Origin of the sequence: Pseudoalteromonas sp. bablab_jr010 (genome assembly GCF_016464105.1) — a bacterium.
Taxonomy (GTDB): domain Bacteria; phylum Pseudomonadota; class Gammaproteobacteria; order Enterobacterales; family Alteromonadaceae; genus Pseudoalteromonas; species Pseudoalteromonas simplex.
The window spans coordinates 1-52,248 of sequence record NZ_JACDWV010000051.1 but is presented as its reverse complement, the minus strand read 5'-3'; the positions used below and the strand labels follow the sequence as shown (position 1 = coordinate 52,248).

51 protein-coding genes and 1 tRNA gene are annotated in these 52,248 nt (G+C 41.1%); 24 read left to right on the top strand and 28 right to left on the bottom strand.

The annotated features are described in order from the left end of the window. Positions 1-167 precede the first annotated feature (167 nt). The 7 genes from JIG37_RS02955 to aspS form a co-directional block, all read right to left on the bottom strand. Positions 168-1,616: a DEAD/DEAH box helicase gene (locus JIG37_RS02955; protein ID WP_199528670.1), complete on the bottom strand. Its 1,449-nt coding sequence runs from the start codon at positions 1,614-1,616 to the stop codon at positions 168-170. 203 nt (positions 1,617-1,819) lie between these two features. Then, complete coding sequence (locus JIG37_RS02950) at positions 1,820-2,662, bottom strand: 2OG-Fe(II) oxygenase family protein (protein WP_054551580.1); 843 nt, start codon at positions 2,660-2,662, stop codon at positions 1,820-1,822. Between the two features lie 168 nt (positions 2,663-2,830). After that, positions 2,831-3,565, bottom strand: a complete 735-nt coding sequence (locus JIG37_RS02945) for an alpha/beta hydrolase (RefSeq protein ID WP_054551581.1) — start codon at positions 3,563-3,565, stop codon at positions 2,831-2,833. Further along, positions 3,559-4,143: a GNAT family protein gene (locus JIG37_RS02940; protein ID WP_199528669.1), complete on the bottom strand. Its 585-nt coding sequence runs from the start codon at positions 4,141-4,143 to the stop codon at positions 3,559-3,561. The genes JIG37_RS02945 and JIG37_RS02940 overlap by 7 nt, the downstream gene beginning before the upstream one ends. A 31-nt stretch (positions 4,144-4,174) precedes the next feature. Continuing rightward, positions 4,175-4,765 carry a pentapeptide repeat-containing protein gene (locus JIG37_RS02935; protein ID WP_235373734.1) on the bottom strand — a complete coding sequence of 197 codons (591 nt, stop codon included), beginning with the start codon at positions 4,763-4,765 and terminating at the stop codon, positions 4,175-4,177. Then, positions 4,762-4,968 carry a hypothetical protein gene (locus JIG37_RS02930; RefSeq protein ID WP_054551583.1) on the bottom strand — a complete coding sequence of 69 codons (207 nt, stop codon included), beginning with the start codon at positions 4,966-4,968 and terminating at the stop codon, positions 4,762-4,764. Before JIG37_RS02930 ends, JIG37_RS02935 begins: the two co-directional genes overlap by 4 nt. 109 nt (positions 4,969-5,077) lie before the next feature. Continuing rightward, positions 5,078-6,847: an aspartate--tRNA ligase gene (aspS, locus tag JIG37_RS02925; protein ID WP_054551584.1), complete on the bottom strand. Its 1,770-nt coding sequence runs from the start codon at positions 6,845-6,847 to the stop codon at positions 5,078-5,080. 227 nt (positions 6,848-7,074) lie between these two features. On the opposite strand from aspS, the gene JIG37_RS02920 reads away from it, so the two are divergent. Next, positions 7,075-7,923 carry a DUF72 domain-containing protein gene (locus JIG37_RS02920; protein ID WP_054551585.1) on the top strand — a complete coding sequence of 283 codons (849 nt, stop codon included), beginning with the start codon at positions 7,075-7,077 and terminating at the stop codon, positions 7,921-7,923. A 22-nt stretch (positions 7,924-7,945) separates the two neighbouring features. Further along, entirely contained in the window at positions 7,946-8,440 is a 495-nt protein-coding gene (locus JIG37_RS02915; RefSeq protein ID WP_054551586.1) for a YgjP-like metallopeptidase domain-containing protein, read from the top strand. 37 nt (positions 8,441-8,477) lie between these two features. Here the strand turns inward: JIG37_RS02915 and JIG37_RS02910 are convergent, their stop codons facing one another. The 3 genes from JIG37_RS02910 to JIG37_RS02900 form a co-directional block, all read right to left on the bottom strand. After that, positions 8,478-9,494 carry a DUF5924 family protein gene (locus JIG37_RS02910; RefSeq protein WP_199528668.1) on the bottom strand — a complete coding sequence of 339 codons (1,017 nt, stop codon included), beginning with the start codon at positions 9,492-9,494 and terminating at the stop codon, positions 8,478-8,480. A 132-nt stretch (positions 9,495-9,626) separates the two neighbouring features. Then, a complete protein-coding gene (locus tag JIG37_RS02905) occupies positions 9,627-9,929 on the bottom strand; it encodes a hypothetical protein (RefSeq protein ID WP_138599711.1) in 303 nt (100 codons plus the stop codon). Between the two features lie 87 nt (positions 9,930-10,016). Then, positions 10,017-10,280, bottom strand: coding sequence for a hypothetical protein (locus JIG37_RS02900; RefSeq protein WP_199528667.1), 264 nt, complete (start codon positions 10,278-10,280; stop codon positions 10,017-10,019). A 343-nt stretch (positions 10,281-10,623) separates the two neighbouring features. On the opposite strand from JIG37_RS02900, the gene JIG37_RS02895 reads away from it, so the two are divergent. From JIG37_RS02895 to JIG37_RS02885, 4 genes are all read left to right on the top strand, one after another. Further along, complete coding sequence (locus JIG37_RS02895; protein ID WP_199528666.1) at positions 10,624-11,016, top strand: hypothetical protein; 393 nt, start codon at positions 10,624-10,626, stop codon at positions 11,014-11,016. A 258-nt stretch (positions 11,017-11,274) separates the two neighbouring features. Further along, on the top strand, positions 11,275-11,400 hold the full coding sequence (locus JIG37_RS22830; protein WP_267237894.1) for a hypothetical protein: 126 nt from the start codon (positions 11,275-11,277) through the stop codon (positions 11,398-11,400). Positions 11,401-11,412: 12 nt separating this feature from the next. Next, the gene (locus tag JIG37_RS02890) at positions 11,413-11,892 is read left to right on the top strand and encodes a hypothetical protein (RefSeq protein ID WP_199528665.1); all 480 of its coding nucleotides are present in this window, start codon (positions 11,413-11,415) and stop codon (positions 11,890-11,892) included. 12 nt (positions 11,893-11,904) lie between these two features. After that, positions 11,905-12,606 carry a hypothetical protein gene (locus tag JIG37_RS02885; RefSeq protein WP_199528664.1) on the top strand — a complete coding sequence of 234 codons (702 nt, stop codon included), beginning with the start codon at positions 11,905-11,907 and terminating at the stop codon, positions 12,604-12,606. 151 nt (positions 12,607-12,757) lie between these two features. Here the strand turns inward: JIG37_RS02885 and JIG37_RS02880 are convergent, their stop codons facing one another. Continuing rightward, positions 12,758-13,438 (bottom strand): DUF3334 family protein, encoded by a 681-nt coding sequence (locus JIG37_RS02880; protein WP_054551591.1) that lies wholly within the window; start codon positions 13,436-13,438, stop codon positions 12,758-12,760. Positions 13,439-13,556: 118 nt separating this feature from the next. Here JIG37_RS02880 and cmoA point away from each other — a divergent pair, with 118 nt between their 5' ends. The 5 genes from cmoA to JIG37_RS02855 all read left to right on the top strand — a co-directional run bounded on the left by cmoA (position 13,557) and on the right by JIG37_RS02855 (position 17,938). Continuing rightward, positions 13,557-14,282 (top strand): carboxy-S-adenosyl-L-methionine synthase CmoA, encoded by a 726-nt coding sequence (cmoA, locus tag JIG37_RS02875; RefSeq protein WP_199528663.1) that lies wholly within the window; start codon positions 13,557-13,559, stop codon positions 14,280-14,282. A gap of 27 nt (positions 14,283-14,309) precedes the next feature. Then, complete coding sequence (gene cmoB, locus JIG37_RS02870) at positions 14,310-15,278, top strand: tRNA 5-methoxyuridine(34)/uridine 5-oxyacetic acid(34) synthase CmoB (RefSeq protein WP_054551592.1); 969 nt, start codon at positions 14,310-14,312, stop codon at positions 15,276-15,278. A gap of 200 nt (positions 15,279-15,478) precedes the next feature. After that, a complete protein-coding gene (purM, locus tag JIG37_RS02865) occupies positions 15,479-16,531 on the top strand; it encodes a phosphoribosylformylglycinamidine cyclo-ligase (RefSeq protein ID WP_054551593.1) in 1,053 nt (350 codons plus the stop codon). Beyond that, positions 16,531-17,178: a phosphoribosylglycinamide formyltransferase gene (gene purN, locus JIG37_RS02860; RefSeq protein WP_199528662.1), complete on the top strand. Its 648-nt coding sequence runs from the start codon at positions 16,531-16,533 to the stop codon at positions 17,176-17,178. The genes purM and purN overlap by 1 nt, the downstream gene beginning before the upstream one ends. After that, the gene (locus JIG37_RS02855) at positions 17,123-17,938 is read left to right on the top strand and encodes a DUF3108 domain-containing protein (RefSeq protein WP_082389175.1); all 816 of its coding nucleotides are present in this window, start codon (positions 17,123-17,125) and stop codon (positions 17,936-17,938) included. The genes purN and JIG37_RS02855 overlap by 56 nt, the downstream gene beginning before the upstream one ends. A gap of 15 nt (positions 17,939-17,953) precedes the next feature. On the opposite strand, the gene JIG37_RS02850 is transcribed toward JIG37_RS02855, so the two are convergent. Continuing rightward, complete coding sequence (locus tag JIG37_RS02850; RefSeq protein WP_054551596.1) at positions 17,954-18,718, bottom strand: class II glutamine amidotransferase; 765 nt, start codon at positions 18,716-18,718, stop codon at positions 17,954-17,956. 336 nt (positions 18,719-19,054) lie between these two features. On the opposite strand from JIG37_RS02850, the gene fadE reads away from it, so the two are divergent. Further along, a complete protein-coding gene (gene fadE, locus JIG37_RS02845) occupies positions 19,055-21,511 on the top strand; it encodes an acyl-CoA dehydrogenase FadE (RefSeq protein WP_054551597.1) in 2,457 nt (818 codons plus the stop codon). Here fadE and JIG37_RS02840 read toward each other — a convergent pair. Beyond that, on the bottom strand, positions 21,508-22,602 hold the full coding sequence (locus tag JIG37_RS02840; RefSeq protein ID WP_199528661.1) for a DUF6136 family protein: 1,095 nt from the start codon (positions 22,600-22,602) through the stop codon (positions 21,508-21,510). The genes fadE and JIG37_RS02840 overlap by 4 nt on opposite strands. After that, a complete protein-coding gene (locus tag JIG37_RS02835) occupies positions 22,599-23,189 on the bottom strand; it encodes an ATP-binding cassette domain-containing protein (RefSeq protein ID WP_054551599.1) in 591 nt (196 codons plus the stop codon). The genes JIG37_RS02840 and JIG37_RS02835 overlap by 4 nt, the downstream gene beginning before the upstream one ends. A gap of 149 nt (positions 23,190-23,338) precedes the next feature. Between JIG37_RS02835 and JIG37_RS02830 the strand changes: the two genes are divergently transcribed. The 3 genes from JIG37_RS02830 (at position 23,339) to JIG37_RS02820 (ending at position 26,525) form a co-directional block, all read left to right on the top strand. Next, positions 23,339-25,264 (top strand): S9 family peptidase, encoded by a 1,926-nt coding sequence (locus tag JIG37_RS02830; protein WP_194441617.1) that lies wholly within the window; start codon positions 23,339-23,341, stop codon positions 25,262-25,264. Between the two features lie 303 nt (positions 25,265-25,567). Next, positions 25,568-26,005, top strand: a complete 438-nt coding sequence (locus JIG37_RS02825) for a SulA-like leucine-rich domain-containing protein (RefSeq protein WP_054551944.1) — start codon at positions 25,568-25,570, stop codon at positions 26,003-26,005. 40 nt (positions 26,006-26,045) lie between these two features. Continuing rightward, entirely contained in the window at positions 26,046-26,525 is a 480-nt protein-coding gene (locus JIG37_RS02820; protein ID WP_054551601.1) for a YchJ family protein, read from the top strand. Here the strand turns inward: JIG37_RS02820 and JIG37_RS02815 are convergent. Further along, positions 26,522-27,346 (bottom strand): alpha/beta hydrolase-fold protein, encoded by an 825-nt coding sequence (locus JIG37_RS02815; protein WP_194441618.1) that lies wholly within the window; start codon positions 27,344-27,346, stop codon positions 26,522-26,524. The genes JIG37_RS02820 and JIG37_RS02815 overlap by 4 nt on opposite strands. Before the next feature lie 2 nt (positions 27,347-27,348). Further along, complete coding sequence (locus JIG37_RS02810) at positions 27,349-27,993, bottom strand: alpha/beta hydrolase (protein ID WP_235373737.1); 645 nt, start codon at positions 27,991-27,993, stop codon at positions 27,349-27,351. A gap of 361 nt (positions 27,994-28,354) precedes the next feature. Here JIG37_RS02810 and JIG37_RS02805 point away from each other — a divergent pair, with 361 nt between their 5' ends. Beyond that, positions 28,355-29,242 carry a LysR substrate-binding domain-containing protein gene (locus JIG37_RS02805; protein ID WP_054551603.1) on the top strand — a complete coding sequence of 296 codons (888 nt, stop codon included), beginning with the start codon at positions 28,355-28,357 and terminating at the stop codon, positions 29,240-29,242. Positions 29,243-29,294: 52 nt separating this feature from the next. Beyond that, positions 29,295-30,059 carry a YdcF family protein gene (locus JIG37_RS02800; RefSeq protein WP_194441619.1) on the top strand — a complete coding sequence of 255 codons (765 nt, stop codon included), beginning with the start codon at positions 29,295-29,297 and terminating at the stop codon, positions 30,057-30,059. A 5-nt stretch (positions 30,060-30,064) separates the two neighbouring features. Here JIG37_RS02800 and JIG37_RS02795 read toward each other — a convergent pair whose 3' ends face one another. Then, complete coding sequence (locus JIG37_RS02795; protein WP_138619339.1) at positions 30,065-30,817, bottom strand: Nif3-like dinuclear metal center hexameric protein; 753 nt, start codon at positions 30,815-30,817, stop codon at positions 30,065-30,067. A 150-nt stretch (positions 30,818-30,967) separates the two neighbouring features. Between JIG37_RS02795 and JIG37_RS02790 the strand changes: the two genes are divergently transcribed. After that, entirely contained in the window at positions 30,968-31,345 is a 378-nt protein-coding gene (locus JIG37_RS02790) for a hypothetical protein (RefSeq protein ID WP_054561783.1), read from the top strand. Between the two features lie 30 nt (positions 31,346-31,375). On the opposite strand, the gene JIG37_RS02785 is transcribed toward JIG37_RS02790, so the two are convergent. After that, positions 31,376-31,852 carry an HPP family protein gene (locus JIG37_RS02785; RefSeq protein ID WP_166339447.1) on the bottom strand — a complete coding sequence of 159 codons (477 nt, stop codon included), beginning with the start codon at positions 31,850-31,852 and terminating at the stop codon, positions 31,376-31,378. Positions 31,853-31,952: 100 nt separating this feature from the next. Here JIG37_RS02785 and JIG37_RS02780 point away from each other — a divergent pair, with 100 nt between their 5' ends. Further along, positions 31,953-32,495, top strand: a complete 543-nt coding sequence (locus JIG37_RS02780) for a TetR/AcrR family transcriptional regulator (RefSeq protein WP_194441620.1) — start codon at positions 31,953-31,955, stop codon at positions 32,493-32,495. A 54-nt stretch (positions 32,496-32,549) separates the two neighbouring features. Here JIG37_RS02780 and JIG37_RS02775 read toward each other — a convergent pair whose 3' ends face one another. From JIG37_RS02775 to JIG37_RS02750, 6 genes are all read right to left on the bottom strand, one after another. Then, entirely contained in the window at positions 32,550-35,735 is a 3,186-nt protein-coding gene (locus tag JIG37_RS02775; RefSeq protein WP_054551609.1) for an amidohydrolase family protein, read from the bottom strand. A 106-nt stretch (positions 35,736-35,841) separates the two neighbouring features. Further along, positions 35,842-36,666: a M90 family metallopeptidase gene (locus JIG37_RS02770; protein WP_194441621.1), complete on the bottom strand. Its 825-nt coding sequence runs from the start codon at positions 36,664-36,666 to the stop codon at positions 35,842-35,844. Positions 36,667-36,757: 91 nt separating this feature from the next. Then, the gene (locus tag JIG37_RS02765) at positions 36,758-39,664 is read right to left on the bottom strand and encodes a ligand-binding sensor domain-containing diguanylate cyclase (protein ID WP_194441622.1); all 2,907 of its coding nucleotides are present in this window, start codon (positions 39,662-39,664) and stop codon (positions 36,758-36,760) included. Positions 39,665-39,794: 130 nt separating this feature from the next. Continuing rightward, the gene (locus JIG37_RS02760; RefSeq protein ID WP_171041567.1) at positions 39,795-40,430 is read right to left on the bottom strand and encodes a CatA-like O-acetyltransferase; all 636 of its coding nucleotides are present in this window, start codon (positions 40,428-40,430) and stop codon (positions 39,795-39,797) included. 154 nt (positions 40,431-40,584) lie between these two features. Continuing rightward, positions 40,585-41,625 (bottom strand): Glu/Leu/Phe/Val dehydrogenase, encoded by a 1,041-nt coding sequence (locus tag JIG37_RS02755; RefSeq protein WP_054551613.1) that lies wholly within the window; start codon positions 41,623-41,625, stop codon positions 40,585-40,587. A 401-nt stretch (positions 41,626-42,026) separates the two neighbouring features. Next, the gene (locus tag JIG37_RS02750) at positions 42,027-43,553 is read right to left on the bottom strand and encodes a fumarate hydratase (RefSeq protein WP_054551614.1); all 1,527 of its coding nucleotides are present in this window, start codon (positions 43,551-43,553) and stop codon (positions 42,027-42,029) included. A gap of 181 nt (positions 43,554-43,734) precedes the next feature. On the opposite strand from JIG37_RS02750, the gene pabB reads away from it, so the two are divergent. The 3 genes from pabB to JIG37_RS02735 all read left to right on the top strand — a co-directional run bounded on the left by pabB (position 43,735) and on the right by JIG37_RS02735 (position 47,152). Next, positions 43,735-45,078, top strand: coding sequence for an aminodeoxychorismate synthase component I (gene pabB / locus JIG37_RS02745; protein WP_199528660.1), 1,344 nt, complete (start codon positions 43,735-43,737; stop codon positions 45,076-45,078). A gap of 17 nt (positions 45,079-45,095) precedes the next feature. After that, entirely contained in the window at positions 45,096-45,674 is a 579-nt protein-coding gene (locus tag JIG37_RS02740; RefSeq protein WP_166339455.1) for a CoA pyrophosphatase, read from the top strand. A 101-nt stretch (positions 45,675-45,775) separates the two neighbouring features. Beyond that, on the top strand, positions 45,776-47,152 hold the full coding sequence (locus tag JIG37_RS02735) for an L-serine ammonia-lyase (protein WP_054551617.1): 1,377 nt from the start codon (positions 45,776-45,778) through the stop codon (positions 47,150-47,152). Between the two features lie 43 nt (positions 47,153-47,195). Here JIG37_RS02735 and cysB read toward each other — a convergent pair whose 3' ends face one another. Next, a complete protein-coding gene (gene cysB / locus JIG37_RS02730; protein WP_054551618.1) occupies positions 47,196-48,173 on the bottom strand; it encodes an HTH-type transcriptional regulator CysB in 978 nt (325 codons plus the stop codon). A gap of 297 nt (positions 48,174-48,470) precedes the next feature. On the opposite strand from cysB, the gene JIG37_RS02725 reads away from it, so the two are divergent. Beyond that, positions 48,471-49,229 (top strand): hypothetical protein, encoded by a 759-nt coding sequence (locus JIG37_RS02725; RefSeq protein WP_054551619.1) that lies wholly within the window; start codon positions 48,471-48,473, stop codon positions 49,227-49,229. Positions 49,230-49,255: 26 nt separating this feature from the next. Here the strand turns inward: JIG37_RS02725 and JIG37_RS02720 are convergent, their stop codons facing one another. Continuing rightward, positions 49,256-50,548 (bottom strand): NCS2 family permease, encoded by a 1,293-nt coding sequence (locus tag JIG37_RS02720; protein ID WP_054551620.1) that lies wholly within the window; start codon positions 50,546-50,548, stop codon positions 49,256-49,258. 121 nt (positions 50,549-50,669) lie between these two features. On the opposite strand from JIG37_RS02720, the gene JIG37_RS02715 reads away from it, so the two are divergent. Then, positions 50,670-51,134 (top strand): sel1 repeat family protein, encoded by a 465-nt coding sequence (locus JIG37_RS02715; protein ID WP_138602565.1) that lies wholly within the window; start codon positions 50,670-50,672, stop codon positions 51,132-51,134. A 23-nt stretch (positions 51,135-51,157) separates the two neighbouring features. Here the strand turns inward: JIG37_RS02715 and JIG37_RS02710 are convergent, their stop codons facing one another. Beyond that, on the bottom strand, positions 51,158-51,880 hold the full coding sequence (locus tag JIG37_RS02710; RefSeq protein ID WP_138602563.1) for a helix-turn-helix transcriptional regulator: 723 nt from the start codon (positions 51,878-51,880) through the stop codon (positions 51,158-51,160). A gap of 265 nt (positions 51,881-52,145) precedes the next feature. Beyond that, positions 52,146-52,222 (bottom strand) — tRNA-Asp (locus JIG37_RS02705). Positions 52,223-52,248 lie beyond the last annotated feature (26 nt).

Genomic DNA, 52,248 nt, shown 5'->3' with positions numbered 1-52,248 from the left:
TCTAAAAAGGAGGACATATCATCGAAGTGCTGAATTAGAGACATAAAAAATCCGATATTATTTCTAATATCGGATTTTGAAGCTATGAAAAGATCAGTCAAGTGATCATAAAAATATTCTTAACTGATCAGCATTACGCAATTGCGCGTTTTTTGTTTTTACTGCTATTAACTATCCGCAGCGGGCTTACGTCTTGGGCGAGATGGCCCCGATACACGCTGACGATTACCCGCAGGTTTATTACCTGTTGGTTTAGTGTTATTTGATTTATTCCCGTTGTTAGCGCCTTTTTGGTTTTGGCCTTGCTCTTTACCCTTACCCTGCCACTTACCTTGTGAAGGACGCTTTTGCGATTTAGGTTTTAGCTTTTGTGCAGGTTTTGCTGCACCTTGACCATCTTGAGCTGGTGCTTTTGGCTTTTTCGGTTTCTTTGGCTTTTTCGGCTTGATAGGGCGCGTATCTAGCGGCTTTTCAGCAACCGGTTTGCTTGGTTCAAAACCTGCTTCGGTTGCACGCGGAATAAGCTCACCAATAAAGCGCTCAATACCATATAAATCGTCGGCATCATCTACTGTTACAAACGAAATAGCATGACCCGATGCACCCGCTCGGCCTGTACGGCCAATACGATGTACGTAATCTTCATAAATATTTGGTAGATCGTAGTTAACAACGTGAGGTAGCTCAACAATATCAAGACCACGGGCAACGATATCGGTTGCAACTAGTACGCGCACTTCACCCGATTTAAAGCCTTCGAGTGCTTTAACACGAGCGCCTTGTGATTTATTCCCGTGAATGGCAGCGCCGACAATATCATCGCGTTCAAGCTGCTTAACTAAACGATTCGCACCATGCTTAGTACGACAAAATACCAATATTTGCTGCCAATCGTTAGTACGGATCAGGTGGCTAAGCAATGCTGTTTTACGTGGTTTATCTAGCGCATAAACAGATTGAGTAACCGTTTTAGCCGTGGTGTTTTTTGCCGCAACTGAAATCTCAACGGGGTCATTAATGAGCCCTTTTGCAAGTTCACGAATTTCATCAGAGAACGTCGCTGAGAACATCAGGTTTTGACGTTTAGCAGGCAATTTAGCAATGATACGTTTGATGTCATGAATAAAGCCCATATCAAGCATACGGTCTGCTTCATCAAGGATCAGCACTTCTAAATCATCAAACTTAACAGCATTTTGATTGTGCAGATCTAATAAACGACCAGGTGTGGCCACTAAAATATCAACACCTTTACGAAGGCGCATCATTTGCGGGTTAATTTTAACGCCGCCATAAACAACAAATGAGCTAACATTTGAATGCTTAGCATATTGCTCAACATTTTCGCTTACTTGTAAAGCTAGCTCACGAGTTGGTGCCAATACTAATGCACGTACTTTATTGCCACCGGCTTTAGGGCCTTTTGACAAACGCTCGATTAACGGCAGTGTAAAACCTGCTGTTTTACCTGTACCAGTTTGCGCTGCGGCCATAACATCACGGCCTTCAATGATCGCAGGGATAGCTTGTGATTGAATAGGCGTTGGTGCTTCATAGCCCTTTTCTAAAACTGCATTTACTAAAGCTGGTGATAAACCTAACCCATCAAAACTCATACTATCTCTCTTTAAAAATTTCAGCCGATTCGGCGAAGTGCGCGCATTATACCTAGGATAGTCAATAATGCATGGAATTATTTGCAAACTAGCACTTAATAGCGAACTGAGCAGCCTAATTTCAGGCATAAAAAAAGCGGCTCAAATGCCGCTTTGTCTTATATACCCAAATCACCTCAAGGTGGTTCGGGTATAACCAATCTTTACTTGACACCAAGTTCGCGTAAACGCTCTTGTAAGTAGCTGTCTGCTGTGTAACGCTCAGAAAGCACAACATCAGGACGCGGGTGTAAGAATAGCGGTAACGAAATACGTGATTTCGTTGACGCTTTACCCGTTGGGTTGATCACGCGGTGAATCGTTGATGGAAAGTAACCACCTGACGCTTCTTGTAACATGTCACCAATATTGATGATCAGGTTACCAAAATCACATGGTACGTCTAACCAACCACCATCTGTTTTTTGTACTTGTAAACCTGGCTCATTTGCCGCAGGTAATACAGTTAGTAGATTGATGTCGCCATGCGCTGCTGCACGGATTGCACCTGGCTCTTCATCACCTGTCATTGGTGGGTAATGAAGAATACGCAGAAGTGTTTGCTCAGAGTTAGCAATCATATCTTTAAGGTCGATAGAGAACTTAGCGCGCACCTCTTCTGGTGCTTCAGCTTGAACCCAGCTTAATAATGTTGCTGCAAACTCATTCGCTAAACGGTAGTACTCACGGATTTCTTCTTCTAGCTGTGCTGGAACGCGGCCTTTTGGATAAACGTGGTAGTACTCTTTAATATCTTTAACGGTAAAGCCTTTTGCAACTTCTGACACTGATGGTGGGAAGTAACCATCTTGTGTTTCTTTTGAAAATAAAAACTCGTGCTTTTGCTCAGAATTAAAGAATTCTTGCCAATTTTTGTAAATAGACTCAACTAATGACTGAGGGATTGGGTGATTTTTTAGTACACCGAAACCTGTGTTTCTTAGTGACTCAACAAATTGAGCGGCCGCATCGCTCGCTTTATAATCAACGGTAGGTAAATGTTGCATTTGTCTTTTCCAGTGAATAAGGTTCAAGAAGTCTGTGCTAAGCATAGCATTTCTTCATTATAGCGCTTCGCGAGGATAGAGAAACACAGGTAAAAACATAAGGACTTATGTCCGCTCAACCTTGCTTAGCTCCTTAACTTTGATACAGATCAAGCAACAAATCATTTGCTATTTATTAGCAAGTAAAAATGCGTTGAGCTCTTTACTCATTCGTTCTACAAGCGCTTTTGGGCCACCATCATACATATCGTTATGGCGCGAATCTTTAAGCTTAATTTGCGTCACTGGGTACATAGCAAGTTCTTGCGGCGTTAGCAATACGTTGTCATCTGCTGGGTAATCGCTACCGCGTAGTGTCAGTACAGCAATATTATTGTTTCTTGGGGTCAGCATACGGCGATGATCAAGGGTGATCAGCTTAGCCACCTTAGCAGGATAAATAGCGGCATATAACGCTGCAATATCACCGCCATTTGAGTGCCCAAATAAAGTGAGCTGATTAAAGTCATACGCAGGATATCGCTTTGCAAGTTCTACAGCTAAAAACTCAAGGGTTTGTACACCGCGGTGCCAGTTTTCCATGCGTGTGGTCATGTAGGGTGGCTCAGGGTTTAAACTCGGATCGCCTTTTAACTCATGAGCCACTTCAACCGTTAAGTAACCATGCTGATGAAAGGCCTGCTGGGCAAATTGATAGTCTGTATGTGCCATACCGTAGCCTGCCCCAATAAACGCCACGGGGCATTTCTTTTTTATCGTGCATTTGCTATCGGCTGCTGTAATGGTCACCGGAATATGGCGTGCCCGCTCAGTATCAAACAGTGTCTCTGTTTGATTTGCAAAGGCTGTTTGCCCGCAAAGCGTTAAAGCGAGCAATAGCGCCGGCTTTTTAATATTTAACATGCTAATTTGAATTCTAAACTACGTTTAACCATAGGCCACTCACCATCAATAATTGAAAACACCACGGTGTCGCGTACGCATCCATCAGCCATTACTTGGTGATTACGAAGCACCCCATCTTGTTTCGCCCCTAAGCGAGCAATGGCATTGCGCGAAGCCTGATTATGCCAATGGGTACGAAACTCAACAGCAATCACATTAAGTATTTCAAATGCATAACTCAGTAGCAGTTTTTTACAATCAGTATTAACCCCAGTACGCTGAAAACGCTTGGCATACCAGGTATAGCCAATTTCTAAACGGCGGTTTTTACTGTCGATATTACAAAAGCGAGTTGAGCCTATCACCTCATCGGTGTGTTTATCGATGACAGCAAATGGTATTGCGCGACCAAGTGACTGTTGTTCAAACGCCATATTTAAATAATCGTCAACACGTTCTTCATTGGGCACTGAGGTAAACCAAAGCTCCCAAAGCTTTCCATCTGAAGCGGCGTTTACTAAAGCATCACGGTGCTCAAGCGTTAACGGCACTAATTTAACAAATTGACCTTCTAAGGTGATGGGGCTTAAATCCATAACTTTCCTTAACCTTAATTAGTAATAATATTTAATCCACCAGCTCTATATCGAGCCCTGCTAATAAATCCAAAGCGGCATAACGTTCAAATTTGGCCTTACTGATATTGTTAGCTGTTATATCAATGGCGAAATGACTGGCACCAATAAAATTAGCTTTACTGAGGTTGGTTTGTTGAAACAAACTGTCACGAAAGTCCGTATCAGTAAAATCAGCAGATGTTAAATCTGCATGTCTAAAATCAACATCTTTGGCAAAACAGCTACGCATTTTTAAAGCTTTTAAACTAAGTTCAAAAAAGCTGCTGTGGCTAAGTTCACAGCCAACAAAACTCACTGGAGCACGGCTGGCGAGTAGCGGCCAATCAACATCAGTAAAACGAACACTGGTTAATTTACACTGTTTAAAGCTTACTTCTTCAAGCGAGGTGTATCTAAGCCCAAGCGTAGCTAAATTACAATTTTTAAACTCACATTCTATAAACCGGCAGTTTTCAAACTGACTATTGCTAAAGTCACAGTCGATAAATTCACATTGCTCAAATTCGCAATGCGAAAATGTTTGCCCTGCAAGGTTTGCTTCAAAGGTATGCTCAAAATAAAGGGAATGGCTTGCAATCACGCGGTGGTCTCAATATCTTGTTTAAGCGCAAGTACAGCAATAAAAATAAGACCAAACAATGGAATTAGCCCTAGTAACCCACCAATAACGACCACCACGATTGGTGTTGAGGTTTTACGCTTACCTAAGAAATAGCTGATAGCGGCAAACAGTGGGAACAGAACAAGTACAAAATAACCTAAAAAAGTTGCACTGATATTCATACTCTTTCCTTGAAGAACATACCAAATATTCATTTAAGCACAAAAAAACCCTAAGGCATACACCTTAGGGTTATTATTCATTAAGCCTTATAATTCAGGTTATTATGAATTATTCAGCGTCTTTCGCTACAACATCAAGTGCAAGCTCAGTTAATGCATCTGCATTTGCTTTGCTTGGTGCATCTGTTAATAAACATGATGCTTGCGTTGTTTTAGGGAAAGCAATAACGTCACGAATGTTATCAGTACCGCATAACAGCATAACTAAACGGTCAAGACCAAACGCAAGACCTGCATGCGGTGGCGTACCGTATTTAAGTGCATCAAGTAAGAAGCCAAACTTGTCTTGCTGCTCTTGCGCTTCGATACCTAAAATTCTAAATGCTGTTTCTTGCATTTCTGCATTGTGAATACGTACCGAACCACCACCAACTTCGTAGCCGTTTAATACCATGTCGTATGCATCTGATAGTGCACCAGCTGGGTTTGCTTCAAGCTCTTCAGGAGAAATACCTTTCGGTGCAGTGAATGGGTGGTGAACCGCATGCAATGTACCTTCGTCGTCTTCTTCGAACATTGGGAAGTCAACTACCCATAATGGTTTCCAGCTATCAAGATCAGTAATACCTAAATCAACACCAATCTTAAGACGTAGCGCGCCCATCGCTTCGTTTACAACGTTACGCTTATCAGCACCAAATAAAATGATGTCGCCAGATTGTGCGTTAGTACGCTCAAGTAACTGGTTGATCACCTCTTCGTTTAAGAACTTAGCGATTGGTGACTGTACACCTTCAACGCCCGCTGCACGGTCGTTCACTTTCATCCATGCTAGGCCTTTCGCGCCATAGATACCGATGAATTTAGTGTAATCGTCGATTTGTTTACGAGAAAGCTCAGCACCGCCTGGTACAGTTAATACAGCAACACGGCCTTTTTCGTCATTAGCAGGACCAGAGAATACTTTAAACTCAACGTCTTTTACTAAATCAGCAACGTCTACAAGTTGCATTGGGTTACGTAGGTCTGGTTTATCAGAACCATATAAACGCATTGCTTCGCTGTATGGCATTACTGGGAAGTCGCCTAAGTCAACGTCTAGTAATGATTGCCACATTTCGCGGATCATTTTCTCAGTCATTGCACGCACTTCATCAGAGCTCATGAATGACGTCTCTAAATCGATTTGTGTGAATTCTGGCTGACGGTCAGCACGTAAGTCTTCGTCACGGAAACATTTAACAATTTGATAGTAACGGTCAAAGCCCGACATCATTAATAATTGTTTAAATAACTGTGGTGACTGAGGTAAAGCGTAGAAGCTACCTTTATGAACACGGCTAGGTACTAAGTAGTCACGGGCACCTTCTGGTGTTGCTTTTGTTAGTACTGGTGTTTCGATATCTAGGAAACCGTTGTCATCTAAGAAACGACGCACAAAGCTGCTCGCTTTTGCACGAAGTTTGATACGGTCGCTCATTTCAAGACGACGTAAATCTAAGTAACGGTATTTTAAGCGGCGCTCTTCAGAGTTTTGCTGATTAAAATCAAGTGGTAATGGCTCAGAACGGTTGATGATAGTTAAGCTTGTGCCTAAAATTTCAACTTCACCTGTTGCCATGTCTTTATTTACTTGGCTATCAGGGCGTGCGCGAACAACACCTTTTAACTGCACACAAAACTCTTGACGTAGTTTATTCGCAGTATCCATTAATCCTTCTACTTCAGGATCAAAAACAACTTGTACTAAACCTTCTCTGTCACGTAAATCGACGAAGATAAGACCACCAAGGTCACGGCGTTTGTTGATCCAACCACATAGTTCAACTTCTTGATCTACGTGAGATTTATTTAGCTGTCCGCAATATATAGAGCGCATAGTATTCCTGTCAGTTAAAGACTTATAGCCGCCTGCTCTTAAGAGTTCGCTATTTTGAGAGCAAAAGCCACTATACAAAGTAATCATTTAAGGCAGAGCATTATACCCAAACCATCGCAAAATGCGAGTGCCAGCAGTGCCTGTCGGGGGCTAAATATATACCTCGACTTCTGAGCAAACATTTCTTTTGATACACTAGCTAAAGTTTAAATTTATTGGTTGGTTTAATGCTGTATTTAGGTTGTCCGCAGTGGTCTAGCACCGCATGGAAAGGAAATTTACTCTCTAGTCACTGTAAAAGCGCCGACATGCTCAGTGAGTATGCGCAATCTTTTAATTCAGTCGAGGGCAACACCAGTTTTTATGCTGATCCAAGTCATGAGTCATTATTGCGCTGGCATGATGCGGTACCCGAAGACTTTAAATTTACTTTTAAGTTTCATCGGCGTTTTAGTCACGAATTACAGCTGACGAATATAACTAGTGAGCTTAATGCGTGGCTAAACTTATTTGAGCCAATTTTTGCTAAAACGGGGCAAATTATGTTACAGCTACCCCGTGCCTTTGAACCAGATGCCCTACCCCTGCTTGCAAATTTTATTGCACAACTCCCCAAACAACTTAGTTACGGTGTAGAAGTACGTCACCCCGGCTTTTTTAATAAAGATGATGCTGAAATTCGTTTAAATCAGCTGTTAATTGAAAATAATATAGATCGCATCAGCATGGATACCCGCGCTTTATTTGCTGTTCCCGCCGATACCGATGCACTCATTGATGCGCAAAAGAAAAAGCCTTATTTACCTGTGCATGCCATTGCAACAGGAAATCAGCCTATGCTGCGCTTTGTGATTGCCAGTCTTGAACATGAATACAAGTCGTATTACCAGCCATGGCTGAAAAAAGTAAAACAGTGGCTTGATGAAGGAAAATCACCCTATTTGTTTTTTCATACCGCAGATAATCGCCAGTCACCACTTTTAGCAAGACAGTTTTGCCAAGATTTAGGTTACAATCACCCCGTGCTTGCACCTTTTATAGGTGAACGCGAAGCAAGCCAAAGCAGTTTATTTTAGCGCCCGATTTATCAGAGAAAACATGAAAGATTACAGCCGTTATTTTCAAGGTTACCCGCCTCAAATCATTGAGCAAGTGTTACAGCTATTTAATGGCGACAGGGCCGCAAAATACCTTAAAGGCAAATACCCTGATGCGCATAGCATTACCAGCGATAAAGCTTTATACAATTACGCCACTGAACTAAAAAAGCGCTACCTTAAAAATGCCCTGCCTTTTGGTCGTGCCGCATTCAAAAAACAAGGCGATATGGTCACAAATGCCTTAGGCACCCATACTTTTCGTATGCAAGGTAAAACCCGAAAACACGATCTTGCCATTAATAGCGACCTGCTTCGCGCACCTGAACCACTTCTCAAAGCACTCGTCGTACATGAGCTGGCTCACTTTAAAGAAAAAGACCACAACAAAGCCTTCTATCAACTTTGCTGCCACATGGAGCCGCAATATCATCAACTAGAACTAGATTTAAGAATATTCAGTGTGTTGGTAGGTGAAGGGAAAAATCCGTATTAAAACTATCAGCTAAAAACTGACGGCTGAAAGCTGACAGCTAAACTTCTGAAACCTCAAACCTTCTTTGCCCTATCAGCTGCCCAGACTCGGTAACCACTTTGACGACCCATTTCCCTGCAGCATTAGCAGGGAAATTCGTTTTATGGCTCCACGCTCGATAGCCCTCTTTACGACCACCAGAAATATCCAAGGCTATGCGGTCAACTTCTTTTCGATTATGCACCCAAACGTGGAAAATTTTTTCATTTAACCCTCGCGGTGCTTTTACCGCACTAAAACTATATAGACCGTTTTCATGTAAGCTCTGCTCAGTGAGTTCTGTTATTGGCGAAAGCGGTTTACGAGCCTGTGCATCTAACTGATATGACATACTCATATCGGTTAAACGCAGTGCCGCAGGTGGCACAAAGCTACGTAATTGCCAAAGCCCAGCACCTAATGTACAAAGCAATAACACCAACAACGGGAAACGCCACCATTTCGCATTGGGCATCAAATTGCCAAGACTGGGGACCGTTAAAATAACCGCTGTTATTAGTGCAATTTCAAAACTTTGGCTGGTCGTTAACTTTAATAAAATTGGTAAGGTAACCGACAGCACGACAAACAAAGAAAAGCTATGAAACACACTAAACCAGACACTGTGCCTTGCAAGCTTTTTATAATAAAGGGGGTCAACAACAGAAACGAATGCACAAAGTATAATTAAAGCGGTAAACGCGGCCTGACCATGGTCCCAGGTTGTCACTGCTAAGAAAAATGGTAAAGCAAAAAACAAACTTTCTTGCTGCACAACTTGCAGCGCAAAGCGCATCACATTAGGCGACACCGCCACACCAAAACGCTCCTCTACTTTATCTCTTAGCCAGTTATCTATTAACAACCACAACCAAGTGACTAATAACAAAATAGAGATAAGCTGCGAAAACGATTCTTTTCTTTCAACAAAGACATAGCTTGCCACACCACTACAAAAAGCCAACACCGCCATCAACCCCGGCCGCTTCTGCATCATGAAAACAAATTTAGTTATAAAGTTTTTTAAGTAATTCATGCAATCATCAAATCCATTTAAGGCTTTATGAGTAAAGCATAAATTGGATGAATGTAGGCTTTAAAACAAGCTTTAAGTTCAAAGCTTTAAGCTGTAAGTTTTGAGCCAAGACTAATTACTCAACTGTATCGATTATGAAGGTTCGTAAATAACAATTTGACTCAACCACCAGTTAAGTTCATCGTCAATTTGCCATGCCTCACATGAATTCAGATGTTTTAAAATTACCTGCTTATCAGACTGACAACACATAGCTTTTAATACAAGATTACCATTTTCCCAAAGTGTTGCTCTTGCTATAAGGCCATTGCCTTTAATTTCGATGTATTGAGCTTTAATTGGCTCACCCAATTGAGCAGAGAGAACCACCTTGAGCTTTTCAATTGTCAAAATTTTAGATTTTGAATTTCTCCAATTATCTAATTCTTGCAGCATTATTTTCCTCAACATAAGAATGTAAGCAATTGCTACCAAGCACTATTTTTATACCGAGGTAGCTTACAAGGCTCTTAACCTAATGAGTCAAAGCAAATTTCCGTTTAACTCATGTGAAATACCTAGGGTAAATTTGCCATACTCAGCTTGATCAGATTCGCTATATTCGAGCCAAAGTTGTTTTGCTTCTAACAAATCAGAAATATTATCAATCTCTCGGACTCCATTAAGTACAACATGTAGAGTCTCCGATTGAGTTTGGAATGTAACAAACACTTGAAACTCACTCCCAGCGCGTTTTAACTTCACTTCATTGACAATAACATCTTGGTATATGTGATTAAACTTCAATTCAATTGCCTATTGAGTTATTTCAGTAGATTAATTTATGTATTACACACCAAGACATTAACTTAATGAAAGCTGAAAAACCATATTTCAAACTTAGGGTTCAGTACCCTCAATTGAATTTCAGCGTTGAAATAAACTCAACATAGAACACTAAGTCTTATAGCCTTTTCAAAACAAAAAAACGCGGCCTGACCCGCACCTCTATTTTATCTGACGGCTGAAAGCTCATGTTAAATAAAAACACTTTTGACTATTCAATCAAACTTGGATAACTTCAGTCGAACACCTAAAATGCTTGAAATTATTTTTTCACAGTGGAGGGGTTGGAGAATAGAGGTAGATTATGCACGTTAAATTGAAATTCACTTTAATACTTTCTTTATCATTACTTTCTATTGGCTGCGCAAAAGCAGAGCAATGTGCAGAGTCAATGCAACTAGGTGAAACTACTTTTTATTCAGAGTGTCGAGGTGCTGAAGCAATTTCATCCAGTACTATACACTCATCAATGAGCCTAGATGAAGCATTCGAGATGATGTTGAATATTTTAGAGTCTAAGGGTGATATTCAAGCTTCAAAAAACGATTTATATGTTTCTATTTTTTCAATAATGCAGACAGAAAAATTTAATTTTAGAGTAACTTCTTTTCCTAACGGGATATTATTGGCTTCTGAGAATACTAGCGCAATTTATCTGAAAATAGATGAGAAAACATGGTTACAAAAGGTTCTGTAACGTACACATTAAAAAATGTTAAATTGCAACTTAAATCGCATTCCACCCTGCATTTATTTACTATTTAGCATTTTATAACAATACACATAACGCCACCCATTTATTGATTCAACAAACCTCGCATTAATATCAAATTAATAACTGAACCCAATATAAGCCCAATATACAATTGAAAAGTTAGTTTCCAGTTAATATTAAATCTTGTTAATAACTGAAATTAACTCCTAATAAAATAAAAGGTAAAGAAAGGAATATCTAATGCCATTAAATGCAAACGTAAAAACAGAGGTTATTAAAAATACTGAGAAGTTTGAAGGACGAGTTCCTCATTTGTATCTTGATACCAGAGGATTAGATACTGTGGGAATCGGTCATCTAATTTAAAACAAAGCAGCCATGGCATCAGTTGTCATGTATAAAAATAATTCAAACAACACGCTTGTGTTAGCTTCATTAGCTGAGAAGCAAGCTGAGTATGACTCGATAAAAAAGCAACCCTATGGCTTTAGTCGCAATGCAAATTTTTACAAATTGCATACAACTTTAATTATGAAAGACCATGATATAGTAGCGCAAAAAGAAAAACACATTTTAAAATTCTATAGTGAACTTACTAAATATTACACCACGTCTAATGGCTTCGCTAAAAGCTTTGATTTAATGCCCTATTCAGTACAGAAAGCATTACTTGATATGGTCTTTAATTTGGGAATAACAAAGCTGCGTACGCAGTATGTAAAAATGAATAACGCCATTAAGAAAGAAGACTGGATTGTTGCAGCAGTTGAGAGTAAAAGGGTTGGCATTTCAAGTTCAAGAAACAACTATGTCAGCAACTTATTCCTTTCTGCCCAAAAACAGTCAATCACACCTTAAGAGGTTAAAAGCATGTCTCAGCAATTATTACGTTTAGGAATATACGTTAGTGTTATTTTTACCTTGTTAAGCGCTTGCTCTACAAGCAACCAACCATCAAAACAACAGCAAAACATTGAAACTGCTTGGCTAAACCCTTTGATATTTGAACAACAAATCGAGACTAATGACTCTTTGGAGGATATCAAATTCAATATTGAGTTTACAGGAACTGACAAAAAGCCATTTTTTGCTAAAGGGTGCTCTTTTGTACTTCAAAGCGGCGATGATATTGTTGTGGACTGGGAGTATGACCGCTGGCAATGGCTTAAAGCCAACTGTGTGGGGGCAAATAGATACTTCAACGCACCAAAAACTGCCTATAGTTTCTGGCCTGAATTATTTGACTACGAAACAATTAAGCACCTTCCTGCTTCGGCGATTCCCAATTTAGGAGGCGAAAGTTTAGAAGGGCGAACTGGTAGTTTATCTTCTTACGATAAAAGCCTTACGTTCGTTGCAGCATCACGTGAAAACAGTATTTCGGTAGAGGTAGATGGTTTAGAGGTGCATTATACTCAAGTTGCACGTGCAGACTTTAATCATGATGGTTACCAAGATATTTTCATCCGTATGGATTGGTTTGTAAAAGATGCGTTTGGGAAAGGAACTGATTGGGTAGTACTAACTAAATTATCCTCAGTTGAAGATCCTATGTTGCTCTGGCGAAATTAGAAAATTAAATATGGATGTGTAATTTAGAATCTATAAACAAATCCACATTGAACTCAACAAACAATTTAAACACAAAAAAAGCGCGGTCTAACCCGCGCCTCTATTTTCTCTGACGGCTGAAGACTGATAGCTGACAGCTCAAGTCTTTGGGTTACAAACCAAGTTCTGCCATAAAATCATCATCTGCATCGTCTGCTTGTGATGATGCTTTTTGCTTTTCAGCTTTTTGTTTAGCTTCGTTTTCGATGATGTCATCCGGATCAACCGCTTCTGAAATATCAAAGTCATGTAGTTTAATAAATTCAGTTTTATCCATGGCTAATTCTAGATAGAAGATATTTTGCTTAGCTGTAGTGAAAGTCACACGGCGTGCTTGTGGTCTATCCATAGTAGTATCAACAGAGATTTGCACCTGTTTATTAATTGCCATCATCTTAGGTTGGTTTTGCGTGATAGAAGTATGCAGCTGGTCGCGTACTTTTGACGTAAAGTCACCAACGATTTGGTTCATCAGTTCGCCAAGTACGTTTGCCACATCATCTGATAAATGGCTTTGTGCAATTTCTTCTTCTGGCATTCCCATGTTACGCATGTAGTCATGGTAAATTTCCATGGCAGCTTGCGCTGTGAAGTTTGTTACCACAAGCCCGGTAAAGCCACCATCGAACAATACAAAACAGCCTATATCTGGACGCATACAGGTGCGGGTAATTTTTTGAACCATGGCAGAATAACTAATACTGTTACCGCTTGCTGAAGACAGAACTCCAGTCACAGAATGACACAGAGTTGATAAGATATCTTCTGTACTGATCACTTTGCTTTTTGTCATTAAACTTCTCTTTTTTGTACTTGTTATTGATAATTCTAGCCAAGCTACTGAATTTATCACTGACTATCCAGTTAAAAATGCTAAAATAGCGGTATTATTTTTTAAAGAGACTGTTCAAGTGACGCAAAAAGACAGTATTTATGCCACTGAGCAAGCGGTTAAAGACTTTAGCTTTGACCAACATGTAGTAGAAGTTTTCCCTGATATGATCCAGCGCTCGGTGCCAGGTTATGCAACTATTGTTAGCACCATGGGTAAGCTGGCTGGTGAGTACGCGCAAAGCAATTCAAACCTATACGACTTAGGCTGTTCTCTTGGTGCTGTAACTTTAAGTATGCGCCGCAATATTCGCACTGATAACTGTAATATTATTGCCGTCGATAACTCAGAAGCGATGGTTGAGCGCTGTAAATTACATTTACAAGGTTTTCGCTCTGAAGTGCCGGTCACGGTTACACTGGGTGATATCAACGATTTAGACATCGAGAATGCCTCTGTGGTTGCGATGAATTTTACACTGCAGTTTATTCCACCTGAAAAGCGCCAAGCGGTGCTTGAAAAGATTTACGCAAATTTAAAACCAAGCGGTGTTTTGCTGCTGAGCGAAAAAATTAGAGGTGAAAATGAGCAATGCGATAATTTGCTCATTGATTTACACCATGATTTTAAACGTCACAACGGCTATTCGGAGCTTGAGATCAGCCAAAAGCGTACGGCTATCGAAAATGTCATGCGCCCTGATCATTTATCTACCCACTTAAACCGATTAAGTGAAATTGGTTTTAGCCAAACGCAAGTGTGGTATCAATGTTTTAACTTCTGCTCGATGATTGCAATCAAGTAATCATCACAACGATATAAAGAGTATTTCATGTCTCAATGGTTTAACCAATTTTACGCTGCGATTGCACAAAGCCCGCTTAGCCACTGGCTCGAAACTTTGCCTGGTCAATTAAAACACTGGGAACTAGAAGCCAGCCACGGTGATTTACCGAAATGGCAAAAAGTGCTGAAAAACTTACCTGAGGTAAGCACAAACCATGTAAATCTTCAGGATAAAGTACAAATTGGCACCGGTGATGAGCTATCTGAAGGTCAGCAAAAACAGTTAACGCATTTATTAAAGCGCATGATGCCATGGCGTAAAGGCCCCTTTAGCTTACACGGTATCGAGATTGATACTGAGTGGCGCAGTGATTGGAAATGGGATCGTTTACTGCCTCATATCGAACCGTTAAAAGGCCGCACTGTGCTTGATATTGGCTGTGGCTCGGGTTATCACTTGTGGCGCATGCGCGGTGAAGGCGCAAATTTTGTGGTGGGTATCGATCCATCCGATTTATTTTTATGCCAATTCCAAGCGATAAAGCATTATCACCAAGATGAAAACGTGCATTTATTGCCGTTAGGTGTTGAAGCTCTGCCAGAGCTAAAAGCATTCGATACAGTTTTTTCGATGGGTGTTTTATATCATCGTCGTTCGCCTATCGACTTTTTAGCGCAATTAAAAGCACAGCTTCGTCCTGGTGGTGAGTTAGTCCTTGAAACACTGGTTGTTGAAGGTGATGAGCACACAGTTTTAGTGCCAACCGACCGCTATGCAAAAATGCGTAATGTATGGTTTATCCCAAGCACCGCGGCATTAAAACTATGGATGGAACGCGTCGGTTTTAAAGATGTACAAGTTAAAGACTGTGCAATCACAACGCTTGAAGAACAACGCAAAACCCAGTGGATGGAAAACGAATCATTAGTCGACTTTTTAGACCCTAATGACACCAGCAAAACCATTGAAGGTTACCCTGCCCCTCTGCGCGCTATTTTAACCGCGAAAGCTTAACAAATAGTGAGAAGTTTCGAGTTTCAAGGTTAAAAGTTCATTTGCCTGATACTTTTGCCTTGGAACTTGAAAACAAAAAACCGGACAACTGTCCTTGTCAAGTCGGTTAAAGTGATTTTTCAACTAGCCGCGCCAGTGCAATTGTTGTAAAATACGCGCGTTTCTAAGCAACCCACATGCAACTTTTTTGAGGAAAACCTGTGAGCGAACAAAAACAGTCTCTTAGCTATAAAGACGCGGGCGTAGATATCGATGCCGGTAATGCACTTGTTGAGCGTATTAAAGGCGTAGTTAAAAAAACCAGACGTCCTGAAGTAATGGGCGGTATCGGTGGTTTTGGCGCACTTTGCGAACTACCAACTGGCTATAAAGAGCCTGTACTGGTTGCTGGCACAGACGGTGTTGGTACAAAACTACGTTTAGCAATCGATCTTAAAAAGCACGACACAGTGGGTATCGACCTTGTTGCTATGTGTGTAAACGACCTTATTGTACAAGGTGCAGAGCCACTATTTTTCCTTGATTACTATGCAACGGGTAAATTAGACGTAGATACTGCGGCTGATGTTGTAACAGGTATTGGTAAAGGCTGTGAGCTTTCTGGCTGTGCATTAATCGGTGGTGAAACTGCTGAAATGCCAGGTATGTACGACGGCGAAGACTACGACATGGCTGGTTTCTGTACTGGTGTTGTAGAAAAATCAAAAATTATCGACGGTACTAAAGTTGCTGCAGGCGACCAATTAATCGCTCTTGCATCAAGTGGTCCTCACTCAAACGGCTTCTCATTAATTCGTAAAGTTCTTGAAGTATCTGGCGCAGACACGAGCGCTGAGCTTGAAGGCAAAACACTTGGCGATCACCTTTTAGAGCCAACTCGTATCTACGTTAAACAACTACTTGAGCTATTCAAGCAGGTTGACGTACATGCGTTATCTCACATCACGGGTGGTGGTTTCTGGGAAAACATCCCGCGCGTACTTCCTGAATCTGCAAAAGCAGTAATCAAAGGTGATAGCTGGGAATGGCCTGTTGTTTTCAACTGGTTACAAGAAAACGGCAACATCACAACACACGAAATGTACCGTACATTCAACTGTGGTGTAGGCATGGTTTTAGTTGTTCCAGCTGACAAACTTGAGCAAAGCTTAACAATCCTTAAAGATCTTGGCGAAAATGCATGGCATATCGGTGAGATCCAAGATGCGAAAGCAGGCGAAGAGCAAGTAGAAATTTTAGGTGGTCGTGACTAATGACCCCTTGTCGTCTTGTTGTATTAATTTCTGGTAGCGGTTCTAACCTTCAAGCCATCATTGACGCGTGTGCGCGTGGTGAGATAAAGGCCGAAATCGCCGCTGTAATTAGTAATAAAGCCGACGCCTATGGCCTTGAGCGAGCAAAAAATGCAGGTATACAAACACGTGTACTAAGCCATAAAGATTTTGACTCGCGCGAGGCCTATGATGCTGAGTTAATGGACATTATTGACAATTTTGAACCAAATCTAGTTGTATTAGCTGGTTTTATGCGTATTCTTACACCTAGCTTAGTGCAAAAGTTTAAGGGAAAAATGTTGAACATTCACCCTTCTTTGTTGCCTAAGTACCAAGGGCTGAATACCCACCAGCGAGCGATAGATGCAAAAGATGAGGTTCATGGTGTTAGTGTTCACTTTGTCACAGAAGAGCTAGACGGCGGTCCCGTTGTTCTTCAAGCCAAAGTGCCGGTACTCGAAAACGATACCGCAGAGACACTCGCACAACGTGTTCATCAGCAAGAACATATAATCTATCCGTTGGTGGTCAAGTGGTTCAGTGAACAACGACTCAAGATGGAAGCAGATTATGCAGTTTTTGACGAAAAGAAACTTCCTGCACACGGCGCGCACTACCCAGAATAAAAATCTAAGTGCCCTACTCGCTTGTGTGGGCACTTTATTACTTCCTACCAGTGTATTAGCTGGCGACCTCACTCAATACGAAGCCAAATACGATGTACTTCGTAAAGGCGAAACCCATGGTAAAGCAGTACGCGAGCTGAAAAAAGCCGCAGACGGTAACTACGTGATCACTTATCACAGTGAAATCGAATGGATGATTTTTTCAGACTCACGAAAAGAAACATCCATGTTTACTTATCATGATCAGAAAATTTCTCCGCTAAGTTACACTATGGAGCGTTCGGGCACCGGGCCTGATAAAGAGTACAGCTTAAAATTTGATGCTACGCAAAAGCAAGTTCAAAGCAGCCAAAGTAAATACCCTCTTAAAATTGATTGGTCAGATGATTTTCAAGATTCACTGTCTTATCAAGTGCAAGTACGCGAAGAGCTAAAACAAGGTAAAACGCAATTATCGTATCCACTGATTGATAAAAAAGGCAACCTTCGTAATTATGACTTTGAAGTTGTCGGCACAGAAATGATTTCGCTACCTATTGGTAATGTAGAAGCGATTAAAGTAAAACGATTATACGATAACGATAAGCGTCAAGCGCTTGCTTGGTTTGCCCCAGAAATGGACTACATGCTAGTTCGTATGTGGAAAGGTGAAAAAGGCGTAGAGCAATTTGAAGTGCAGCTCAATTCATTCACCGTGACCACACCTGTTAGTGTTCCAAATGAAGTGCAACAAGAAGTGAGTAATGAAGCGCCTGAGTAGCGCTTCATCTTTTATTTAAATCTTTTCGCCCATTTTAAACAGTGCAAACTCACCTGGCTCCATTTTCTGCCAGCGTTCATCATTGGTGAGCGGCCTTGTTGCAATCACAGTAACCACATCGTTCGGTGTGGTTTCTTTTTGAAAATCAATCACCATGTCTGCATCAATTAATGTCGCTTTACCAAACGGTGCACGGCGTGTGATCCAATGTAGGTTATTGGTGCAATAAGCTAAAACATAAACACCATCGGTAAGTAGCATATTAAATACGCCTTTCTCACGCAGCGTATGAGCAAGCTTTGCAGCATAACGAAATACAGACGCCATATTTGATGGGCGTTTAGGGTATTTTTCGCGAATTTTATCGAGCAGCCAGCAAAACGCCAGTTCACTGTCTGTATTCCCCACAGGTCGATAGTAATCTGGTTTTAAATCATGATAATTCGATAATTGCCCGTTGTGAGCATACGTAATTTCACGGCCCCATAACTCACGGGTAAATGGGTGGGTATTTTCAAGGCACACTCGACCACGATTACCTTGGCGAATATGGCTTATCACCGAAATACTTTTTATTGGGTAAGCTTTGACGAGTTTGGCAATTTCTGATTGGCAACTTGGCTCAGGATCTTTAAATGTACGACAGCCTTTGCCTTCGTAAAAAGTGATGCCCCAGCCATCTTTATGCGGGCCAGTATTACCACCGCGTTCTAATAATCCTGAAAAACTGAAACAAATATCCGTTGGTACATTGGCCGACATGCCAAGCAACTCACACATAGAACTCTTAACCTATAAAACTAATCGAAGGAAGGCATGATGGGCTGATCCCTGCCTGCGCTCATTGTTAAACATAGCGTTAAAGATGGCAACTGCTATGCTGAGATTTTCAGAACTATCTGAGCAATTCACAACTAATCGTAAGTATAACGGCGCTGATTATAAGTAATTACTCAACAATTCCTCATCTGCTGTAAATGTTTTTGCACTGATAGCCATTTTTAAAATAATAAAACTCACCAAACAAGCCGTTTTAATCCTTGTTCCCCTCTTGATAATTCGCTTTTCTAGCGCTACTCTAAAAGAGGTGGTCTGACCTCTATTAAGGAATAATCAATGACTCTCATATTTTTACTTGGTTTACTCGTGCTGCTTAGTATTGCGAGTTACCACAGAGCAAGCTGGAATACCTGCTTAGGTATTGCCGTTGCGACTTTACTTGTTGGCACATTTGCTGGCGCGTTTGGCGCAATTAGTTGGCTACTATTCTTACTTATCGCTGTGCCACTTTCTGTGACTGGCGTTCGTCAACAATACATCATTAAACCTATCTTCGCTGCTTTCAAAAAAGTAACCCCGACTATGTCGGATACTGAAAAATCAGCAATCGATGCCGGTACGACGTGGTGGGAAGCGGATCTATTTTGTGGTCGTCCTGACTGGAACAAATTACACCAATACCCAGCACCTAAACTGACTATCGAAGAGCAAGCGTTTATTGATGGTCCAGTTGAAGAAGTGTGCAGCATGCTAGATGACTGGCACGCAACTCACGAACTAACTGATTTACCGCAAGATGTTTGGCAATATCTAAAAGATAATAAATTCTTTGCCATGATCATCAAAAAAGAATTCGGCGGTTTAGAGTTTTCTGCTTATGCACAATCATGTGTACTGCAAAAGCTAACTAGTAAATCAACGTTACTTTCTTCTATCGTAGGTGTACCTAACTCATTAGGTCCGGGCGAATTACTTCAGCACTATGGTACTAAAGAGCAAAAAGATCATTACTTACCACGCTTAGCAAGTGGTCAAGAAATTCCATGTTTTGCTTTAACATCACCAGAAGCAGGTTCTGACGCAAGTGCAATTCCTGATTACGGTGTTGTTTGTAAAGGTCAATGGAACGGCGAAGAAGTTGTTGGTATTAGCCTGACATGGAACAAGCGTTACATTACTCTTGCTCCTGTTGCGACTGTACTTGGTCTTGCATTTAAACTACAAGATCCAGACGGTTTACTGGGTGATGACAAAGAACCTGGTATTACCTGTGCGCTGATCCCTACAGATACTCCAGGGGTCGAAATTGGCCGTCGTCACTTCCCGCTAAACGTCCCATTCCAAAATGGTCCTACTCGCGGTAAAGACATCTTCGTACCACTTGATTACATCATTGGTGGCCCGAAAATGGCTGGTCAAGGCTGGCGTATGCTTGTTGAATGTTTATCTGTTGGTCGTGCAATTACATTGCCGTCTAACTCAACAGGTGGCATTAAAACAATTGCGCTTGCAACAGGCTCTTACAGCCGTATTCGCCGTCAATTCCGTTTACCAATTGGTCAAATGGAAGGTGTTGAAGAATCAATGGCAAAACTTGCAGGTTACGCATATAGCTCTGATGCTGCAGTGAGCATGTCTACAGGGGCTGTTGACCTTGGTGAAAAACCATCGGTTGTATCTGCGATTATCAAATACCACTTAACTGAGCAAATGCGTGAAGCAACGATTCACGGCATGGATGTTCATGGTGGTAAAGGCATCATGCTTGGTCCAAACAACTACTTAGGTCGCGGTTACCAAGGTGCGCCAATTGCAATTACCGTTGAAGGTGCAAATATCTTAACGCGTAACATGATCATTTATGGTCAAGGTGCAATTCGTTGTCATCCATTCGTGTTAACTGAGCTAGGTGCTTGTGCAATTGAAGACCGCGAAGAAGCGCTTGCTGTATTCGATAAAGCATTAATGGGTCACGTTGGCTTTACTATTTCGAACCTTGTTCGTACTAAGTGGTTAGCATTAACAAATGCTCGCTTCACAAGTACACCATACAAAGACGAAACAGCTGAGTTTTATCGTGTTGCGTCACGTTTCAGTGCATCATTAGCATTAATGTCAGATATCAGCATGGCGGTATTTGGTGGTTCATTAAAACGTAAAGAGCGTATCTCTGCACGTTTAGGTGACTTACTAAGCTACTTATACCTTGTATCTGCAACGCTTAAACGTTACAACGACGAAGGCCGTAAAAAAGAAGATTTTGCGCTTGTTCAATGGAGCTGCCAAGATCACCTTTACCACTGCCAACGTGCACTCGCTGACTTAATCAATAACATGCCATCTGCACCACTACGTGCGATGCTAAAAATCATGTTATTCCCATTCGGTCGTCCAGTACGTAAGCCTACTGATAAGCTTGAGCACAAACTTGCTCACTTATTACAAGTACCAAGCGAAACTCGTAACCGTTTAGCTAACTACATTTATCTTAAAAACGAGCCACTTAACCTTGTTGGTCGTCAAGAGCAAACGCTTAAAGACATCCTTGAAGTTGAGCCTCTGTTTGACAAGGTATGCCGTGAAAAAGGCGTAAAACTGCCTTTCTTCCAGCTTGATAAAGTAGCGCAAATGGGCCTAGAAGCAGGCATTTTAAGCCAAGCTGAAGCCGACAAACTAGCTGCTGTTGAAAAAGCCCGTCTTGACGTTATTAACGTTGACGACTTTGACCCAGCAGACTTAGTTGCAGGTAATGTTGCCCGCGGCGAGAGCGATAAAAAAGCAGACGCCGCTTAAGCTAGCAAAACAATTCCAATTGTTATGAAAAACCAAACCAGCGCAAATTGCGCTGGTTTTTTTTGCGCTAAATATTGCTGCAATACACACCACACTGCCCCAATAGGGATGTAAATCAAGTTAGTGCCAAGCATGCTTATAACGACAATGAAAGCCACAGAAAAAAATATAAAGCTCGGTAAAAACTGGCTTAGATAAAACGGCTTATCTTGGTTATTGCTTTGAAAGAACAGCCGATATTTTTTAAAAACAGCCAAGCAATCGAACTGCAGCGAGCTTGTTAGCAACACGCATACTGAAAAAGCCAAAGCCAGTACCAAGTCGCTAAAGTCATTACGCACTGCAATTAGCTGTAATAAAGCGAGCAAGCATGCTAGCAAGACTGAACCACGCCATATTAAGCTCCAGCTATGCTGTATAAAGTAACTAAGCCAAAACAAAGCAAGCGAGTGTACTTTTAACTTATGACTTATTCTTACAGGTGGGAGTAAAATCGAACAGCCGAAAATTGCAATAAAACTTAGATAGTATTGCAGTGAAGTTAAACTAGCAGGCAGTAATACCAAGATAGAACTGAGTAATAAACTATAAAAAAGTGCACCTGGCCTATAAAGAACAAATACTCCACATAGCCACTGCAACAGCATAAACAGTATAAAATGAGGCACTTGTAGCCATTGCTTTAACGATAGGTCGACTGCTATTAGTAAACTGGCAATAAGCCAAGCATTACTTAACAGTAGTAACTTGCAGTCAACACATACTCGCCAAGAGGATTTATATAGACTTCGCTGAAATGCCCTATTTTGCTCATTTTTAATGGCTGGTGCCATGGCCCATAACATTACTGATTCAAGTAAAAGATAAATCACTGCTAATTTTGCACCGTAACCAGGTGCTGCATGGCTATCGACTATTTTACCAAGTCCTAAAAACAACAATAAAACCATACCAAGAAAAGCTGGGCCCAGTACCAGTGCAAACAACAAGCTAAAATTCTTTAACTGAGACAGCATGCTCTTGAGGGTGGTCGTATATGCTAAGTATCGAAAAGAAAGGAATGAGAAGTAACTTGCAAAGGAATTTATCATAGTGATGTGCACTCAAAACCGTGCTGTATAAACACCTCTGGTTCGTGGCTTGTAATGATAATTTGCCCATTAGGTTTATTATCAAGGTAGTCATCAAGTAAGGTCAGCAAAAATTTTATACTTGTTTGATCAAGTGCAGCACTCGGTTCATCTAATAGCAAAAATGGAGCTTGCTTTAAAAAAGCAGTTATAAGCTGACACTTCTTTTGATTGCCACTCGACAAAGCACTAAAGCGAGTATTGAGGTGCTCTTTAAAGTTAAATCCAGTAATGAGTTGCTCAGGCATATCTTTCTTTAACGCCTTGCAACTAAGTTCAATAACTTGTCGCGCAGTTAAAAAATCTGGCAGAGCAATACGGTCGCTAGCAATTGAAACAATGTTTTGCGGCGATTTTAATGCTTGATTATTATATAAAACCTGCCCTGATTGCGGCTTTTCAAGGCCAGCTAGCATCATCAATAATGTTGTTTTTCCTCTGCCATTGGCTGCCTGTAAACAAACTCGTTTACCTTGAAATTGCTTATTATAGTTTTCAAAAACGTGGGCTGAAGCAAAGCGCTTATTGAGGTTGTTAATTTCAATCATGTTTATTCCTTTAATAGTGAAAAAATAGTAACACACTCATATCTCTTATTAGTTACATGATTTGTAACAAATATCGAACGGGTAAAACTTGCGTTTAGATTATGAACAGGCAACACTTTAAAACGAAAAATTAACAAGGAATAATTACAATGAAACCGAGTTTTCAACTAGCAGCTGTTGCATGCGCACTTAGCCTTGCACTTGCAGGATGTTCACAATCAACCCCATCAACTAGCAGCACCGAAAGCGTGCAACAAAGCCAAACTGTTAAACAGTATGACGCTGAAACCTTTTTTGATACAACCTCAATCATGGGCAGCAGCTTTTCACCAAAAGGCGACAAAATACTCGTTAGCAGTGACGAAAGCGGTATTTATAGCCTATACGAAGTAGATATAAAAACCGCCAAAAAAACCCGCTTAACAGATTTTGAAGACAGTACGTATGCTGTGGCTTATTTCCCTAAAGATGAGCGCGTACTATTTACTAAAGACTCTGGCGGTAATGAGCGTTATCACATCTATGTTCGCGAAACAGACGGCACAGTTAAAGATCTTACGCCAGGTGAAGAAACCCGTGCAGGATTTGCAGGCTTCACAGAAGACGGTAAACACTTTTTTATAACCAGCAATCAGCGTGATGCTAAGTTTATGGACCTATATCGTGTTGATGCTAATAGCTATGAAGTAACGCCTGTTTATCAAAATACCATGGGGCTAGATGTCGGTGCGATCAGCCCTGACGGCCGCTTTATTGCTTTATCGAAAAACAATTCGAACAAAGACAGCGATGTATTTATTCTCGATACGCGTAAAAAAACACTGAAACCAGAGCTCATTACCCGTCATGACGACGACGCTAAATATGGCCCAGAAACCTTCTCAAGAGACAGTAAATCATTATATTACTCAACCGACGCCAAAGGTGAGTTTGCAGAGGTGTGGCGCTATGACTTAACGACCGGCGAGCACAGCCCTGCCCTCAAAGATGAGTGGGATGTGAGTTTTATCTACTTCTCTAAATCTGGTCGTTATCAAGTAAGCGGTGTTAATGCTGACGCAAGCACTAAAGTGTCGATAATTGATACCACCACAGGTAAAGGTATTGCCATGCCATCGCTGCCAGCTGGTAACTTACGTGGTGTGAACTTTTCAGCTGATGAAAAGACCATGGCGTTTTATTTAAATTCAGATACCTCACCAAGTAACCTATTTGTTTGGCAACTCGGAGAATCAAAAGCTAAACAGTTAACCAACACATTAAGTGATGCAATTAATCAAAATGACTTGGTTGAAAGCACAATTGTGCGCTTTAAAAGCTTTGATGGTTTAGAAATCCCCGGGGTTTTATATAAGCCTAAGCAAGCTAACAGCAACAACAAAGTACCAGCTTTAGTTTGGGTGCACGGCGGTCCTGGCGGCCAAAGTCGTACAGGCTATAGTGCAATGCAGCAGCATTTAGTCAATCATGGTTATGCCATTTTTGCAGTTAATAACCGTGGCAGCTCAGGCTATGGTAAAACCTTCTTCCATTTAGATGATAAAAAGCATGGCACTGACGATTTACAAGATATTGTTTACGGTAAAAAACACCTGCAAAGCCTAGATTGGGTTGATGCTGATAAAATTGGCATCATGGGGGGCAGCTATGGTGGCTTTATGACCGCCGCAGCTCTTGCCTTTGAACCTGAAGAGTTCAAAGTAGGCATTAATATATTTGGTGTAACAAACTGGGTTAGAACCTTAAACTCGATTCCACCATGGTGGGAAAGCTTTAAAAAGGCGCTGTATGATGAAATGGGCGACCCAGCGACAGACGGTGAACGTCACCGTGCCATTTCGCCACTATTTCATGCTAAAAACATCACCAAGCCATTAATGGTGATCCAAGGTGCTAACGACCCTCGAGTTTTACAAGTTGAAAGCGATGAACTTGTTGCCGCTGTAAAGGCAAATGGTGTGCCTGTCGAATATGTATTATTTGATGATGAAGGCCATGGTTTTACTAAAAAAGAAAACCGCATAAAAGCCTCAAATGCATACCTTGAGTTTTTAAATACCTACTTAGATAAATAGCAAAATTGCAAAGATAAAGAGCCGGTATGATGCCGGCTTTTTTTATGCAAAACACCTGTATAGATTCAAAATTTTACAGTTTACACAGTACTGTATAAAATACTGTATATCTTTACTGGTAAATTTTTCACCTTTTCCAATCATCAAAATAAAACCGTAAAGCACTGTTTAATAACAATTAAATTATTTTGACTAAAATTAAACTGAATCATTGGTTAAAAAATAGCAAAAAAGTACTTGCGCAAAAACACTGTATAAACTACTGTATACACATACTGTATAAACAACCAGTGAGTGAAAGTTATGTTACAGCCAATTACCTTAAGAACAGTTAAAAGCTACCAACAAGATAACGACAAAGCGTCTGTTAATTTAATTCAAATTGAAGACGAAATTTCAGCAACTTTTGAGCTGTTAAAAGTATTGCATCATTACAATAGCCAAAATGCATGGACACTATTAATTGCTCCTGATCATGTTCCTAGTAAAGCCTTACTAGATTCATGTTCGATTGATACCAGCAAACTTCTTGTGATCAGACAAAAACATTTAGTTAATCTTGAGTATGTTCTTAGTTCAGCATTACATAACGGTAATTTTGCTGCTGTGATCACATGGACAGATATTGTAAACAATCATCAACTTGATTCGATGAACTTAAACCTTGAGCAGGCATCTGCTAAATTTTATTGTTTTACAAAAAGCGCTCAATTAAACAATTTAGTACCGCAGCCACAATAGGCTTGTTAAAATAACAATTTATAGTTTTAGGTAAGTTGTTATGACATCACTCACACACTCCCTTTGTCCTTGTGGCAGCGAATCGACTTACGAGCTTTGCTGCCAGCCTTTTCATACAGGTGCAAGCCAAGCTGATACGCCAGAGCAACTTATGCGTTCTCGTTTTAGTGCTTACGCACTAAAAGATGCAAAATATGTATTTAGTACCTATGCACAAAGCCAGCAAGCCGCTAACCCTGTTCGCGAAATTAAAGATTTTGCTAATAGCTGCCGTTTTACCAAGCTAAGTGTTTTAGATACTGAACATAACGAGCAAGAAGGTTTTGTAGAATTTAAAGCTAATTACTTTTATCAAAACTTGTATTGTGAGTTACACGAGAAGTCGCGTTTTATTAAAGAAGATGGCCTATGGCGTTACCTAGACGGTGATATAACGCCAGTTGCAGATATTAAAATAGGCCGTAACGACGAGTGCCCTTGTGGGAGCGGCAAAAAATATAAAAAGTGTCACGCTCTTTAGTTACCATTAACCTGGTAAATCCAGTCTAAGGCTTGGGTAATCGTTGTTGGGAATGCGGTTGCATGGCGTGCCTGAGGAATAACAAATAAATTTGTTATAACCAGCGCGCCGCTTTGTTTATTAATTTTAGCTGCTAATTGCCTTGCGCCCGACACCATTTTTTCACCTTCGCTTTCTTCAAGTTCACCCACTGCGATGTAAACTTTTGTTGTGTTGGCAGCTGGTTTTACAGCCATAGCTAATATTGAGTTTTCTTTAAACCACACTGAAGGACTGCCGATAATATAATTTGAAAAAAGCGAAGGCTCAGTGAATAAGGTATAAGCCGCAAATAAACCGCCAAGTGAGTTACCGACTAACGTACTTTTTTGGGTTGTTCTGTAGTGAGCCTCAATATGAGGCAATACAGTATGTTTTAGGTAGTTTAGATACTGACTTGCTCCGCCTGTTTTACGCTGCCAATTTTTATCTTCAAATGGCGTATAGTCATAAATACGGCTATTGAGCCCAGATACACCTTTTTGATATCCAACTGCAACGATAATTACCTCCTCTATAGCCACCGAATTCATCATAAAGCGACTAGCACCAGAGGCAATTGGCAAACTGTAGTTTGCATCTAACAGGTAAACAACTGGGTGGCGCTTCTGGTTCTGCTTTTGGTAGCTGCGTGGCAATTTAATCGTAATGGGGTATTCGTTTTTGGTATGTTTATCTTTAAGTAACACAGTATTAGTACGTGGCAAAGTAAACGGCTCAGCATTGCTTACAGAGCTCACACTCAAAAAACTGATCACAATAACTAACAGTAAATAAGGCATAGTTAATCCTTTAGCCACTTCTTAATTGGTAACAGCCACTCATCTTTTGGTTTATAAAATGCGCCATGGGAGAGCCCTGTATTAATGCTTATTTCTTCGAACTTGGTTACGTCACTTCTATCAATTAAAAATTGGCAAGAGCCAACCTGATCTGAGCGCTCAAAGATAGAATACACTTTGCCATAAGCCTTAACTGATGTGTGATTTTTTATAAGGCCTGCACAACCTGCCAATATAATTAAGTTAATATGTGTACGTTTAAGTTCATTAGCCGCCAGGATCGACAATGCCCCGCCCCGTGAAAAACCAACCAAACTAATGTTCGACTCAGCAACACCGACACTGATCAATGCTTCAACATCTGCAGCGAGTTTTTTCGCAAACGTAAATGGCTCAGTACCTTTTGGCCTGTGATAGGCAATTAAATGATAGCTTTCATCTGCCAGTGCTTCTTTTACAGCCACAAAATCATAAACCCCAAAGGTTTTGTGAACAGGCTTAGGGTTTGTCCCTTCAACGATAAAACCATGTGAATAAAAAACGTAGTGACCATGCGGGTCAATCTCTGTAGGAAACTGGCTGTAAATAGTGCCAGCGCAAACAGGCAAAACCCAGCATGCACAGAGTAAAATTACGGTACGTATCACAAGCATTCCTTTAAAAATCACGTTACACCTAATAGAAGATAATAACACCTAAAAAATAATATCTTAGCAAACAACTAAACCCTACTCTCAGTAATTTTAATTAAATATCAAATTACTAATCGCAAGCTGTATCACGATTTAAACTGCAAGTTTCAACTTGAGGTAAATTCATGGAATTTCATAGTTAAACTACAAAAAACCTTATGACAACGCTGTCAATTATTTATAAAAAGGCGTATTGTAAAAAAGCAGTTAAAATAACCACATATTTTAGACGTCTAGACGTTGAAAAAATAAATTCTAAGGCGTAGTATGTTCGTAATCTGAGTTAGACTCACATTTTCCATGAGATTTTTTAAAGATGATTGATATAAAGCACCTAAAAACCATAGCGACCCTTAAAGAAACAGGCTCTTTGGTCAATACCGCCCGTGAGTTGTTTTTAACTCAATCGGCTTTATCGCATCAAATTAAAGATCTCGAGAATAAGTTAGATTGCCAGCTGTTCGAACGTAAAACACAGCCTGTGCGTTTTACTCCGCAAGGTATGCTACTTCTGGAGCTTGCTAATGAAGTATTACCTCGTGTTGAGGCAACAAAATGTCGGTTAAAAGAAAGCCTTAACCAGCCAATCTCAAATTTACGTTTAAGCGTTGAGTGTCATGCCTGCTTTCATTGGTTGCTCCCAACCATCAAAGAATTTAATAATTTTTGGCCTGATATTAAAATTGATTACGAGCGCGGCTTTAGTTACGACGCCATTCCAGATTTAATTAATGATGAATTAGATCTAGTGCTGACTTCTGATATTCGTGAACCCGATCAACTTGAGTATGCTCACCTGTTTGATTTTAAATTAAAACTAATCGTTGCACCGGATCATGAGCTAGCAAAAAAAGCCTATGTCACCGCCCTTGATTTAAAAAACGAAACAATTATTTCGTACCCTATTCCCCGTGAGCGCCAAGACATCTTTAAACATTTTATTCAAAATGCACGCTTTGATGGCACGCTTAAAACGGTTGACCAAGGCTTATTGATATTTCAATTAGTGAGTGCAGGTATGGGGGTTGCAGCATTACCAGACTGGCTAGTCACTCCTTATGAAAGCCAAGGACTCATTAAGTCTATTCCGTTAGGTGCACTAGGCCTTACTCGCCCTATGTATTTAGCGATGAAAAAGAATATGAAAGATAACCCAGTTTATCGCCACTTTTTAAATACGTGTAAGCAAAATAACGGTCGCTAAAACAAGGCAAAATAACTAACATAGCTGCATAAATTACTAATAATGTTAATACATGTTTGAAATTAAAAAGATCATTGGCTCTTTATTAATGCCCCTGCCGTTGCTCGGGCTGCTTACTTTAGTGATGGTATTTTTAGCCATTGCACATAAACGCAAAGCACTCTATTTTGGCTTTGTTAGCATTTTAACTTTAATGCTGATAAGCACGCCATTTGTTGGTCAGTCACTGATAGCTGCAAGCAATAACCCTGCATGGCAATTTAACCAAGCAAAACACCCTAAACTCGATAATATTGTGGTACTTGGCTGCTCTATAATGCCCAACTCGCGCCTTCAAGCAAACCACCAGCTAGGCGATTGTGCGCTTGCTCGATTACTTGAAGGTGTTAAGCTTGCCTATCACTACCCAAATGCCACCCTCTATGTATCAGGAGGCGGTTTTGCTAATACCACCAATAGTCAGCTCATGTTTGAAACAGCAAAAGCGTTGGGTATTTCTGCGACGAGAGTTAAACAAAACCCTCTCGCTATGGATACCGCAGAAGAAGCGAAACGACTTGCCATTTATTTAGTCGATAAAAAAACAGCGCTTGTCACCTCAGCGAGCCACATGCCACGTGCGAAAGACTTATTTAATGCACAAGGCATTGATGTGATACCAGCGGCAACCGACTTTCAAGATTTTAGTCAGTATCCAACGTATAAGCAGTTTATACCTAACATTGCAGTACTTGTTGCAGTGACCAGAGTCGCGCATGAGAAAATTGGCAGTGCTTGGGTGAGTGTGCGCCGCTGGATTGATCCAGAAGCGCTGTAGAACAATCAGACTGGATTGTCGATATCGATAAACGTCACATCAAAACCATGCTGCTCAGCTAAAAGCTCGCCTAAGGCTTTAATGCCATAACGCTCAGTAGCATGGTGACCAGCTGCAAAAAAGTCGATACCTTGCTCGCGTGAACTATGAATCGTTTGCTCAGAAGCCTCACCTGTAAGATAAGCATCAATCCCTTGGGCAGCTGCTAAATCAATATACCCTTGTCCGCCACCTGTGCACCAAGCGATGGTTTCAATTTTCTCTTTTCTTACCAAACTAGCTAATGGTGCACGGTTAAGTACTTGGGTTATTTTAGCGGTAAACTCTTCACCACTTAAAGGTGTTTTTAAACGCCCTTTCACCGGCACACTATTTGGACCAGATTCAAGCCCACCTGTGAACTCAATATCAAGTAACTTAGCCAGTTGCGCGTTATTACCAATTTCAGGGTGTATATCTAGCGGTAAGTGATAGCCATATAAGTTAATATCATTATTTAAAAGCGCTGCAATACGGCGCTTTTTCATGCCCGTGATTGGCTGAGATTCCCCTTTCCAGAAATAGCCGTGATGTACCAAAATAGTATCTGCATTTTCTGCAATAGCGGCATCAATCAATGCTTGACTAGCTGTGACACCCGTCACTATCTTTTTTACTTCGCTCGCACCTTCAACTTGTAAGCCATTTGGGCAAAAGTCAGCGATAGAATCAGGTTTAAGAATGTCGTTTAATAATTGAGTAAATTGTTTGCGTTGCATATAAAAATCGTCCTTCAACCCTCTATTTTGTGCAAATTTTGGCGTTTATGAGTGAAAAATGGAAGGAAAATCGCAAAAAATTGAAAAGTAAGCTGAAAATAGGTATAAATATATATTCTTAATCTGTGTTTACAACGTATAGGGTCTCTGATGAGCAAACTAGACAAAACAGAAGTGTTAAATGCCTTCGAAGCAGCATACGAAGCAGCGAATGGTAAGAAACCTGAAATCACAACAAAACCTGGTTGGTATAGCATCGACGGTGGCAAAAATATGCGCCTTGCTGATGTTGCAGCACTGACTGAAGAGCTCACTTCTGGTAAAACAGCTGAGCCTAAAGCAGAAGAAGCACCTAAAGCACCAGCGAAAAAAACCAAAACTAAAACCGCTGCACCGGCTAAAACAGCTAAGAAAGCATCGTTCACTGTTGTTACAGCAAACGATGACGGTTACAAAGCTGAAGAGCTTTGGATTGTTAACCTAGCTGAAAAAGACCACGATTGTCGTTTACCGCGTGGTGTTGTGTAATCAAATTACACTTAGCAATTTTAAAAACCGCTACTCGTTAGCGGTTTTTTTATGGCTGATCATTTGGCTAGTTATAATCCATTGACTAAATTGGCCAAACAACACAATAAATACGGTTCCAATCAATACAGGCATCACTAAAAAATCCCAGCTTTGCATAGATTGCATTATCAAAATTGGGTTTGCGCCTGCAGCAGGATGTACTGTGTCCGTCAACATCATTAGGCTAATTGCCAACCCTGTGGCTATAGCAATTTCAACAGGCCCTACTCCGACATAATTTACAAATACGACACCGATTAGTGCAGTTAAAAAGTGCCCACCGATAACATTCTTCGCTTTCGCAAGCGGACTATGTGGCACACCAAATACCAACACCGCAGTTGCTCCAAATGGGGCCATCAACCACACACCAAAACTTCCTAATTGCTGTAAATAGGCCAACACAAAAATTGCCATACAAGCAAATATACCCGCAATGGCCGCCTTGCTTACTTTATTCTCCATAAAACCTCCAATAGGTAGACCGACTTGTCTACCTGGCAAATAGTAGACAAGTCGGTCTACTTCTGTCAAGCTGTCATTAGTCACCCAATGAGGCCATGTTATGGATAAACGAACACATATTATTTTGACCGCCCTGTCACTTTTTTATCAAAAAGGCATTCATAGTGTGGGGATAAACGAAATTATTAGTGCGGCGGGTGTCGCCAAAAAAACCATGTACCACCATTTCACAAGTAAAGATGAATTGTTACTCGCGTGCCTTAGTGAGCGCCATACCCGATTTTTAAATTGGTTAACGCAAGCCACCAGCAAGCTAACCACTGTTGAAGAGTTTAAAGTCGCTTTGATCAGCTGCCATGAAGCTTGGTTTAACTCTGAAGTGACTGAGTTAGGTGATTTTAATGGCTGTTTATTTATTAACACTGCCGCTGAGTTTGCTGATCCTGCAAGCCCGATAAATCAAGCCTGCAAAGAGCATAAAATGGCAGTACAGCAGTTAATTAAACAGCGTCTATCAGCGTGTGAAAACATGGAAAGCTCGCAGCTCGACTCACACAGCCACTATTTAATGACGCTGGTAGAGGGCATGATCTGCCAAGCAAAACTAGTAGGAATTAAACAGTTTCCTTATTTAAAGCAATAAATAAACAATAAAAAAGCGGCACAATGGCCGCTTTCAGTTTAGATTTTTGCTATGTTAGATTTTTTCAAAATATAGCTTTTCGCGTTTTTTCTCACCCACTTCGTTCATGGTTGCAGCATCAAATAAACGACCATTGATCATAGTGTAATCGATTTTATCTGTATCACGAATGTTAGTTAGCGGGTTACCGTCAATAACAATTAAATCGGCAAGTTTACCCGGCTCAAGAGAACCGATGTTGGTATCAAGGCCAATGTATTTTGCAGGATCTAAGGTTGCTGCACGAATTGCTTCAAGTGGTGTCATACCACCTTGCGCAAACATCCAAATTTCCCAATGTGCCGCTAAACCTTCACGTTGACCGTGAGCACCAAGGTTTACTAAAACACCTAAGTCTTGCAGCTCTTTAGCAACACGGGCATTGTTAAAGTGGTTATAGTGATGATCGGGCGCCTTAACACGACGCATTGAGCGAGGCAAAAGCTGATTCTTTGGTACAAATTTACTTAAGCGTGGGTGATTCCACACATCTGTCTTGTCGTACCAATAATTTTCACCCCAAATACCACCGTAAGCTACACCCAGTGTCGGCGTATAACCCACATCGCTTTGAGACCAAAGCTGGCGAATATCATCGTAAATATTGGCAACAGGAATTGAGTGTTCAATACCCGTATGACCATCAACTACCATAGTTAAGTTATGCTGCAGTAATGAACCGCCTTCTGGCACAACCATCATTTCAAGTTCACGACCTGCTTCAATAACTTGTTGGCGCTGTTCACGACGAGGTTGGTTATATGATTTAACACTAAACGCACCTACTTTCTTTAAACGCTCAAGATGGAATTTAGCATCTTCTAACGAGTCAATATGCGATGTATAACCTGGCATATTCGCACCATATAAGATGGTACCTGTAGAGAAAATACGAGGGCCGACAATCATGCCTGCTTTTTGCATTTCGCTTGCAGCAAAAATCTCAGTGGTATCGTTTGATGGATCATGAATCGTTGTCACGCCTAACGCTAAGCCCGCTAAGTTCTTCCAGTTTTGCTGTGGAATGATCTCATCGCTGCCTTGCGAGCCATGCGCATGCGCATCAACAATACCCGGCATAATCGTCTTGCCAGTTACATCTATTACTTCTGCGCCTTTAGGAATAGCAACGCTGTCTTTACTGCCAACCGCTTTAATATGCTTACCATCAGTAACAATAACGCCGTTTTCAATGACCTGCTCACCGTTCATGGTGATAATACGCGCACCAGTTAACGCAAAGATTGATTTAGGCTCCGCCATGGTTTTTGTAAAACCGATGTTGTCACCGCTTTTAACTTTAAAGTCAGTCTCTGCATTTTGGTTAATATCAAATAAACCCGCTAGGCTTGCATGATATAACTCTGGGCCTAAGCTCCAATAAAGTTTATCGCTTGTGCCACTCCAACTGATGTTTTCACCCGCGCGAACAGAAAGCTGCTCAATTGGGAATTGACTATCTTTAGGGCCAATATTAATGGTTTTGCCACGCTCAACAAATGGCGTAACAAATACTTTAAAACGCTCTGCAAACGCTAAGTATTGGCCATCTGGTGATACTCTAAACTCTGTAGCATGTTCTGATTCGTAAAGTTTACGAACTTGCTTTGATTCAAGCTCAACAACACTTAATGTTGGTTTCGGCCAAGGGCTCATCACATAAATACGGTCATTCGCTGCACCAAATTGCGGCTGATAGCCTGATTTAGTGATTAGCGTCGCTTTACCGCCTTTAGCACTTACTGAGTAAATACCTGGCTCTAATGACCATGTTGGGTTAAGGATACTGCCGCCAGATGCTTTACGGTAAACAACCGTTTTGCCATCTGGGCTGAAAGTTGGCTCTACATATTTACCCGGCTCTTTAGTAATGGTATCGCCACGGCCACTGCGCGCAGATACTACACGTACTGAGCCCTGTTCGTTATCATCCCATGTGGTGTAAACAATCTTCTTACCATCACGAGAGAACTGCGGGAATAATTCAAAGTGGTCGTCTTGCTTAGTCAGGCGCTTTACTTTGCCAGACTCTAAATCACGTTTATAAATATGGCCTAGCGCTTCAAATATAGCCGTTTCACCATCCGGTGAAATTTGTACATTACGCAGCATTTTCACATCAAAATTATCGCTATCGATGTTTTGTGTAAAACGCACGGCTTTTTGAATTTGCTTATTGGTCTCCACTTTAAACGGAATAGTCGAGACAGACTTATCATCCACATCTAGCTTATGAATTGACCCACCCGCCCAAAAGACCAGTTGTTCGTTATCTGGTGTCCAAGCAATTGTTGGGTATACGCCATGAATTGCCCATGTCTCTTGCATATCACGCTCAAGCTCGCCATACAGCTTAGTATGCTCACCGGTGTGAAGATCATATAAGTACAAGCTTGTTTGGAAATCATCGCGCTTAATATACGCAAGCTTTTTACCATCTGGTGAAGGTGTTGGTCGAATAGCCCCACCCATGCCATCAATAATTGTTTCAATCTCGCCAGTTTCACGGTCATAGCGTTTAATTTTATAAATACCCGCTACAGAATCTTTAGAGTAATGGAATGTTTTACCCGGCGTTGCATCATGCGAGAAATAAACATAACGACCATCCGGTGAGAACATCGGCTCGCCTAAGTCTTTTTGGTCGTTCTCACGTGCGGTTAGCTGCACACCTTTACCACCCGCTTTGTGGTAAAGCCATACTTCACCAGCCCCTAGAGAGCGGCTTGCAGTAAAGTGCTTACGCGCAACTAAGTAGTCACCATCTGGGCTCCAAGCTGGGCTGTTTAACAAACGAAATGTTTCGTTCGTTACGGCTTTTTGGTTTTCACCATTTAAATCCATAACCCAAATGTTATCGCCACCACCTTGGTCTGAAGTAAACGCAATGTGCTTACCATCAGGGCTAAAGCGAGGTTGCATTTGCCATGCAATATCACTGGTTAATTGCGTTGCTGTGCCACCTGACATTGGCATGGTATAAATATCGCCGAGTAGGTCAAACACCACTGTTTTACCATCAGGGCTAATATCTACGTTCATCCACGTGCCCTGCTCAACACTAATTTTAGCGTCTAGGAATTGGCCTTTAGGTGCGTCCACCTGCCATTTGTCGTCATTTGATTGCTCAGCTGCCGCCACTTGCCCAGTTAGAGCAAGTGAAATAGATACAGCGAGCGCTGTATGAAGCATTTTCTTCATTGAAATCTCACTTTTTATTGTTTTGCTTATATGCACACTTTTAAGATTGCACCAAATAGCATAGCAAGATTCCAGTGATTCGTGTTAAACAGACGTAAATAGTCGACTAATGCCACGCAATCGGATCAAACTGATAAAAGCCAACCAGTAAATGATAAATTTCTGGGTCAAATTGCCTGAGTTCAGCGGGTTTTTCTAAGAAAGTTTCGGTAATAACTGCAAAAAACTCTGCCTCGTTGGTCGCGCCATAACTATGGATAACATGAGGCATGCCATAAGCTAAATGGGTTTTCAGTTGATTAAAGGCTCGGCTAAATACTTTTGCCCACTTTTGATAATCTTCATTACTCGCAAGCAGTGGTGTACCCGTGGTTTTGCCGGTTTCTTGGTCGAGCTGATGGGCAAATTCATGAAACACTAAATTATGGCCATCGCTTGGTAAACGGTTCCCCTCAAGGACATCATGCCAACTCAATACCAGTGTTCCGCCTGGCCATGATTCACCTTGACGCACCGTATTGTGATAACTAACAAGTCCGGCATTATCGCGGGAAGTTTGCGGGGCATAATACGCGCTTGGATATAACAGGATCTCTTTTACATTACGATACAGTGGCCATGGTTTATTAAGCACTAAAACACAGGCATCGGCTGCCACAATCAGCTTCATTGCATCATTAAGCTTAAGGCCATCACAACCGATAAAGCGTTTTTCATTTAAAAACCAAACGATATGACGCTCCAGCTTTTCACGATCGGCATCCGTCATCTTTCGGTAGATGGGCATATATTTTAACAGCAGATCTTTTTGCTGAACATTGAGGGAGTTATTTAGGTATTTTTTCTGCCAAAAGTGATTACGGATATCGTCCCAGCGCCAGTAACACACAACAAAAATTATTAAAAAAAGTATCAAAACCAGGTTAAGCATTACTATCGCCTAAAAAACAATCTTGATACTTTAATGTGTGCAAACAAAAAAAAGATCAATTGTTTACACACATTTTTATTTTTAAAGCTGATTAATCGAGCGTAATACAGCCTTGATTATAAATAAAAATTTGGTTCCGGCCGTTATTCTTCGCATTGTATAAAGCGTTGTCGGCGTGTGATAGCAAGCGGTCGTAGTCTGCAACTTGCGCGTTATCTGCCACACCAAAACTTACCGTTACAGAAAGGCTATCTGCTAATTCTGAGAAATCGTAACCCGCTATCTCTAAACGGATAATTTCACATAATCTTGCGGCCTCTTCAGCGTTTTTGTATGGAAACAACAGGGTAAATTCTTCACCGCCCCAACGCGCCGCATAACCTTCATCAGGGAAGTTCATGCGCAGTAAACGAGCAATTTCACAAATCACTTTATCACCAATTAAGTGCGAGAAATTGTCATTAATGAGTTTGAAGTGATCAATATCCATAATCGCAATACTAAGCGTTTTATTATCACGTTGGAACTGACTAAAGTTTTCAGACAGCCATATATCAAAGGCACGTCTATTCGGTAATTGCGTTAATTGGTCATGATTCGCTAAATGAGCAAAGGCATCGGCTTGCGTTTGCAAATCATGCATTTGCTGTTCAACTTTTTCAGTTAACTCAATTTCAATGCGCTTGTAATGATATAAGCGGTATTTATAAATGGCATAAGCAGCAAAAAGCACTGCAACTAAGATAAATAATTTAAAGCTGGTTTTCTGCCAAAAATAAGGGGCTATTTTAAACCGCAGTACTTGTTCATTATCTTGCCAATCACTATTTGGATACCCAGCGCGCACTTTAAAGGTATAGTTACCCGGTGGTAAATTAGTGTATTCGGTAATGGCCAAGCGCCCCCTGTCTACCCATTGTTGATTGTAACCACTTAATTGCGTTTGGTAGTTTAAACGCCCGGGCATGATAAAACTAAGCCCAGCGTAATTAAACGAAACACGAGAAACACCAGCAGGTAAGCTCAACACCTCACTTCCAACGGGTAAAGTAATGGGTTTGCCATCGACTTCGAAGCTTTCAATAACCGTCGATAGTCGGCGTTTACTGGCTTCTTTTAAACGCTCTGGTGTCGCAATAGCAACGCCTTTTGCTGTGGCAACCCATACTTGTCCATCTGAATGAAGTACAGCAGCAGGGTTTGAACCACCATTAGCTTGCGCGCTAAGCATGCCATCGCCTTCATCATAAAGCTGCATCGAAACACTCATTGGCTGAACTTTTTCAGGATTATCTAGCAGTGCTACTAGCTGAGCTTTATTGACTTGAATAACACCGCGATTACTGGTCAGCCACAGTGAGTCACCTTGTTCAATGACTTGGAACAGCTTATCGACAGGTAAACCTTGATCTCGACCAAATAAGCTCATTTTATCTGTACTGAGATTGTAACGAACGAGACCTCTATCGGTTGCAAGCCACATTTTATCGCCATCTAAGTAAAAGCCGAATGCATACTCAGTGCTGAACTGCGTTGGAAACTCAAGTGTTTTAAACTGCTCTGTAACTGGGTCAAAAATAGACACACCGACGCCCGTGCCAACCCATAATCTACCATGGTCATCCTCATTAAGTGCCATTATGAAATCACCGGCTAGGCCATCCTCCGTGGTAAACGAATGAATTTGCCCTGCAGGGTCTATCTTGGTTAAGCCTGCAGCGGTACCAACCCATAGATTATCAAAAGCATCAAACAACACAGCGCGAACTTCGTTACTGATCAGGCCATTACTGCGGTTTTTTACTGGGTAAATTTGCCCATTAACCACTTTCATTAAACCGGCAGTATAAGTGCCTAGCCAGACTCCGCCCTGCTTATCTTCAGTTAAACTTAAAACGGATAGTGGGTCTTTTTCATAGGCTTGGGTAAGGGTTGTGAGCTTGCCATTTTCAATACGATTTAAGCCATTACTACTGCCCACCCATAAGCTGCCATCAGAATGCGATAACACGGTACGCACATAATCAGATGCAAGCCCACGACTTTGGCTCCAATTCGTAAATGGTGCTTCGCGCAGGCGGAATAACCCGGCATTCGTGCCAACCCAAATACTTTTTTCCCGATCGAGCAATAAGGATAAAATACGGTTGTTGGGTAAGCCATCATCTGCCGCTAAGTTTTCAAGGCCTAAACTGCTAAGTCTAAATACCCCTTTATTGATGGTGCCAAACCACAAATCGCCTTGTGCATCTTCGAGTAAACTAGCAATTGATTCGTTGTTAAGGACGGGATTAATAGCAACAAACTTATTATTTTTCTTTTGCCATGCCCCTTTTTCAGTGCCGACAATTAAAGTGCCTGACTCCGTTAGTAACAAGGTAAACACAGAAGCATTTGGAAGCCCTGAGTCTTCATTGATCTTACTAACTTGCTTATTCTCTATTTGATAAAGACCATCACTGGTCGCAGCCCAAATCACGCCTGTTTTGTCTTGTAAAAGGCGGTAGGCACTTAACTTATCAAGCAGTTTTTGCTCAGTGGCAGTTTCAGAAGCGCGGTATACAATACCTTGCCCTTCAAGTGCCAACCAAAGCTCACCTTGTTCAGTAACAAGTGCATGATTAACCATGGCTGATGAGCTTGGTAATGCGCGCCACCCTCCTTGTGAGCGAAGCGCAATGCCACCACGGGCACCCACGATATATAAATCGCCATTTTCCATTGCAATAAGGCTACGTAGGCCAGAATCAGGTAAGCCAGGTATTTCTGTTCGAGTAAAGAGTTTAAACTCGCGACCATTAAAACGGGCAAGCCCTTCCCAAGTTGCTATCCAAATGTAACCATCTTTGGTTTGCGCTACACCATTGATACTATTGTGAGGAAGGCCGGCGCGAGTACTCCAAGTCTCTGTAAAATAGTCACTTAAAGAGAGGCGTGCAGATTCTGCAACCGCGCTGAAACATAAAAAAAGGAAAATACAACTAACTACCCGCACCATTAAACTAAAACCCTGATATTTATTATCGTTCTATTCAGTGATGTAGTTATGCGAAGTAAAGTCATCCCTAACTTCAGATAATACTACATTAGTTGCAATTTTTACTTACTTCGATAACATTTAGCAAGAATCAATTACAAAAATTCGTAATTTTTTCTTGCAGTATTTTCACAAATCTTGCTACATGCAGGCCATCCATCAAAGCATGATGCACATCGATTGAAAGCGGCATCTTGCCAGTTTGTACGTCATATTGGCCAAACACAAACTTGGGTATACCTAGACCATGCCCTTCACTCACCGCATGCGAGAAGCCGGTAAAATTAAGCCATGGTAGCACTGAGATATGAATAAGATCAGGCTGCCCTTCTGTTGCAGCAAATGCATCAGAGAAAAATGGTTTTGCTTTACTTGTTTTACCCACAGCAATCGCGTGTTTTGAAAAATCTTCCATCGACGCTTGTTTTTCAAAATAACTAAAACGAAAAGTTTCATCTTCTGCAAGCTCTACCACACTGCCTCTTACAGATGACAGTTGTACGGGCAACAAATCAATAATACGTTGACGCATTGGTGCATAGTCATGACATGCTTCAAGTGTTAGGTAAACATAGCTGTGAAAGAACGAATACGGTTCTGCTTTGCACTTGTTATATAGAGCCGCCATATCGAGTGAAACACATACATTAAAATATGGCAGAGAAAATTCTTTGAAAAAAGCGAAATGCTGCTTACGAGGCCAAGTATCAAGATTGATTGGGGTTATTTCACAAGGCTGAGTTTTCATTAGGCGTCCTCGAGATTTAAAAACCGAGTGTACCGAGATAGTTAGCCTTCGTCATTTTGTTGCGATAAATAACAGAGACAAAAAAGGTGCGACTTGCGCACCTTTTTACCTGTAAATTTATCGATTTACTAAATTATAAGCCGTTTTCGATGATTTCTAATGCGAGTTCATCGGCAATTAAATGCGTCGACTTTTGCTCTTTTTCAGAGCGAGCAAAGATTTCTGTTAGCGTATCAAAAATGCCTTCAACGTGCTTCGTTGATGCTTCTGCACTATAACCTGCTGGTGCAGTTTCGTAATAAACGTTGATGATACCACCTGCGTTAATTACGTAATCTGGTGCGTATAAAATACCTTTTTCGCGGATGATCTCACCGTGACGAGACTCTGCTAATTGGTTATTCGCACAACCTGCAATAATTGTTGCTTTTAAACGCGGGATAGTCGTGTCATTCACCGTTGCGCCAAGTGCACATGGTGCATACACATCAACATCTAAGTCGTAGATTTCATCAATACCCACAGCCGTTGCATTGAAGTCATTTACAACACGCTCAACAGCTTGTTCGTTGATATCTGTTACAAATAATGTTGCGCCCGCTTCATGTAGGTGTTTACAAAGGCCATATGCTACTGCACCTAAGCCTTGCACGGCTACTTTGATACCAGCAAGATCTTGATGACCTCGTTGATGTTGTAACGCCGCTTTAATACCTAAGAATGTACCATATGCTGTGAACGGTGAAGGGTTACCACTTTTACCTTCAAGGCCTAATACATAGTTAGTTTCTTTATTCATGATAGCCACATCATCACAAGTGATGTTTACATCTTCAGCTGAATAGTAGCTACCACTTAAACGCTCTAACTGACGACCAAATGCACGGAAAAGTTGCTCTGATTTAATTTCTTTAGCATTACCGATGATCACTGACTTACCGCCACCAAATGGTAAACGTGCCACAGCATTTTTGTAGGTCATACCTTTTGATAAGCGAAGTGCATCAGTAACAGCATCTTCATCAGTTGTGTAGTCCCACATTCTGCAACCACCAACCGCTGGACCTAACTTGGTATTGTGAACCGCGATAATAGCTTTTAGGCCTGATTCTTTATCTGAACAAAACACCACTTGCTCGTGGTTATCAAAGTCGACTTTATTAAATACAGCCACAGTTAAATACTCCGAAATTTTCTTACCCTAAAGGGTGTGAGCGCTGAAAGTGCCGAGACTTTATCACTTCGTATGCTCCCTTACCACTAAATGAGATGATAAAACTAAGCAAAGTTCTCAGGCCGAAATAACAACTCAAAAACTAACACTTTATGGAAAAAATATACCAGTCAACGTACGAATTAAGCATTGTTAATTCAAAACAAAATATTAACATCGCCAACTTTATTACGTGAACGTAAAGGTAAAGTATAGCGTAAAGAAAAAATGACAAAAAAATTATGCTGATAAAGCCAAGTAAAATCAGCTTTTAAAGAGATGTTAGAGAAATAGCTGAGACTGGTCAGAGCTGAAAAAAAACGGCGCAGGTGCGCCGTTTTATGAAAAGAGTTTCAAGATGGTTATTTTAATTTGCCATCAAGTTCTTCGATTTTTGCTTTCCAAATAGCAGGGCCTTGCGTATGCGCATTGGCACCTTCACTATCAACAGCAACGGTTACTGGCATATCTTCTACTTCAAACTCGTAGATTGCTTCCATACCTAAATCTTCGAACGCAACAACACGTGCTTTCTTGATTGCTTTAGATACAAGGTAAGCTGCACCACCTACTGCCATTAAGTAGATAGATTTATTGTTTTTGATTGATTCTACTGTAGCAGGACCACGCTCTGCTTTACCAATCATACCGATGATGCCCGTTTTTTCTAACATCATATCAGTGAATTTATCCATACGAGTCGCAGTTGTAGGGCCAGCAGGACCTACCGCTTCATCACCCACAGCATCTACAGGGCCAACGTAGTAGATAAACTTGTTATCAAAATCAACGCCTTCAGGTAAACCTTCACCTGATTGGATCATATCTTGTAAACGTTTATGCGCTGCATCACGACCCGTTAAAATAGTACCAGACAGAAGAACCGTTTCACCCATCTTCCACTCTTGTGTGTCTTCTTTAGTCAGTGTGTTTAAATCAACACGACGTGTACCTTCACCTACTTCAAATGTAACTTCTGGCCAATCTTCTAGTTTAGGCGCTTTAAGATCAGCTGGGCCTGAACCATCTAACGTGAAGTGTACGTGACGCGTTGCTGCACAGTTCGGGATCATTACCACTGGTTTTGATGCTGCGTGAGTCGGTGCCGTTTTAACTTTCACATCAACTACGGTTGTTAAACCACCAAGACCTTGAGCACCAATACCTAACTTATTAGCACGTTCGAAGATATCGATACGCATTTTTTCTTCAGTTGTTTCAGCGCCGCGCTCAATTAGCTCGTGAATATCAACCGGATCCATTAATGATTCTTTAGCAAGTACCGCAGCTTTTTCTGCAGTACCGCCAATACCTATACCTAGCATGCCAGGTGGACACCAGCCCGCCCCCATGGTTGGTAATGTTTTCTCAACCCATGCAGCCACATCATCAGATGGGTTAAGCATAACCATTTTCGTTTTATTTTCTGAACCGCCGCCCTTCGCTGCCACCATTACTTCTACTTCAGCGCCTGGCACTAAGTCAATATGAACAACTGATGGTGTGTTGTCTTTAGTGTTTTTACGCGTACCAGCTGGGTCTGCAACAATTGATGCACGTAATGGGTTATCTGGGTTTAAGTATGCGCGACGTGTACCTTCATCAACCATTTGCTGTACAGTCATGTCTGTTTTATCCCACTTAACATCCATACCTACTTTTACGAAACAAGTAATGATACCTGTATCTTGGCACAGTGGACGTTTACCTTCAGCAGACATACGAGAGTTAATTAAAATTTGCGCAATGGCATCTTTTGCCGCTTTGCTTTGCTCTTTGTTGTAAGCTTTTTCTAAGGCTTGTACGAAATCGAGAGGGTGATAAAAAGAAATGTATTGCAATGCATCTTCAATGCTATCAATGAAGTCTTGCTGACGAATTGTACTCATTACGGGTTCCTTAAGTTTTTATCGCGTAGCGCTGTACGTGATCCTGAGTAAACCGGTGACGAAGATTTACTCTACGGGTTAGTCATGGCATCACTATAAAGGAAATCATAACGCTGCCAATCAAATTTAACTTATGATACCCTCCTCGCCCGTTTCGGGCTAGTTATTCAGGGCAATGTAGATGATAAACGATGAAAATTTGTGCATAAAATTAGATTTAAGTGGTGATTGCATCGCGCTATTTAGTCATTTTGCTCATTTGCCCCATGCCGTGTTGCTCGATTCAGCCAATAGCGAACATGTGAATAGCCGCTTCGATATCATCGCTATTGCCCCTTTAAAGCAATTAGAAGTGCGTGAAAATACCTGCTTTGTCGACGGCAAAGCACAATCAAGTGATTGTTTTAGCTTGATGAAAGAAGGCCTTCAGGAATTTAATCACACAGCAAACTCTAATAACCTGCCTTTTACAGGTGGTTGGCTTGGCTATTTTGGTTATGATTTAGGTCGCGTGATTGAAAGCATGCCAACTACTGCCGAAAACGACATTAACATGCCGCAAATGGCTATTGGCCTTTATCCAGATGCCCTTATTTATGATAAGCAACAGCAAAGCTGGTTTTACGTCTGTCAGCCAAATCATAATCGCTTAGCGCTATACCAGCAGCACCTAAACGAAACACCAGCAAGTGCAGAGTTCGCGCTACAAAGCGACTGGCAATCAAACATGAGTAAAGCCAGCTACAGCGAAAAGTTCGAGAAAATTCAAGCTTATTTAAAAAGTGGTGACTGCTATCAGATCAACCTTGCACAGCGTTTTAAAGCTGAGTTTTCTGGTTCAACATGGCAAGCCTATAAACAACTTCGAGAAGCGAATAAAGCACCGTTTTCAAGCTATATAAATCACCCTGATGGCGCTATTTTATCTATCTCCCCTGAGCGTTTTATTGCTATTAATCAGGGCCAAATAGAAACCAAGCCAATTAAAGGAACCCTCCCTCGTTTGGCTGACTCTGAACAAGACCAAGCGCAAGCAACCCGTTTACAACAATCTGAAAAAGACCGCGCAGAAAATGTCATGATTGTTGATCTGCTACGCAACGATTTAGGCAAAGTGGCTCGCCCAGGTAGCGTCACCGTTCCCTCGTTATTTGCCATTGAAAGCTTTCCGGCTGTGCATCATTTAGTAAGTACTGTGCGCGCAGAATTAGCGGATGGCAAAGGTGCCGTTGACCAAATTCATGCCGCTTTCCCGGGTGGTTCAATTACCGGAGCGCCGAAGATTCGCGCTATGGAAATTATAGAAGAGCTCGAGCCGCATCGTCGTAGTGTGTACTGCGGCTCAATTGGCTACTTGAGTGCTTGTGGCAAGATGGATACCAGTATCACAATCCGTACTTTAGTGTGTCACAAAGGTGCAATCTATTGCTGGGCTGGCGGTGGCATTGTGGCTGATTCAAAGGTCGACTTGGAGTACCAAGAAACTTACGATAAAGTAAATAAAATACTGCCTTTATTAAAGTAAAAGTTGAAGTAACCACCTTGAATAGCCAGCAAATAATTGCCCGTTTTAGTTTAAGTCAAACCACAGAGCGCCCAGCTAGCATTCGCTTTAATGCCGAAAAGCGTGCCAGTGCCGTAATGTTACCTCTGCTTGATGTTAACGACGAAGCGCATTTGTTATTGTGCAAGCGACCTAGTTATTTACTTCATCACCCGGGGGAGATTTGCTTACCGGGTGGAAAGTATGAAGAACAAGATGACACTCTGCTGCACACCGCCCTTCGAGAGCTCAATGAAGAGCTTAATATTGCGACACACCAAGTGACTGTCCACGGTAAATTACATCAATACGCGACTCTAACCGGTTTCACTATTGAACCTTTTGTGTGTGTCCTTAGTGAGGGCACAACATGGCAAGCAGATCCCAACGAAGTTGCTGCCAGTTTTTTACTACCCTTATCTTATTTAAGTAATCAACAAAATTGGCAACCCCTCCCCTTTGAGCGAAATGGTAAAACCATTACTTTGCAAGGCTTGATGACCCCCCATGGTCTGCTTTGGGGAGCAACAGCAAGCATTATTAATAACTTTATCAAGCAGCTCGCCCTACCAGTTTAATTATCCTGCTTTTAGGGTTACACAGACACGTTTAAACGTTATCATGTGGCACCGTTCAAAGGCAGGTAGTATGCCGTTAATAGAAAAATGAGTAGCAAATTATGATCAGTGCATTCGATATGTTTAGTATTGGTATTGGCCCATCGTCATCTCACACAGTTGGCCCGATGCGCGCTTCGCGTTTATTTGTAAACGAACTAGAAGAAAAAAACTTACTTGCAAACGTCACCGATATTAAAGTTGAGCTATTTGGCTCACTCGGTCAAACAGGTATTGGCCATGGCTCTGGTAAAGCTGTGATCTTAGGCCTTGCCGGTTATGATCCAGAAACCATTGATGCTGATTTAGTCGACGATATCCTCGCAAAAATCGAAAAAGAGCAGGTTATTTATTTAAACCAAAGCCATAAAGCCAATTTCCCTAAGCAAGGTGCGATTGTATTTCATCGTCGTAAAACTCTACCAAAACACTCAAATGCAATGGAAATCATTGCTAGCCAAAATGGCGAAAAGTTATTCAGCAAAGTGTATTACTCAATCGGTGGCGGCTTTATCGTCAGTGATGAAGAGTTTGAGAACGAAAAACAAAAAGCACTCGAAATTCGCGAAGAAAACCCAGCGCCTTATCCGTTTAACACAGCTAAAGAGTTATTAGAGCTATGCCGTGAATCAGGGTTTAGTGTATCAACACTTATGATGCATAACGAAAAAACCCTGCGCAGCGAAAAAGACATCAAGGATGAGCTGTTTAATATTTGGCAAGTAATGAAAGCCTGTATTGAGCGTGGTATGCGTACAGAAGGGATTTTACCAGGCGGATTAAAAGTAAAGCGCCGTGCCCCTAGTTTACACCTTAAATTAAATATTGAAGTAAACAACGACCCATTACGTGCGATGGACTGGGTTGATTTATTTGCCCTTGCTGTAAACGAAGAGAACGCTGCCGGCGGCCGTGTTGTTACCGCACCAACCAATGGTGCTGCAGGTATTTTGCCAGCAGTATTAATGTATTATCACACTTTCATTAAAGAAGTAGACCGTGATATTGCTACTCGTTACTTATTAACGGCGGCAGCAATTGGTATTTTATATAAAAAGAATGCGTCAATTTCGGGTGCTGAAGTTGGTTGTCAAGGTGAAGTGGGCGTTGCTTGCTCAATGGCAGCGGGTGCACTAACTGAAATCATGGGTGGTAATGTTGTACAGGTTGAAAACGCCGCTGAAATCGGCATGGAGCACAACCTAGGTCTAACTTGTGACCCTGTTGGCGGTCTTGTACAAGTACCGTGTATTGAACGTAATGCAATGGGCTCAATTAAAGCAATTAATGCGTCACGCCTTGCAATGCGTGGTTCTGGAGAGCAAAAAGTAACCCTTGATAAGGTCATTAAAACCATGCTCGATACAGGTAATGATATGAAAACGAAATACAAAGAAACCGCTCGCGGTGGCTTAGCAGTTAATATCATCGAGTGTTAATTTAAGCAAAATAAAAAGCCGCTTTAAAGCGGCTTTCTTATCTCTATTTTACTGGTAACTCAATGTTTTCGAAGAGTTTATCAACATCTTCTTGGTTACGTAATAAACTTGCTCGTTCAACCAGCTCTTTCGTTAAGTGCGGGGCAAAACGCTCAATAAAATCATACATGTAGCTGCGTAAAAAGCTGCCTTTTCGAAAACCAATTTTAGTGGTGCTCGCTTCAAATAAGTGACTTGCATCAATACAGACTAAATCAGTATCTGTTATTTGATCAATCGCCATAGACGCCACAACACCCACACCTAGCCCTAAACGAACATAAGTTTTAATGACATCAGCGTCCGTTGCAGTAAAAACAATATGCGGCTCAAGGCCATGAGCATTGAAGGCTTTATCTAATTCAGAACGACCAGTAAAACCAAACACATAAGTTATCAGTGGGTATTTAGCCACATCGGCAACCGTTAAGTTATCAGCCTTTTGCGCAAGTGGGTGTGTTTTTGCCACAACAATACTGCGATTCCAGTGATAGCACGGCAACATAACTAAATCAGAGTATAAATGTAGTGCCTCAGTCGCAATGGCAAAGTCAGCATCACCGCGTGCTGCCGCATCAGAAATTTGCTGTGGCGTTCCTTGATGCATATGCAGAGAAACTGCCGGGTACTTTTTCATAAAGCCTTGAATAACATTCGGTAATGCGTAACGAGCCTGAGTATGAGTAGTCGCAATGTTAAGTTTACCTTGATCAGGCAAAGTATGCTCATTAGCAACCGCTTTAATACCTTCAACTTTCGACAATATCTCTCGCGAAATATTAATTATTTCGTTACCGGCACTGGTTACATGGGTAAGGTGTTTGCCACTACGGCCAAAGATCTGTACGCCCAGTTCGTCTTCAAGCATACGAACTTGTTTCGAGATCCCCGGTTGCGAGGTAAATAAACTTTCGGCTGTCGCTGAGACATTCAGTTTATGATTTTGGACTTCGACTATATATCTGAGTTGTTGTAGTTTCATGGCTGCATTGTAAACGTTGTTATTGTTTATTTATAAAGGCTGCAAAGCGCAATGCCAAGCGATATTTCATCGCGCTATACATTTATATCGATTGTTTCTAAGGCTAACACATTAAATTAATGCTCGGTAGCCGTGTTTACTCGCAAAATATTCAATAAAGATGTTAGTTTAGCGCTATACTCATTATAAAGTAGTAAACTTAATAAGTTTATTCGAGATAACTACCGCAAAACTGTTCAGATCTAATCTTTTTAAGGTAATATAAAAAAATTAGATAGTTAAAACTGAGATTTAGTAATGATTGTTTCTATCATCATCATGCTCATTGTTGCATTAATTGTGATCGCATTATGGGTCAGTGCTGTGCAACAACACAAAGAAAAACAAGAAGCAGAGCGCCGCAAAGAGTTAACTAAGCAAAAGAAAATCATTGAAGAAGCAGAAGACGTGCTGCTTAACAGTGCCAATATTCCCATGTCTGAGAATATTCTACGTATTATTCAGCGCCGTATATATGATGCTCTTGCAAGTATGGTACAACTCTCTCCAAGTTCTAAGGAACTCAAAAGTCGCTTAAATGAAGCTAAACAGCGTTTAGGGGGTCCAATTGAGGCGAATAATAGCGACTCATTAGTGTTACCAGACAACGATAAGCAGCTTATTTCTTTAATTCAAGGAATAAAAAAACTAAGGGCAGTGCTACGCTCTGAACATAGTAAAGGTAAAATCGAGAGTCAAATATTTGTTGCCGAAGATAAACGCCTTGAAAAACTACAACTTCGAATCAACGTAGAAAGCCAAATTAAGCGTGGGCTTTCAGCTCGCTCAGCAAATATGGTGGGCTCTGCCAGACAGTATTTCGAAAAAGCACTGGCAACGCTTAACTCAGTTAGCTATAGCGATGAATATGTAAACTCGAAAAGACAAGAAGTTGAAGGTTATTTAGAAACGATTAGCTCTGAGTTGAAAGCATCAAATGCGACGTCACTAAAGAAGAAAGCAGAACAAGAGCAGGACGATTTAGACGTGTTATTCGCACCAAAGAAAAAGTGGTAAACCACTTTTTCTTTGCTTTGTGAAAATTAAGATAAAAACGCAAACTTAACAATAAACAGCGCTGTTAATACCCACACACTAATACTGATTTCATCTTTTTTACCACATACCAACTTCACTGCAGTATAAGAAATAAAACCAAGCGCAATACCGTGAGCAATCGAGAAAGTTAACGGCGTCATTAATAATACTACGCTCACTGGAATGGCATCTGTCATATCATCCCAATTTACCAGCTTTAAGTTTTGCATCATTAACACAGCTACATATAAAATTGCACCTGCCGTTGCATAAGCTGGGATCATGCCAGCAAGTGGCGCAAAGAACATCATTAACAAGAAACAAATGCCTACAACAACAGCAGTTAGACCTGTACGGCCGCCCACAGACACACCTGCTACTGATTCAATGTAAGACGTTGTTGTTGACGTACCAAGCATTGAGCCTGCAATGGTAGCTGTGCTGTCAGCGCTTAATGCACGACCTAAACGAGGCATTTTACCTTGTTCATCAGCAATACCTGCTTTTTGCGTTACAGCAACTAAAGTGCCTGAAGTATCAAACAAATCAACAAATAAGAACGCAAATACCACTGTTAGCATTGAGATTTCGAATGCTGCTGCAAAATCCAATTGCATAAAGGTTGGTGCAATTGAAGGCGGCATTGAAATAATTCCTTGATACTCCACAAGGTCTAAACCAAGCGCAATTGCGGTTACTAATAAAATACTGATAAGTACGCCGCTTTTCATATCGCGGTATAACAGTGCTGCAATAACAAAAAAGCTAAAAATCGCAAGTAGTGGACCTGGGGCTGTGATATCGCCCAACTGCACTAAGGTTGCAGGGCTTGCTACGATAATACCGGCGTTTTTCAATGCAATAAGCGCTAAGAAAGCACCGATACCTGTGGCAATGGCACGCTTTAATACCAGTGGAATAGCGTCTATGATCCACTCTCTCACCTTAAATAGGCTTAAGAATAAAAAGATACAACCAGACATAAAAACTGCACCTAATGCAGCTTGCCAAGTGTAGCCCATGCCCAAAACAACACCATAAGTGAAGAAGGCGTTCAAGCCCATCCCCGGAGCCAGTGCTAATGGGTAGTTTGCCCATAAACCCATGATAAAACAGCCAATTGCAGCAGCAATACAGGTTGCTACGAATGCCGCACCTTGGTCCATTCCCGCTTCTGCTAGCATGGCAGGGTTAACAAATACAATGTAAACCATGGTAATGAATGTCGTGATGCCAGCAATAGTCTCGCGGCGCACAGAGGTGTTGTTTTCAGTGATTTTGAAAAGTCTTTCGAACATGTTGAACTTTAAGTTGAGATTAATTGGCTAATTTTATCATATTTTATCTCAATAAGAGGACATTTTACCTTGCAATGTTCTAAACTAATAAGGTCTTTTATTTCAAGAAAATAACTAAACTATGTCTGATAATTCGCCAGTAGGCTTAGATTTAGAGCAACAGCTTGATAATGTACTTGCCTTTATTACCCAACCCGATAAAGGGTCGGCGCAAAATAAAAGTACTCAATCTGTTGAAAACGTACTAAACAAAGCTTTGTATTATTTAAAAAATGAACAGCCTCCCCTTGCTGCCAAATGGATGCGCTTAGCAGCTATGGCAGGTAACCATAGGGCGCAATTTTATATGGGGCTGTTTTTCATCAAAGGGCAAGGTGTACCGCACAGTGTTTTTCATGGCGCGGTGTGGTTAAGTCTGGCAAGTAGCCAAGGTTATGAACCTGCAACGGCTGCACTTGATGATCTTAGAAAACACATCAGTACGCGTAGATTACATGATGCGCAAAGCTATGCAGCTACCCTATATGAACAAATCCACCAGCAGCAATTTGCACATTTAATTCCTCGTGATCCTGACGCCAGCTAACACGCGTCAGGTTCTACAACTCATTAATGCACTCTTGTCAGTTTACTCTCAAATGTTATGAGACCTGCACCAACTACAAGCAATAAGATACCTATAAACTCAAGCCACACATGGCCTTTATGGGGCTTGATAATAGGTGTTTTTGAAGTAAGGCTATATAAGCGCCTGCCTTGCTCGCCAGATTCTACAAACGAAATACCTTTATAGTCCGCTGAAATAATAAATTTAAAATCATGCCTGCTAATCATTTCTCGACGTTTAGCATCTATTTTCTCGCGGCTTTGTTCTACAAGTAGCGTTCGCCAATCATGAAAAATGCCATCTGGTTCATTATCTTTCACTACACCATATGATTTGTACTCATAGAACTTTGTATTGAATAGCTTTTCTTGATGCCCTAAATAAAACATGGCACAACCTAGCGCACTTAACAGTATCGCAATATAGATTAATGAGCGCTGTTTAATGAATTGCTTATTACTTTGTTGCTTATACCAAGCTTCAATGTCAGGCACATTAATCAATCTCGCTTTATCTACAGAATGTTTTAATGGCTCCATAAAGTCGCAAATTGTTAGATTGAGCGCCGTTAATATTGAACGAAATGTGTCGTTTGAAGGCACTGATTTATCGTTCTCAAGTTTTGAAAGGTAGCTTTGCTCTATTCCAACTTGCTCAGCAAATTCTGGTTGGCTTAGTTTTAGCTCACTGCGATAGTGTTTTAGTTGTGTTCCGAATGTACTCATAACGCATTTCCTTTTTGTTGTGGAGCCGCCATTCTTTGCTATTCATGCAGATATAAGAAGCTGAATAAATAGGAATAATGAAGAATATTAGCAAGATAGGAAGAAATTTACGAGATACGAGATACGAGATACGAGATACGAGATACGAGATACGAGATACGAGATACGAGATACGAGATACGAGATACGAGATACGTTGTCAGTATAAGTAAATAGTAAAGTGTAATGTAAAGACTTATTTAATCATTTGCTTGAGGAAAACAAATGGCGGAGTGGACGGGACTCGAACCCGCGACCCCCGGCGTGACAGGCCGGTATTCTAACCAACTGAACTACCACTCCGCAGTGGTATGTGCATGGGGTAATGC

Coding starts and splice junctions, on each gene's coding strand:
- JIG37_RS02840 (WP_199528661.1), bottom strand. CDS start 22,602: ATGATAAATTCCTTTGCAAGTTACTTCTCATTCCTTTCTTTTCGATAC.
- JIG37_RS02715 (WP_138602565.1), top strand. CDS start 50,670: ATGTCTGATAATTCGCCAGTAGGCTTAGATTTAGAGCAACAGCTTGAT.
- JIG37_RS02850 (WP_054551596.1), bottom strand. CDS start 18,718: ATGTGTGAGTTGCTTGGCATGTCGGCCAATGTACCAACGGATATTTGT.
- pabB (WP_199528660.1), top strand. CDS start 43,735: ATGATAAACGATGAAAATTTGTGCATAAAATTAGATTTAAGTGGTGAT.
- JIG37_RS22830 (WP_267237894.1), top strand. CDS start 11,275: ATGCCATTAAATGCAAACGTAAAAACAGAGGTTATTAAAAATACTGAG.
- JIG37_RS02950 (WP_054551580.1), bottom strand. CDS start 2,662: ATGCAACATTTACCTACCGTTGATTATAAAGCGAGCGATGCGGCCGCT.
- JIG37_RS02955 (WP_199528670.1), bottom strand. CDS start 1,616: ATGAGTTTTGATGGGTTAGGTTTATCACCAGCTTTAGTAAATGCAGTT.
- aspS (WP_054551584.1), bottom strand. CDS start 6,847: ATGCGCTCTATATATTGCGGACAGCTAAATAAATCTCACGTAGATCAA.
- fadE (WP_054551597.1), top strand. CDS start 19,055: ATGACTCTCATATTTTTACTTGGTTTACTCGTGCTGCTTAGTATTGCG.
- cmoB (WP_054551592.1), top strand. CDS start 14,310: ATGTCTCAATGGTTTAACCAATTTTACGCTGCGATTGCACAAAGCCCG.
- JIG37_RS02750 (WP_054551614.1), bottom strand. CDS start 43,553: ATGAGTACAATTCGTCAGCAAGACTTCATTGATAGCATTGAAGATGCA.
- JIG37_RS02885 (WP_199528664.1), top strand. CDS start 11,905: ATGTCTCAGCAATTATTACGTTTAGGAATATACGTTAGTGTTATTTTT.
- JIG37_RS02770 (WP_194441621.1), bottom strand. CDS start 36,666: ATGCTTAACCTGGTTTTGATACTTTTTTTAATAATTTTTGTTGTGTGT.
- JIG37_RS02735 (WP_054551617.1), top strand. CDS start 45,776: ATGATCAGTGCATTCGATATGTTTAGTATTGGTATTGGCCCATCGTCA.
- JIG37_RS02725 (WP_054551619.1), top strand. CDS start 48,471: ATGATTGTTTCTATCATCATCATGCTCATTGTTGCATTAATTGTGATC.
- JIG37_RS02920 (WP_054551585.1), top strand. CDS start 7,075: ATGCTGTATTTAGGTTGTCCGCAGTGGTCTAGCACCGCATGGAAAGGA.
- JIG37_RS02820 (WP_054551601.1), top strand. CDS start 26,046: ATGACATCACTCACACACTCCCTTTGTCCTTGTGGCAGCGAATCGACT.
- purN (WP_199528662.1), top strand. CDS start 16,531: ATGACCCCTTGTCGTCTTGTTGTATTAATTTCTGGTAGCGGTTCTAAC.
- JIG37_RS02780 (WP_194441620.1), top strand. CDS start 31,953: ATGGATAAACGAACACATATTATTTTGACCGCCCTGTCACTTTTTTAT.
- JIG37_RS02795 (WP_138619339.1), bottom strand. CDS start 30,817: ATGCAACGCAAACAATTTACTCAATTATTAAACGACATTCTTAAACCT.
- JIG37_RS02930 (WP_054551583.1), bottom strand. CDS start 4,968: ATGAATATCAGTGCAACTTTTTTAGGTTATTTTGTACTTGTTCTGTTC.
- JIG37_RS02720 (WP_054551620.1), bottom strand. CDS start 50,548: ATGTTCGAAAGACTTTTCAAAATCACTGAAAACAACACCTCTGTGCGC.
- JIG37_RS02805 (WP_054551603.1), top strand. CDS start 28,355: ATGATTGATATAAAGCACCTAAAAACCATAGCGACCCTTAAAGAAACA.
- JIG37_RS02910 (WP_199528668.1), bottom strand. CDS start 9,494: ATGAATTACTTAAAAAACTTTATAACTAAATTTGTTTTCATGATGCAG.
- JIG37_RS02945 (WP_054551581.1), bottom strand. CDS start 3,565: ATGTTAAATATTAAAAAGCCGGCGCTATTGCTCGCTTTAACGCTTTGC.
- JIG37_RS02855 (WP_082389175.1), top strand. CDS start 17,123: ATGCAGTTTTTGACGAAAAGAAACTTCCTGCACACGGCGCGCACTACC.
- JIG37_RS02830 (WP_194441617.1), top strand. CDS start 23,339: ATGAAACCGAGTTTTCAACTAGCAGCTGTTGCATGCGCACTTAGCCTT.
- JIG37_RS02915 (WP_054551586.1), top strand. CDS start 7,946: ATGAAAGATTACAGCCGTTATTTTCAAGGTTACCCGCCTCAAATCATT.
- JIG37_RS02765 (WP_194441622.1), bottom strand. CDS start 39,664: ATGGTGCGGGTAGTTAGTTGTATTTTCCTTTTTTTATGTTTCAGCGCG.
- JIG37_RS02785 (WP_166339447.1), bottom strand. CDS start 31,852: ATGGAGAATAAAGTAAGCAAGGCGGCCATTGCGGGTATATTTGCTTGT.
- JIG37_RS02890 (WP_199528665.1), top strand. CDS start 11,413: ATGGCATCAGTTGTCATGTATAAAAATAATTCAAACAACACGCTTGTG.
- JIG37_RS02800 (WP_194441619.1), top strand. CDS start 29,295: ATGTTTGAAATTAAAAAGATCATTGGCTCTTTATTAATGCCCCTGCCG.
- JIG37_RS02775 (WP_054551609.1), bottom strand. CDS start 35,735: ATGAAGAAAATGCTTCATACAGCGCTCGCTGTATCTATTTCACTTGCT.
- cysB (WP_054551618.1), bottom strand. CDS start 48,173: ATGAAACTACAACAACTCAGATATATAGTCGAAGTCCAAAATCATAAA.
- JIG37_RS02880 (WP_054551591.1), bottom strand. CDS start 13,438: ATGACAAAAAGCAAAGTGATCAGTACAGAAGATATCTTATCAACTCTG.
- JIG37_RS02940 (WP_199528669.1), bottom strand. CDS start 4,143: ATGGATTTAAGCCCCATCACCTTAGAAGGTCAATTTGTTAAATTAGTG.
- JIG37_RS02905 (WP_138599711.1), bottom strand. CDS start 9,929: ATGCTGCAAGAATTAGATAATTGGAGAAATTCAAAATCTAAAATTTTG.
- JIG37_RS02710 (WP_138602563.1), bottom strand. CDS start 51,880: ATGAGTACATTCGGAACACAACTAAAACACTATCGCAGTGAGCTAAAA.
- JIG37_RS02895 (WP_199528666.1), top strand. CDS start 10,624: ATGCACGTTAAATTGAAATTCACTTTAATACTTTCTTTATCATTACTT.
- JIG37_RS02790 (WP_054561783.1), top strand. CDS start 30,968: ATGAGCAAACTAGACAAAACAGAAGTGTTAAATGCCTTCGAAGCAGCA.
- JIG37_RS02835 (WP_054551599.1), bottom strand. CDS start 23,189: ATGATTGAAATTAACAACCTCAATAAGCGCTTTGCTTCAGCCCACGTT.
- JIG37_RS02815 (WP_194441618.1), bottom strand. CDS start 27,346: ATGCCTTATTTACTGTTAGTTATTGTGATCAGTTTTTTGAGTGTGAGC.
- JIG37_RS02825 (WP_054551944.1), top strand. CDS start 25,568: ATGTTACAGCCAATTACCTTAAGAACAGTTAAAAGCTACCAACAAGAT.